The organism is Stenotrophomonas sp. YJH_SMC_20 (assembly GCF_059367845.1).
Genome location: NZ_JCAFRG010000001.1, coordinates 281,133 through 336,547, shown reverse-complemented (window position 1 = coordinate 336,547; position 55,415 = coordinate 281,133). Strand labels below are relative to the sequence as shown.

Below are 55,415 nucleotides of genomic sequence, written 5' to 3'. Positions count from 1 at the left end.
CGCCGCGGATCGCCTGTTCGCGTTCCTCCGGCGTGCGGCACAGCAGCAGGTTGGCGATGCCTTCCTCGGTCAGCACATGGCTGACGTCATCGCCGTAGATCATCACCGGCGGCAAAGGCATCTGTGCGCGCTCGGCCAGGTCCCAGGCATCGAGGCGCTCGACGAAGGCCGGGGCCATGTGCTCGCGGAAGGTTTCCACCATCTGCACCACCAGCTTGCGCCCGCGTGGCATCTCGCCCGGGCGTGCGGCCTGCTGGCCGGCCTTGATCCAGGCCTCGCTGGCGTGGCGGCGGCCACGTGCGTCCGAGCCCATGTTCGGTGCGCCACCGAAGCCGGCGATGCGGTCGCGGGTGGCAGTGGAACTGTTGCCCTGCAGGTCGATCTGCAGGGTGGAACCGATGAACATGTCGCAGGCATACAGGCCTGCGGTCTGCGAGAACGCGCGGTTGGAACGCATCGAGCCGTCGGCTCCGGTGAAAAACACATCGCCGCGCGCGGCAATGTATTTCTCCATGCCCAGTTCCGAACCGAACGAATGCACCGACTTTACGAAGCCCGATTCGATCGCCGGAATCAGTGCCGGGTGCGGGTTCAGTGCCCAGTGCTGGCAGATCTTTCCCTTCAGCCCGAGCGATTCGGCATAGGTGGGGAGCAGCAGTTCGATGGCGGCGGTATCGAAGCCGATGCCGTGATTCAAACGATTCACGCCGTACGCGGCGTAGATGCCCTTGATGGCCATCATTGCCATCAGCACCTGGATCTCGGAAATCTGCGCCGGGTCGCGGGTGAAGAGCGGCTCGATATGGTTCGGCTTCGGCGCCTGCACCACGAAGTTGACCCAGTCCGCAGGAATATCGACGCGGGGGAGGCTGTCGACGATCTCGTTGACCTGGGCGATGACGATCCCGCCCCGGAACGCAGTGGCTTCGACGATCACCGGCGTGTCTTCGGTGTTCGGGCCAGTGTAGAGGTTGCCGTGGCGGTCGGCGGCCTGCGCGGTGACCAGCGCCACCCGTGGGGTCAGGTCGATGAAGTAGCGGCCGAACAGTTCCAGGTAGGTGTGGATGGCACCGATCTGGATGCGGCCCTCGGCGACCAGGTTGGCCAGCCGCACCGACTGGGGGCCGGAGAAGGAGAAGTCGAGCCGGGAGGCGATGCCGCGCTCGAACACATCCAGATGCGAGGGCAGTGACAGCACCGACTGCACCATGTGCAGGTCGTGCACCCGTGCCGGATCGAGGCCGGCCAGCACCTGTGCCAGGAAGTCGGCCTGCTTCTGGTTGTTGCCTTCCAGGCAGACCTTGTCGCCGGGCTCCAGCAGCGCGTGCAGCAGTTCACCCACGTCCCCGGCGGCGACCTGGTGGCCGCGCGCCCACGGCGCGGCCCGCTCCAGACGCGCCTGGCGGCTGCGCTCCAACGTATCCCAACTCGGGTTCATCGACGGGCTTCCGACTGGCGTTGGAATAATTACGACATAATTACGGAGCGGAGTGCAACCCGCAGTGCAGCAAAAAAGGCCCGCGCGGAGGCGGGCCCATTCAGGTAGGCCACGATGGTGGGTCGTGGCGGAGGGCGTGCCGACCAACGGTCGGCACCCACCAGGCACCCACCGGGTCGCGGGTTGCTCAGAACTTCCAGCGCAGGCTGGCCGACACGAAGCGCGGCTCGCCGTAGTTGTTGTAGTCCAGGTTGGCCCAGTAGGTCTTGTCCAGTGCGTTGCGCACGCTCAGCGTTGCGGTCCAGCTGTCGCTGATGCGGTAGTTGGCGTTGAACTGCACCAGCATGTAGGCCGGCTGGTTCACCGTGACCGTGCCGCCCAGCGGGTAGGCGATGTTGTAGCCCTGCACCTTGCTCTGCCACTGCAGGCCGCCGCCAACGCTCAGGCGTTCCAGCGCGCCGCGCAGCTGCAGTTGGGTGTTGAGCTGCAACAGATCCTTCGGCGGGTTGGCGTACAGCAGGTCAGTGGCCGCGCGGGTGACCTTGACGTGGGTGTAGCCGGCATTGACCGTCCAGCCCGGCAGGATCTCGCCGTTGACGTCCATCTCCCAGCCGCGCGCCTTGGTGCCGTTGACGCCGATGTAGGCCGAGGTGCCATCGCTGAGCGAACCCTCCGGCACGCCCATGTCGCGCACCGCGTAGTTGTCCTGCTTGGCCTCGAACACCGCCGCATTGGCGGTCAGGCTGCCATCGAACCACTGCGTCTTGATGCCCGCTTCCAGGTTGGAGCCCTGTACCGGCGCCAGCAGGTTCTCGTTGCGGTCCTTGTAGTTCTGTGGATTGAAGATCTCGGTGTAGCTGGCATAGGCCGACACGTTCGGGGTGATCTCGTAGACCAGGCCCACGTACGGAGTGACTTCATCGCTCACCTTGTACGCACCGCTGGTGCCGGTATAGGCGCCGGCAGCGTTGTACGAGCGGCTGAGCGTTTCCCACCGGCTCAGGCGTGCACCGGCGATCAGCGACAGCGGATCGGCCAGGTGCACGCGGGTAGCCAGATAGACGCCGCTCTGCGTGGTCTTCGCTACACGGCGTGCGCCGGTGCGGGTGTAGGTCACCTCGGAAATGTCGCCGTTCCAGGAGTACACATTGGGGATGTAGTAGCAGCGCTCACGCCCGCAGGTGGCCCAGTCGCCCGGGAAGTTCAGCGCGACGGTGTTCGTGGTCCCTTCCAGATCCGACCACTGGGCGCCGACCGTGAGGTCGTGGTCGCGGCCGAACAGCGGGAAGCTGCCGGTCAGGTAGGCATCGACATTGCGGCGGGTGTCTTTCGAATCACCGGCGGCGGCACGCAGGTAGATGCCCGATCCGGTCACCGGGTCCGGGTTACCGGTGCCGTACAGGCGCACGTTCTGCACGTTGCCGCGGGTGTAGGCCGTGTTGATCTTCAACAGCCAGTTGTCGCCGAAACGCTGTTCCAGGTTGGCGAAGGCGGTGTTGCTCTCGCGCTTCCAGTAGCTCCACTTCGGCGACAGGTTGGTCGAACGCGGCAGGTGGGCGAAGTTGCCCTGGTTGTCGAAGAACGGCACGGTGCCCCAGGTCGAACCGGTCGGGTTGTTGTCCTGGGTCTGGTAGCCGAGGGTGAGGGTGGTGCTGTCGCTGACATCGCCTTCAAGCACCGCCATGCCGGCCATCTTGTTCTCGTCGTAGCGGTCGTAGTACAGGCCACGATCGGTATAGGCGGCGACCACGCGGCTGCGGAAGCGGCCGTCATCGGTCAGCGGCGCGGTCACGTCCGCTTCCATGCGGCGATAGTCCCAGCTGCCCGTGCTGACCGCGAACGAGGCATCGAATTCCCTGCCCGGACGCTTGCGCAGCAGATTGACCGTGGCCGACGGCACACCCGCACCACTGAGCAGGCCGTTGGCACCGCGGATCACTTCGATGCGGTCGTAGAAGGCGGTGTCGTATTCCTGGTTGGTCGAACCGCTGTAGGTCGGGATGCCGTCGACCTGGAAGTCGGTGATGGCGAAGCCGCGCGCGTAGTACAGCGGGCGCTGCGTGTCATAGAAGGACACGCTGACGCCGGTCACGTTGCGCATCACGTCATTGATGCTGAACAGCGATTCGTCCTGCAGGCGCTGCAGGCTGATCGCAGTGGCCGACTGCGGGGTTTCCTGCAGGGTGATCGGCAGGCGCGTGGTGCTGGCCGGCGGAGCGGACTGCTCGGCTCGCACGCTGACCCGGTCCAGGGTCTTGGCATCGGCTGAGCCGTCGGCGGCAGCAAACGCGCTGGGCGCCGCCAGCAGGGTCAACGACGAAAGCAGGGCAGCCGGCAGCAGCGCGCGGCGGGGCAGGCGGTTACGCAGGGTCAAGGACATGGTGGGCTCGAGGCTTGGAAGCGGGGAAGGGTGGCGACAGTCGTCCAGTACCCGGGGCGGCGGCTTCGGGCACATCAGGTCCATCTGGGGAGGGCGCGGTCACTGCGCAGGGCGCAAATGTAAATAATTCTTAACAACATTACAATTCGTGTCATCGTGCATCGGCTTCCGGCACCAGGCATCGCATTCTGTAGGGCCGAGCCCATGCTCGGCTGCTTTTTGCTGGAGCCGAGCTTGGGCTCGGCTCCACAGCAGGGAGCCGCCCAAAAGCGAACGGCCACCCGAAGGTGGCCGTCCGTCTGCATCGAAAGGAACGTGCGGGCTTACAGCGCCTGCAGTTCCTCATTGGCGTTGCGCTTTTCCTTGGCCTGCGCAGGCCAAGGGGCCGCAGCGGGCGATGCCGCGTTCGCATCCACCGGCACCTCCAGATACGGCAGGTGCAGGGTCTGGCTGGTCAGCGTACGGATCTCGTTGACCAGCGCCGGGCTGTCGTTGAGCTTGCGCCCGTACGACGGCACGATCTCGCGCAGGCGGGTTTCCCAGCCGGCCTTCATCTGCTCCGGGAAGGCCTTGGCCATCAGGTCCAGCATGATCGGCGGCGAGGTCGACGCACCCGGCGAGGCGCCGAGCAGGGCGGCGAGGGTGTGGTCCTTGTCGGTCACGATCTCGGTGCCGAACTGCAGCACCGGGCCCTTCAGCGGGTCACGCTTGATGATCTGCACGCGCTGGCCGGCGGTCACCAGCTTCCAGTCGCCCGGCTTGGCATTGGGGAAGTACTTGACCAGCTCGGCCTGGCGGTCGGCATCGTTCAGGCGCGCCTGGCCCATCAGGTACTGCACCAGGTCCAGGTTGTCCTTGCCCACTTCCAGCATCGGGCCAACGTTGTTGTGGGTCACCGAGGAATACAGGTCCCACCACGAGCCGTGCTTGAGGAACTTGGTGCTGTACAGCGCAAACGGCCCGAACAGGACCACCGGCTTGCCGTCCAGCTTGCGCGCATCCAGGTGCGGCACCGACATCGGCGGCGAACCGGTCTCGGCCATGCCGTAGGCTTTCACGCCATGGCGCGAGGTCACGTCCTGGCCCTGGAAGGCGAGGAACTGGCCACCGACCGGGAAGCCGGCATAGTCCTTCGATTCCGGAATGCCCGACATCTGCAGCAGCTTCAGCGCGGCGCCACCGGCACCGATGAAGACGAAGCGGGTGTGGGTGGTGGTTTCGGTGCCGGCCTTGAGATCCTTCACCGTGACGTTCCAGCTCTTGTCGGCGTTCTGCCGCAGCGCGGTCACTTCATGGTTCAGGTGCAGGCTGAAGTTCGGGCTGCGCTGCAGGCCGGCGGTCAGCTGGCGGGTGATCACACCGAAGTTGACGTCGGTACCGAGCGGCATCCAGGTCGCGGCAACCTTCTGCTTCGGGTCGCGGCCTTCCATCAGCAGCGGGGCCCACTGCTTGATCTGCGCCGGATCTTCAGAGTACTGCATGCCGTAGAACAGCGGGTTCTTCACCAGCGCCTGCTGGCGCTTGTGCAGGTAGGCGATGTTGTCATCGCCCCAGACGAAGCTCATGTGCGGCGTCGGGTTGATGAAGTCGCTGGGCCGGCTGAGGCGGCCTTCCTTGACCTGGTGCGACCAGAACTGGCGCGAGACCTCGAACGATTCCGCGATGCCGACCGCGCGCTTGGTCTCGATGCTGCCATCGGGCAGTTCCGGGGTGTAGTTCAGTTCGGCGAAGGCCGAATGGCCGGTGCCGGCGTTGTTCCAGCCGTCGGAGCTTTCACCGGCGACGCCGTCGAGGCGTTCGTAGACCTGGATGTTCCAGTCCGGCTGCAGTTCCTGCAGGTAGGTGGCCAGGGTGATGCTCATGATGCCGGCGCCGACCAGCACAACATCGACGGGCTTGTCGTTGCTGGCGGCGGGCACCGAGCGCTGGGTCAGCGGCCAGTACAGGAACAGCGCGGCGGCCAGCAACAGCAGCACGAGCAGGGCGAGAAGAGCCTTGCCAAATTTCTTCATGGGGGCGGGATCGTTGGCGGAGGGGAAGGGGTCAGGATGCGCGTGGGGCAGGGAAAGGGCGTGAAGAAACAACGCCTTGCAGCATCCATCCGCGATTCTAACCGGATCCGGTCCTTTTTTGATGCAACGCAGCATCCGACGTTTCGCGGCGCTGTCACATGGACGGCAGGCGACGCCCGGCAACGGTGGGATCAGACCAGCTCAAGGATCTCGTCGCCGGCCTCATCGACCCTGCCGGTCGGGCGCCAGCCCAGGCGGCGGTAGAAGCCATGCGAGCGCGAACGCGGGTCGGCGGAGCAGGCCAGGAACAGCCGCTGGTGGCCGGCATCGCGGGTCAGGCTGACCACGTCCTGCAGCAGCTGGCGGCCAATGCCGCGGCCCTCGTAGTCCGGCAGCAGGGCCAGCACCAGCACGTCGCCGCTGTCACGGTCGGCGAAGCAGTAGCCGGCCATGCGCTCGCCGTCCCAGGCGATGCGGCCGATCGAATCGCCCTGGGCGATGCCGGCCGCCCAGCTGTCCACCGTGATGCCCCGTTCCGCAAGCTGGGCCGCGCTGAAGGCGTTCTCGCGGGTGCGCCCGCGCAGGTCGATGCAGGCGGCGGCATCTTCGGGGCGGGCGTCGCGGACGAATACAGGCATGCAGGGCATCCTTGCGGTGATCGGCCGCTCAGTATCTGCATGGCGCATGGAATCGATGTGTAGGGTTGATGGAGATTGGATGGAGGCCCCGCAGCAGCAGGGGATAGGGGGGATCGGTGCCGCTGATGCCGATGTCGCCCGGCGGCGTGGCAGTGAAAGGCTTTCAGCAGGCGCTTGCACCCCGGTCAGTCACTGCCGACGGTGAAGTACTCCACGGCGAAGTAGCCGATCTGGTAAGCCAGCGTTGCCAGCACCAGGCGCAGCTGTGTGCGTTGGCTGCGCAGTCGCCAGCCGAGCACCGCCACCGCCAGCATCAACACGGCATGCAACGGGTACGCGGCTCCCAGCAGCTTCCAGCGGCTGCTGCCCTTGATGGCGGTATCGACCAGGTCGAGCAGGGTCAGTGCAGCCACCACGCTGAAGATCCAGCGCCGGCGCTGCATGAGATAGTTCCCGTAGCTGCCGTATTCACGCAGGTCGTCGGGAAACAGCAGCGCGCACAGCAGGAACCAGGTCGCGCAGTACACAATCACGAACAGGTAGGTTTCAAACGTCCAGCGGTGCACCTCGATGAGGCGGAACTCCCACCACCAGAAGGTCACCAGCGATATCAGCGTCCACGCCACCCAGCCCAGGTGCAGGGCCGAGCAGCCGCGGCGCTGCGGATGCTCGATGATCTGCGCCAGGCCCTTGAGCACGGTGGTGATCGACAGGCCGAGGATGATGCCCATCACCACCCGGATGTGCAGGAACAGCGGATCGGTCTGCATCGCGGCGCTCCGTGTCGGGTGCTGCGATGCTGGCACAACCGGGCGCCCCGGAACGGACCCCGGTCACGCACAGAAGAGCGGAGAAAAAAGGGACGGAGGGGATTAAGTCGTCTTTGCCCGATATGTCGTTTGGGTCTTGAACGACTTAATCCCCTCCGTCCTCTTTTCAGCGCTTGCGCCGGATCAGCGCGGAGGAGGCATCCAGCACCGCGCGGGTCAGCAGGGCCATGGTCTGCACGTCGCCCTTCCAGTGCTGCCAGTACAGCGGCACGTCTTCCCACGCGCGCTGGCGCACGTAGACCAGGCGGCCGGCGTCCAGGTGCCGCTTGACCAGTGGCAGCGGGTTCATGGTCCAGCCCAGTCCGCCGAGGTTGGCCTGCACGAAGGCGCGCGTGGACGGAATCCACCAGGTCGGTGCAGTGCTGGGCAGGTCGTCGCCGGCCATGCGCCGGGCGAAGCGCGACTGCATGTCGTCCTTGCGGTTGAATACCAGCACCGGTGCCTGTGCCAGCGCCTGCGCGGTCACGCCCTTGGCGAAGTGGCGTTCGCGAAATTCGGGGGTGCACGTCGCTGCGTAGCGGATGCTGCCCAGCGCATGGATCTGGCAGCCCTGCACCGGCTCGTCCAGCGTGGTCACTGCGCCCAGCACCGTGCCCTGTCGCAGCAGCTCCACGGTGTGGTCCTGGTCTTCCACACGCAGGTCCAGGGTGGTGCCGGTGGTCTGCGCGAACTGGTAGGCGGCCTGCGGAAACCAGGTTTCCAGGCTGTCGTGGTTCACCGCCACCGGGATGCTGGCCTGGGGCAGATCCTCATCGGCCAGGCCCATCCGGTGCAGCGCATCGTGTTCGAGCAGGGCGGTCTGCTCGGCCAGCTGAACGAGCAGCTGCCCCTCGGCGGTGGCGGTGGCAGGCGTGCCGCGCTTGACCAGCAGGCGGCCGATCCGGTCCTCCAGTGCCTTGACCCGCTGCGAGATGGCCGAGGGCGTGACATTCAGCGACTGTGCGGCGCGGTCGAAGCTGCCTTCGCGGATCACCGCGGCCAGGGCGCGCAGCTGGGCATGATCGATACGCATCGAATTAAGCTCCGCTAATGTTGGTTTAGGAAGTTTAGCTCGTCTTTTTCATGTTGCGGCGCGACAATGGCGCCCGTTCCGGTGCTGTCCGCCTTCGCGAGGCACCGTCCCCCCAAGCAAGTTAAGGCAGTGAATCCCATGTTCTCGGTCATCTCCGCCAGCACCGGCCTCGGTGCCTGGTTCTCTGGTGCAGCTACCGGCATCGGCCTGTTCGCCGTGGTCGGCGCCCAGAGCGCCTTCATTCTGCGCCAGGGCATCCTGCGCAAGCACATCGTGCCGGTGGTTGCCACCTGTGCGGCCATCGATGCGATCTTCATTTTCGCCAGCGTTGCCGGCCTGCGCACGCTCACCTCGGCGCTGCCGTGGCTGACCAGCGCCGTGCTGTGGACCGGCGTGGCATTCCTGGCCTGGTACGCGATGAAGTCGGCACGCCGTGCGATCGCCGGTGGCGGCGGCATGGGTGAGGCTGACAGCGATGACGGCAGCCGCCGCGCGGTGCTGATGGCCGCAGTCGGCTTTTCGCTGATCAACCCGCACTTCTGGCTGGACATGATGGTGATCGGCTCGATCGCCGAGAACTTCGGCAACGCACGCATGGCCTTCGCCGCCGGCGTGGTGACCGCCAGCTGCCTTTGGCTGACCGCGCAGGGACTGGGCGCACGCCTGCTGGCGCCGCTGTTCACCAAGCCCAGCACCTGGCGTGTGCTTGACGGCACCATCGCCGTGATCCTCAGCATCCTGGCCCTAACGTTGGCGGTGCGCGGGGTCCACTGACCCGGCGCATGCCCCCCGAACCCACGTCCTGACTCTCTCTCCAAGGTAGTGGTAACGACGGCACCGGCAACGGTGCCGTCGTTTTTTCTGCCGATGTGGCGCGGCAAACGGTCACGTGCCTAGAATCGTGCATCCGGACAGGGTGTCCGGTTTTCCATGGGGGAAGGATGCGCAGGATTGTGCTTGCTGTACTGCTGGGAGCGGTTGTGGGCGGAGCATCGGCGGCGACGCTGGACCTGGATCGCTATCTGCGGCAGGAGTCGTTTACCGACATCAAGATTTCACCGGGGGGCGAGTACATCGCCGCGACGGTTCCGCTGGAGGCCGGGACCGCATTGGCGATCTACCGCATTGCCGACATGAAGATGGTGGGCAGCTTCCGCCCGCCCCGCAACGATCACGCCCACACCTTCGACTGGGTCAGCAACGAGCGGCTTCTGGTCGGCATGGCACAGAAGTTCGGGGTGCTGGAGCGGCCGACGCCGACTGGCGAATTGTTCGGCATCAATGCCAATGGCAAGGGCGGCGAGCTGCTGGTGGGTTACCGGGTTGCCGACCAGAGCCTGGGTACCAACATCAAGGTCAAGCCGGCGGGCCTGGTGGCCGCGTACCTCAGTGATGAACTCAAGGACGACGACCGCAACGCACTGGTGACGGTAATCCCGCTGGTCGGCAGTTCGCATGCACAGGTCGAGCGCATGGACGTGATCACCGGTCGCCGCAATGCGGTGGCACGGGCTCCCATTCCCGATGCGGACTTCACGACCGATGAGCAGGGCAAAGTGCGGTTCGCGCGCGCTGTCGTTACCGACGGCACGCAGAAGCTCTATTACCGCACGGGCAGCAACAGCGACTGGCTCCTGCTCAACGATGAATCCCTGAGCAAGCGCATCGAGCTGCCGCTCGGCTTTTCGGCCGATGGTCGCCTGGCGTACCTGCAGGTCGAGCAGGCAGACGGGCCTGACGCCATTGTGAGCTGGGATCCGCACAGCAATGAGCGACGCACCGTGCTGCGCGATGGGACGGCCGACCCTGCGCGCATCATCCGGCGCCCCGGCAGCCGCGTACCGGTCGGGGCGCTGTTCCTTGGCAGTGCACCGCGAACGGCATTCTTCGATGATGCCTCGGACGAAGCCCGCCTTTACCGCAGCCTCGAAGCGGGCCTGGGCGGAGCGGTCTACATCACCTCCAGCACGCGCGATGGCAGGACGGTGCTGGTGGAAACCTGGTCAGGCAGCAACCCAGGCGATTTCTATCTCTATGACACGGTGGCCAAGAGTGCTCGGCACCTGATCAGCCGCAGCGACTGGATCGACCCTGCGCTGGCCGCGCAGGTGCGTCCGATCAGCCTGAAGGCGCGTGACGGGCGTCCGCTGCATGGTTTCCTTACCGTCCCGCATGGCCACGAGGCCGGTGCGCTGCCGATGGTAGTGGTGCCGCACGGAGGCCCGATCGGCGTTGCCGACGACGGCACCTACGACACCGAGGCACAGATGCTGGCGGCGGCAGGCTATGCGGTGTTGCAGGTGAATTTCCGCGGATCTTCCGGCTATGGCCGGGCCCACATGCAGGCTGCGCGCAAGCAATGGGGGCTGTCGATGCAGGATGACGTCACCGATGCCACGCGGTGGGCGATCGACCAGGGCGTGGCCGACAAGAACCGCATCTGCATCTACGGGGCCAGTTACGGTGCCTATGCGGCGATGATGGGGGCGGTGCGCGAACCAGGCCTCTACCAGTGCGCGGCCGGCTACGTCGGCATCTACGATCTGCCGTTGATGTACGCCCGCGGAGATATCCAGAGTGATGAGTCAGGCCTGGCCTACCTGCGCAACTGGCTGGGATCGCCCAAGGATCTGGCAGAGCGTTCCCCGGTGAATCTGGCTGCGCAGGTACGGGTACCGGTATTCCTGGCCGCAGGTGGCCAGGACCAGCGTGCGCCGATCGTGCACAGCGAACGCATGGAAGCGGCATTGAAGAAGGCGGGTTCGCCGGTGGAAACCCTGTACGTCAGGAACGAAGGGCATGGCTTCTATTCGCCTGCCAACCAACGCACGTACTACAGCAGGTTGCTGGCCTTCCTCTCGCGCAGCCTGGGGGGACAGGTGGCCGCGCAGGCCGCGCCTGCGGAAAAGAGCAGCGCGCCCTGAGCACGCCGGGAGCGGCGGATGATCGATCCGCCGCCCCGGATTTCGCCTGCACCGGGCTTACTTGACCCCGTGCATCATCTTCTTCAGCAGCGGCGCGGCAATGAAGGCGGCCAGCGCACAGCCCAAGCCGATCCACATCAGCAGCCAGAACAGGTGCGCATAGGCGCCGGCGGCGGCCACCATGTCCAGCGATTCGCCTTCCGGCACCTCGATCGCGGCCAGCTTGCCGAACAGCGCGGCCAGCGTCTCCGAGAAGGCGGTGGCGAGGAACCAGGTGCCCATCATCAGGCTCATCACCCGCGGCACGGCCAACTGGGTGACCGCCGACAGGCCGACCGGCGACAGGCACATTTCGCCACTGGCCAGCAGGAAGTAGGCCAGCACCAGCCACCACACACTGGCCATCTCGCCGGTAGCGCCGACCTGCTGTGCGGCCAGTGCCAGCGGCACGAACGACAGCGCGCCGATCACCAGACCCCAGGCCGATTTGACCGGCTTGCCCGGTTCCCAGCCGCGGCGGTCCATCCACGTCCACAGTGCGGCGAAGGCCGGTGCCAGCAGCACCAGGAACAGGCCACCCAGGTAGGTCAGCGAGCCTGCGGTCTGCGGGATCACCAGGCAGTCGCGCACCAGCAGCACCAGCATCAGCACGACGATGGCGGCGAAGAACGTGCGCGGCGCAGCCGAGCCCGGGCGCCGTTCCGACAGGCGCGCGCTGACCACGAAGCCGAGCGGTGCCAGCAGCAGCGAGAGAATCGACCACGGCAGCGGCGTGCCGCCGGTGATCACCAGCGAGGGCACGATGTCCTTGGTCAGCAGGCGGTCGGTGAAGGTCACCCACGAGCCGTAGGACTGCTCGTACATCGTGAAGAACACCAGCGCCATGAAGATCAGCACCATCAGCGCGATCATCTGCTGACGCTGCACCGGCGTGCATTTCGTGCCGGTGAACCAGGCGAACCAGACCAGCACGCCGCCCAGCACCACCAGCATCAGCATCAGCGCCAGGCTGATTTCACCGCCCAGCGCGAACGCGCCATTGCCGGCGGCCCACATCAGCCAGGCGACCGGCAGCACACCGAGCACCGCGCACAGGTAGATCAGCCATTCGCGCGGCAGGCCCAGCACCTTCTGTTTCAGCGCTGCCGGCTGCGGCGGTTCGGCGTGGCCCTGCAGGTATTTCTGGCCCCACAGGAACATTGCCAGGCCGGCCAGCATGCCGACGCCGGCCGCACCGAATCCATACTTCCAGCCGTAGGCCTCACCAAGGAAGCCGCACACCAGCGATGAGAACAGCGCACCGAGGTTGATGCCGGCGTAGAACAGCGAGAAGCCCGAATCGCGGCGCGGATCGTCCTTGGCGTACAGCTTGCCGACGATGGTGGAGATGTTCGGCTTGAGGAAGCCGACGCCCATGATGATCAGCGCCAGCGACAGGTAGGTCACCGCCAGTGCCGAGGTGTCGCGCACCACTTCGCCGTTCACCCGGTAGGCTGCATGGCCCTCGAAGGCCATGCCGAGGTGGCCGAGCACCAGCAGGATGCCGCCGAACAGCACCGCCCGGCGCATGCCCAGCCAGCGGTCGGCCAGCATGCCGCCGAACACCGGGATGCAGTACACCAGGCCGCCGTAGGCGCCGAGCAGGTCCAGGCCGGCCTTGTCGCCGAACAGGTGGTATTTGGTCAGGTACAGCAGCAGCAGCGCCTTCATGCCGTAGAAGGAGAAGCGCTCCCACATTTCAGTGAAGAAGCAGACGTAGACGCCCTTGGGGTGGCCCAGGAAATCGTCGGAAGCGATAGCGGTGGAATTCATCGCGGAATTATAGGCCTGTGGCCCGATCCGCTTTCAGTGGATCCACGCCATGCGTGGATTGCCGGACTGGTCTGGGCGATCACAGGTATCGCAACCACGGCAGATCGCGCCTTCGCGCTTTGAACCGCGCGAAGGCCCGCGTCGGCGGGTACAGCACCACCGCCAGCGCACAGGCCACCAGCAGCAGGCCGGTCACCGAATCCAGTGCGTACAGGTCACCGTGCGTCGGTCCCCAGATCGCCAGCGCGGCCAAGTACAGCCCCTTCAGCACATACAGGTGCAGCAGGTAGAAGAACATCGGCGCGGCGCCGATATCGGCCAGCGGGCGCAGCGCAAGCGCCAGGGGCGGCCATTCGTACAGGCGCAGCAACAGCAGGCCCACGCCCAGGGTCAGCAGCAGGAACTGCAATGACGGCGGGTACTTGGTGATGTTGAGGATGCTCAGCCAGGTGCGCAGCGTGGTGGTCTGGTACTGCCACGGTGCATCCCCGTACTGGTTGGCGAACCGCAGCAGTGCGAACAGGGCCAGCGCGCCGATGCCTGCCCACAGCAGCCAGCGCTGGCGCTGCTCTGGCGCGCGCTCGCGACCGAACCACGGCCCCATCAGGTAGCCCAGTGCGATCACCCCGATCCACGGCAGCAGCGGATAGGACGTGCGCAGGCGCAGCGCACCGGCCTCGATCCAGTCGCGCTGGTGCAGCACTTTCCACAGCACCGCCAGCAGGCCATTGCCTTGCACCCGTAAGCCGTCGAACAGGTTGTGCCCGGCCACCACCGCGATTGCCAGCACCAGCAGTGCCGGGCGTGGCAGCCAAAGCAGCCCGGCCAGCGCGATCATGCTCAGCCCGATGGCCCAGATCACCTGCAGGTACAGCGTGTCCGGCGGCAGCTGGAAGGTCCAGGCGAAGTTCACCAGGGTCAGTTCCAGCACGACCAGGAACAGCCCGCGCTTGAGCAGGAAGGCTGCGGTGGCCCGGCGCGGATCCGCCTGGCGCTGGCCGTACAGCCAGGCCGACAGGCCGGTCAACAGGACGAACACGGGCGCACACAGGTGCGCCAGCAGACGGCAGGTGAACAGCGCAGGGGAGACCGTCGCCGCGTCCATCGGGTCGCTTACCTGGTGCTGCAGGAAGAAGGTCTCGCGCACGTGGTCGAGCAACATCAACAGCATCACGGTGCCGCGCAGCTGGTCGATGGAGGCAAGGCGGAGGGAGGGGGAAGAGGCCACGTGGGATGTTCGACCGGCGTGACAGGATATAACATAACGTTCTGCTGCGTAGCCCGTCAGGGTTGGCAGACAGCTGCGCTCCAACCCGTCCGCTTGTCGTACCTGATGGGGATCACCCGAGTCGATCCGTCAGGCGCAGCTTTCAGGCAGAACTTCGCCGTGTAGCCCCTGATTGGGCCATTGGTGGGAGCGTTGAGGTAGACCTCGTACAAGGTTGCAGGAATCAATGGCTGTGGAGAGTGCGCAGCGTGGCCGAGGCTGGCAGATCGCCGTAGACGATGCACTGGCCCGGTGCCAAAGGCTCTACGGGAGTCAGGTCGTACATGAACGACCATGCCTTCACCGTGTCGTGGTGATACACGATCACCGCTTGCAGGATACGGGGCGATCGGACCCATTCCAGTGCCCGCGGCGGCAGGCCGAAACAAGGTATTCCTTCCCGATCCTCGATCACCGCGGTGCCGAACCCGCTGTAGGCGTTGACGTTGCCTATACCCAGCAGCAGGCACAGCATCGCGCCCGCTGCAACGAGGAGGGCACGCATCATCGTGATCAATGGTGCGTCTGCCATGCGGTCTCCTTGCCGACGTTGTGTTGGTGGCAGTGCACGGTGTTGGATTCCGGGAATCGACTCAAGCAGGTGCTGAATCGCAAACCCCCTCGCCTGGCGCGCATCGCCCGATGGGCCGGGGGCGTCGGGGGATTGGGGTCAAGGGCCCCCCGCTCCGACGCACCGGTGCCCTGTGCACAACTTGGTCAAACACGACACATCTGAAGGGGCCAGGGGCCTGCTAGGGCGCAGCGCTGGGCGAGGGCTTGCCAGCCGGTACCAACCGCACTGGACTTGCCGCCCCCTGAACGCTAGCGTGGCAGGGATTTTTTGCCAGCAGGGGCTTCCATGAACCACGACGCTGCGCCCAAGCAGCTCACCTTCCGCGCAGTGGCCCTGGCCATCGTGCTGGCGGTGGTGCTGTCGGCCGCAAACGCCTACCTCGGCCTGTTCGCAGGCCTGACCATCGCCACCGCCATTCCCGCCGCGGTGATTTCCATGGGCGTGCTGCGCCTGCTGGGCGGTGGCTCCATCCTTGAAAACAACATCGTGCAGACCGGCGCTTCGGCCGGTTCGTCGATCGCCGCCGGCGTGATCTTCACCATCCCCGCGCTGGTGATCATGGGCTACTGGCCGGACTTCAAGTACTGGTGGGTGCTGGGCATCGCCGGCCTCGGCGGCCTGCTGGGCGTGCTGTTCTCGGTGCCGCTGCGCCGTTCGATGATCGTCGAAGATCCGCTGCCGTTCCCGGAAGGCAAGGCGGCGGCCGAAGTGCTCAAGGCCGGCGAGAACCCGGGCCCGGGCCTGAAGATCCTCGGCCTGTCGGCGGTGATCGGCGCCTTCGTCAAGCTGGCCGCGGAAAGCGGCATGCGCCTGATTCCTGATGCCTGGGCCACCTCGGCCTATGTCGGCAGCTCCAAGGTCACCGCCTTCATCGGTACCAACCTGTCACCGGCGTTGCTGGGCGTGGGCTACATCGTCGGCCTCAACGTCGGCATCGTGGTGGTGTCCGGTTCGATCCTGACCTGGCACATCGCCATCCCGATCTACCAGGCGTTCTTCATGAACACCGATCCGGCGCTGGCCGCGTCGGTTGCCGCGGCTTCGTCCACCGAGGCGGCGTTCGCCATCTGGGGCGCGAAGATGCGCTACCTGGGTGTCGGCGCGATGCTGATCGGTGGCATCTGGACCCTGATCTCGCTGCGCAAGTCGCTGCTCAACGGCGTCAAGAGCGGCTTTGCCGCCGCCCGCAAGAGCGGTGGCCCGGTGCTGGCGCATACCGAGCGCGACCTGCCGATGAAGTGGATGCTGGTTGCCCTGGTGGCGTTCGTGCTGCCGCTGCTGGCCCTGTACCAGGCCATCGTCGGCCAGTGGCACGTGTCGATCCCGATGACCCTCATCATGATCGTCGCCGGCTTCCTGTTCGTCTCGGTCTCCGCCTACCTGGCCGGCCTGATCGGTTCGTCCAACAACCCGGTCTCGGGCATCACCATCTCCACCATCCTGTTCGCCTCGGCCGTGCTGGTCGTGCTGCTGGGCGCTGACGGCCTCAAGCCGGTCGGTGCCGGCGGGGCGCCGCTGGGCGCGGTGGCCGCGATCATGATCGGTGCGGTGGTGTGCTGTGCCGCTGCGGTCGGTGGTGACAACCTGCAGGACCTCAAGGCCGGTTACATCGTCGGTGCCACCCCGTGGAAGCAGCAGCTGATGCTGGGCATCGGTGCGTTCTCGTGCGCGCTGATCATGGCCCCGGTACTGAACCTGCTGGCCACTGCCTACGGCATCGGCGTGAAGTCCGAGCTGCACCCGAACGCGCTGGCTGCGCCGCAGGCCAACCTGATGGCCTCGGTGGCCAAGGGCCTGTTCGGTGGTGAACTGCCGTGGACCTTCATCGGCATCGGTGCTGTGGTCGGCGCTGCCATCATCGCCTTCGACAGCTGGCTGAAGTCCCGCAACGCGCGCTTCCGCGTGCCGGTGCTGGCCGCCGCCATCGGCATCTACCTGCCGCTGGAACTGATGGTGCCGATCTTCCTCGGCGGCCTGATCGCCCATCTGGTCGAGCGCTTCCACAGGGTGCGCGCCGATGACGAAGAAGGCCGCGACCGCGTGCACAAGCCGGGCGTGCTGTTTGCCGCCGGCCTGATCACCGGTGAGGCACTGATGGGCATCGCCATCGCGATTCCGATCGTGGTCAGCAGCCGCGCCGATGTGCTGGCAGTGCCGTTCCACCTGCCGGGCGCACAGTGGATCGGCCTGGCCGTGCTGTTCCTGGTCGGCTGGCTGATCTACCGCACCGGCAAGTACGCCAAGGCGTAAGGGACGGGTAGTGCCGACCGCTGGCCGGCAATCCCGGAATCCCGTGATACCCCTGGTTGCCGGCCAGCGGCCGGCAGTACCGCAAACCCCGCTTCGGCGGGGTTTGCTGTTTATGGCGATTGCCCGCCTGCAGCCATGACCGATGGCCTTGGCAGCCCCGGCCATGCGGGCCTACCATCGGTTTTTTGCCGTCCTGCGGAGACCCCGATGAAACTGCGTCATGCCCTGCTGCCACTGAGCCTGCTGGCCGCCCTGCCCAGTGTTGCCGCTGCCCGTGGCCTGGAAGTCCGCGACATGGTGGCGATGGACCGCGTTTCCGCGCCGGTGCTGACCGCAGACGGTGGCACCGTGGTGTTCGCCAAGCGCAGCGTGGACGCCAACCTGAAGGCCTCCACCGCGCTGTTCGCGCGCAACCTGCGCACCCGCGACGCAGCGCCGCCGAAGCAGATCACCCCGGCCGGCTGGAACGTCAATTCCGCCTCGCTGTCGGCCGATGGCCAGACGGTGTATTTCCTGAGCGCCAAAAACGGCAGCCAGCAGCTGTACGCGCAGCCTATCAACGGCGGTACTCCGCGCCAGCTGACCGACTTCCCGGTCGACGTGGACAGCTACCACGTGTCGCCGCAGGACGACCGCGTGTTGTTCAGCGCCGGCGTGTTCCAGGCCTGCGCCTCGGACCTGGCCTGCACCGAGAAGAAGCTGAAGGAAAAGAAGGACGCCAAGGCCAGCGGCCAGGTATGGGATTCGCTGTTCGTGCGCCACTGGGACACCTGGAACGACGGCCGCCGCAACACCCTGTTCGTCGCTCCGCTGCCTGCGGCCAAGGCCGGTGCAGTCAAGGGCGCCTCGGCACTGAGCGCGACCATCGATGGTGATGCGCCGTCCAAGCCGTTCGGCGGCAATGATGACTTCGCGTGGTCGCCGGATGGCGCCAGCGTAGTGGCCAGCATCCGTGTGGCCGGCAAGCAGGAACCGTGGTCGACCAACTTCGATCTGTACCGCTTCGACGCCGCGGGCAAGCAGGCGCCGGTCAACCTGACCGCCTCCAACCCGGCCTGGGATGCCGGCCCGGTGTTCAGCGCCGACGGCAAGACGCTGTTCTATCGTGCGATGAAGCGCCCGGGCTTCGAGGCCGACCGCTTCGGCCTGATGGCGATGGACCTGGCCAGCGGCAAGACCCGCGAGATCGCGCCGCAGTGGGACCGTTCGGCGGGCGGCATCACCCTGTCCGCCGACGGCGCCAGCATCTACACCACCGCCGACGACCTCGGCGAGCATCCGCTGTTCCAGATCGACGTGGCCAGCGGCAAGGCCACCAAGCTGGTTGGCGACGGCAGCGTGACCTCGGTCGATGTGGCCGGCAACAGCGTGGCGATCACCCGCAACAGCCTGAAGAGCAACGACCAGGTGCTGGTCGGACTGCTGCCGGCCGCAGGCCAGCCGATCGGCGAACTGCGCGCGCTGACCCCGGCTGCTGGCGACGTACTCAAGGACGTGTCCTTCGGCGACTACGAACAGTTCGAGTTCAAGGGCTGGAACAACGACACCGTGCATGGCTACGTGGTCAAGCCGCACAACTATCAGGAAGGCAAGTCCTACCCGGTGGCGTTCCTGATCCATGGCGGCCCGCAGGGCAGCTTCGGCAATGGCTGGAGCTACCGCTGGAATCCGCAGACCTATGCGGGCCAGGGCTACGCGGTGGTGATGATCGACTTCCACGGCTCCACCGGCTACGGCCAGGCGTTCACCGATGCGATCAGCCAGCACTGGGGCGACCGCCCGCTGGAAGACCTGCAGAAGGGCTGGGATGCGGCGCTGAAGAAGTATTTCTTCCTCAACGGTGACAAGGCCTGTGCGCTGGGCGCCAGCTACGGCGGCTTCATGGTCAACTGGATCGCCGGCAACTGGAACAGCCCGTTCAAGTGCCTGGTCAACCACGACGGCGTGTTCGACCAGCGCATGATGGGCTACGCCACCGAAGAACTGTGGTTCACCGAGTGGGAGCAGGGCGGCACGCCGTACCAGAAGGCCGCGAACTACGAGAAGTTCAACCCGGTCAACCACGTGGCGGACTGGAAGAAGCCGATCCTGGTCATCCACGGCCAGCAGGACTTCCGCATCCCGGTCGAGCAGGGCCTGGCCGCGTTCACCGCCGCCCAGCGCCAGGGCATCGAATCGAAGTTCCTGTACTTCCCGGATGAAAACCACTGGGTGCTCAAGCCGAACAACAGCATCCTGTGGCATGACACCGTCAATGCCTGGCTGAAGCAGCACATCGGCAACTGATGGTTGCGGCGCCGCTCTCCGGGGCGGCGCTTCTGTTTCACCATCTGCTTTACCGGTGGGTGCCGACCGTTGGTCGGCACACCCTATCTGCCGCCAACAGCAGCCGGCCAGCGGCCGGCTCTACCAGAGCGCCTGCATGCCTTCGACTGCCCTGATCCAGAACGACATCGTCGTCTTCGGTTTGATCGCCGCCACGCTCGGCGCCGTTTTCTGGACCGCCTCGCGCGAGCAGGGCCTGTGGAAACGCTTCTACACCTTCGTGCCGGCGCTGCTGCTGTGCTACCTGATTCCCGGCATCTACAACACCGTCGGCCTGATCGACGGGCAGAACACCCGGCTCTACAACCCGATCGCACGCGACATCCTGCTGCCGGCGGCGCTGATCCTGCTGACCCTGGCGGTGGACATCAAGGGCATCCTGCGGCTGGGCCCGAAGCTGGTGCTAATGTACCTGGGGGCATCGGCCAGCATCATGCTCGGGGCGGTCGTGGCCTTCCTGCTGATGCGCGCCGTGCATCCGGAAACCGTGGCCGGTGACACCTGGGCCGGCATGGCTGCGTTGGCCGGCAGCTGGATCGGTGGTGGCGCCAACATGCTGGCGATGCGCGAAGTGTTCGACGTCAACGCGACCACCTTCGGCCAGTTCGCCGTGGTCGACGTGGGTGTCGGCTATGTGTGGATGGCGGCGCTGATCTTCCTCGCCGGTCGTGCGGCGAAGATCGATGCACGCAGTAGCGCCGATACCTCGGCCATCGATGAACTGAAGGAGCGCATCGCGCGCTTCCAGGCCGAGCATGAGCGCATTCCCAGCCTCACCGATCTGATGCTGATCGTGGCCGTGGCCTTCGGTGGCGTCGGACTGGCACACGCGATCGGTGCGCCCTTGGCGGCGTGGTTCAAGGCAAATGTCAGCTGGGCCGCGCAGTTCAGCCTGGACGCACCGTTCGTGTGGGTGGTGGTGCTGTCGACCACCCTGGGCCTGAGCCTGAGTTTCACCCGCGCACGCAACCTGGAAGGCGCGGGTGCCTCGCGTCTGGGTTCGTTGCTGCTGTACTTCCTGATCGCCTGCATCGGCATGCAGATGGATCTGCTGGCGTTGCTGGACCGCCCGTGGCTGTTCCTGCTCGGCCTGATCTGGATCGCCGTGCACATCGTGCTGCTGTGGTGCCTGGGCAAGCTGCTGAAGGTGCCGTTCTTCTATTTCGCCATCGGTTCGCAGTCGAACATCGGTGGCCCGGCCTCGGCGCCGGTGGTGGCCGCCGCGTTCCATCCGGCGCTGGCGCCGGTGGGCGTGCTGCTGGGCACGATGGGCTATGCCACCGGCACCTACCTGGCCTACATCGTCGGTATTACCCTGCGCGCGCTGGCCGGGCAGGGCTGATGGGGTGGTGCCGGCCGCTGGCCGGCAACCTCATGAACCCGTGAAGCATCACCTGGTTGCCGGCCAGCGGCCGGCACTACCGAGCGTTACGCCACCGGCAACCCGCGTTCGATCAACCACGCCTTCGCGTCTTCGGCGTCCTGTTCGAACCATGCCTGTGTAGACCCCAGCCGATACGTGTACCCCCAGGCGTCCATGTCGGCCATCAACCGCGCGCTGCCAACACCCGGCAGCTGCCCGGCCAGCACGATCTGCAGGTAGCAGGTGGCATCTTCCTCGGCCACCGAGTCGGTGGCGTCGGTATGCACCTGCGCACGCCGCTCCGGCGGCAGCACGATCAGGTGGCAGGCTTCGTGCAGCATCGAATGCACGGGCGTGTCGTCGCGCACGTACACGTTGCTGGCGATGATGCCGGCCTCTGGCTCGCCCCAGTAACTGCCGGGAATCGGTTCGCCGGGCGCCACGTGGTGCAGCCGCAGGCCATGCGCGGCGAGCAGGCGCTGCGCGTCGGCGAAGGCGATGTCGCCCACGCAGGTGATGCCCACGGTGGTTGTCGTATCGGTCATGCAGGTCACGCAGCCCCGCCCATGCAGGCACGGGCGGGGCGGGGGATCAGGGTTTGTCCGGGCCTTCAGGCAGCGCCACGGAGATGTCCAGCACGTCGTGCTGGCCATCCTTCACCAGGTCGACCTTCACCGCATCGACGTCGATGTTCACGTACTTCTTGATCACTTCCAGCAACTCGCGCTGCAGCAGGGGCAGGTAGTCCGGGCCACCGCGGTGGCTGCGTTCCTGCGCGATGATGATCTGCAGGCGGTTCTTTGCGGTTTCGGCGGTGGTCTTCTTCGCTTTGAGGAAATCGAACAGGCCCATGCTTACCCTCCGAACAGCTTGCTGAAGAAGCCCTTCTTCTCCACGGTGGTGAAGCGCATCGGCCGCTCCTCGCCAAGGATGCGCGCAACGGCGTCCTCATAGGCCTGGCCGGCTGCGGATTCGACATCCAGGATGACCGGCTCGCCCTTGTTGGAGGCATTGAGCACGTCACCCGACTCGGGGATCACGCCGATCGCCTTCAGCCCCAGCACTTCCTCGACGTCGGCAATGCTGAGCATCTCGCCGGTTTCCACGCGCAGCGGGGTATAGCGGGTCAGCAGCAGGAACGCGGGCACGTTCTGCCCGGATTCGGCCTTGTGGGTCTTCGAATCCAGCAGCCCGATGATGCGGTCGGAGTCGCGCACGGAGGACACTTCCGGGTTCACCACCACCACGGCGCGGTCGGCGAAGTACATCGCCAGGAAGGCACCCTTTTCGATACCCGCCGGCGAGTCGCAGATGATGTAGTCGAAGCCGTCGGCGGCCAGGTCCTTCAGAACCTTGCCCACGCCTTCCTGGGTCAGTGCGTCCTTGTCGCGGGTCTGCGAGGCGGCCAGCACGTACAGGTTGTCGAAGCGCTTGTCCTTGATCAGGGCCTGTTTGAGGGTGGCTTCGCCGTGCACGACGTTGACGAAGTCGTACACCACGCGGCGTTCGCAGCCCATGATCAGGTCGAGGTTGCGCAGGCCGACGTCGAAGTCGATCACCGCCACCTTCTTGCCGCGCCTCGCCAGGCCACAGGCCAGGCTCGCGCTGGAAGTGGTCTTGCCCACGCCGCCCTTGCCGGAGGTGACTACGATGATTTCAGCCAAAGGACTTCTCCTGGTTCTGCATTAGTTTGGAGCTGCGTCAGTCCAGCGCAGCGATCTTGACCTGGTCCTGTTCCAGCCATACCTGCACGGCCTTGCCGCGCAGGTTGTCCGGGACATCGTCCAGTACCTTGTAGTGGCCTGCAATGGCCACCAGTTCCGCATGGAAATCACGGCAGAAGATGCGTGCCGCGGTGTTGCCCTGCGCCCCTGCCAGCGCGCGGCCGCGCAGGGTGCCGTAGATATGGATGCTGCCGTCGGCGATGACTTCGGCGCCGGCGCCGACGGTAGCCATCACGGTGAGGTCGCAGTTTTCAGCGTACAGCTGCTGGCCCGAGCGTACGTTGCCCAGCTGCATGCGGCCCGGCTGCGGTGCCGCAGCGCCGGCAACCCTGGCTGTCGGCGCGGCCGGCGCCGGCTTCGGTTCGGCGCGCGCTGCGCGCCGCGGTACCGGAGCGGGCGGGGGCGGGGGCGGCTCGGCCTCGGCTCGCTCGTACTGGGCGCGGAACTTGGCCAGCAGCGGCAGTCCGAGCTGCTGCGAGAGCAGGTCGACCGCGCTGGTGCCATAGGCCAGTGCCACCGGCAGCACGCCGGCGCTGCGCAGGCCATCGACCAGCGCTTGCGCCGTGGCCACGTCCGGTACCTGGCTCAGGCCGCCGAAGTCGAGGATCACCGCGGCGCGGCCGAACAGCTTCGGCGCCCGGGTAACGCGTTCGCGCATTTCCTGCACGAGGCGTTCGACGTCAAGCGTACGGATGCGCAGGTTGGCGATGCCCACCTGGCCGATCTTCAGTTCACCGGCCTGTTCGTAATCGAAATTCACCGCCACGCTCAGGTCCCCGTCGGCCGCTGTGCCTGCGCCGGCAGCTGCCGGGCACGTGTCCATGCCACATCCGGCAGCTTGCCGCCGTAGGTCTCCTTCACCCACGGGTAGCTGCACAGTTCCTTGGCCAGCATGCTGGCGCGCACATCGACCTGCGGCATGGTGTTCTGGCCCAGCTCGCGGAAGCCGAAGCTGCCGTGGAAGAGCAGGGCGGCATCGGCGCCATGGTCGAGGAAGACCTCGCAGGTCATCTGCGGGTAGCGCAGCTCGGCGAAGCTCTGCGCATCGGCATAGAACGCACGGCCGACGCCACCACCACGGCGGCGGCTGGCAACCACGATGCGGTCGATATAGAAGAACGGGGCGTCCAGCTGCTGCTTGAACCAGGCAAAGTTGCTGCTGTCGTGCTGGCTGTCGCTGCCGAAGCCGATCAGGAAGCCGGCAAGGTTGCCGTCGCGCTCGGCGACGCGGAAATACTCAGCGGTTTCATAGAACAGGCGCAGGCGGGCCGCATCCAGGGGAAGGATGGCCAGGCCAGCGTTGTTGTTCAAAGCCAGGACGGAATCGAGCTCGTGCTCGCGCACGTCGCGGATGACAATCGACATTGTGACTCCGTGGGGTAACGCGGTTGGTCCGTCAGGGGACCCTGCGCACGATTATTGCATGCCCGGGGTGGGCTGCGGCATGAACAGGGGGGCGCGGATGCATGACTTCCGTGGGAGTGCGCGACGCAGGCCGGGCCCGTAGAGTGCTGGCATGTTGGGAGTCCTCAGCCATACCCGCGTTCTCCGTCTGGCCGGCCTGTTCACCTGGGTCATGGTCGGCCTGCCATTGGCGTATTCGCAGTTCGAGAACCTGCACAGCCGCAGCGATATGGGCGGCTGGGCGATCCTGCTGTTTGTCGCCTACCTGTCCTTCGGCGCGGCGTACTATTGGCTGACCCGCCTGCTGCGCAGCGACAGCGGCAGCCACACCAGCTGGCTGGACCGCGGCCTGCTGCTGCTGCTGACGGTCTCGGCGCTGGGCGTCAGTTTCCTCAGCGGCTCGGGCCTTGGCAGCATCCTGATGATGGTGGCTGCCGGCGTCATTCCGTGGATGCTTTCGGTACGCCTGTGCGTGCTGTGGCTGCTGGTCAGCCAGCTGGCGGTGGCGCCGGTCTATTACCTGCTGCTGCGCTTCCCGCTGTTCGAAGCGGTGATGCAGTCGTTGCTGTATGGCGGCTTTTCCATGTTCATCTTCGTGACCAGCCTTGTTGCGAGACAGCAGACCGAGGCCCGCGACGAACAGCGCAGGCTCAATTCAGAGCTGCGCGCCACCCGTGCCCTCCTGGCCGAGAGCGCCCGCGTCAACGAGCGCACCCGTATTTCGCGGGAGCTGCATGACCTTCTGGGGCATCAGCTGACCGCGCTGACCCTGAACCTGGAAGTGGCAGGCCACCTGGCCGAAGGCCAGGCGCTGGACCACGTGAAGCGCTCGCATGCCCTGGCCAAGCTGCTGCTGGGCAACGTGCGCGAGGTGGTCAGCCAGCTGCGCGAGACCGGTGCCATCGATCTGGCCGCGGCGCTGCGCCCGCTGACCGAGAACGTTCCCTCGCTGGACATCCAGCTGGACATCGAGGATCCACTGAACGTGGAGGACCCGCAGCGGGCCCACGTGCTGCTGCGGTGTACCCAGGAGATCATCACCAACGCGGTGCGCCATGCCGGTGCCCGCCACCTGTGGATCAAGGTGTACCGTGAAGCCCCCGACCAGGTGGTGGTGGAGGCCCGCGACGACGGCGTCGGCGCGGATACGGTCAATGTGGGCAATGGCTTGCGCGGCATGCGCGAGCGACTGCAACAATGTGGTGGCCAGCTGCAGGTCGAGACCCGGCCCGGTGAAGGCTTCCGGCTGCGGGCGACGGTACCGGCAACGGTGCTGGTGGCCGCCCTTACCAAGGTTCCTGAAGGAGTGCGTTGATGATTCGCGTCTGCCTGGTCGACGACCAAACCCTGGTGCGGCAGGGAATCCGCTCCCTGCTGGCGCTCGACGACGGCATCGAGGTGGTGGCCGAGGCCGGCGACGGCCGCCAGGCGGTGGAGCTGATACCGCAGGTGCGACCGGACGTGGTGCTGATGGACATGCGCATGCCGGTGATGTCCGGGCTGGAGGCGCTGCAGGTCCTGTCGCGTCAGGACCTGCTGCCGCCGACCATCATCCTCACCACTTTCGACGATGACCAGCTGGTGCTGGCCGGGCTTAAGGCCGGCTCCAAGGGTTACCTGCTCAAGGACGTGACCCTGGCACAGCTGGTCGGTGCCATCCGCACCGTGGCCGACGGCGGTTCGCTGGTGCAGCCGGCCGTGACCCAGCGGCTGCTGTCCGGCCTGGAGCACATGCGCAACGAGTTTGTCAGCCTGGACCGTCCGGACCCGTTGACCGACCGCGAGACCGAGATCCTGCGCCTCATGGCCAGCGGCTTCTCCAACAAGGAGATTGCCAATTCGCTGGGGGTGGCCGAAGGCACCATCAAGAACCACGTGTCCAACATCCTTTCCAAGCTGGGCGTGCGCGACCGTACCCGCGCCGTATTGAAGGCGTTCGAGCTGCAGCTGGTGTGAGGAAATTCTTTTCAGGACAATGACTTGAGGTCCATTCATGGCCCTCCGGCGGGGTTGCCCCCTACTTCAGGGGCGTCGGTATGCGGTACCCTTCGATTTCTTTGTCCATACAAATACGCAGCCGGCACGGAAACCGGTGCGCCAATCCCGATAAACAATGCCCGCGAAGCCTGCTAGGATTGGCGCTTCGCTTCAATCAACCCGGCCGTGGGATCGGCCCCGGAGACTCTCTGAATGACCCGTATTATCGAGTTCCTGATCGCCTTGGGGATCGTGGCTGGCCTGTTCGTCATCATTGGCGTATGTCTGCCGGGCGAGCGTCACATCACCGAAAGCATCGAGACCAACCGCAAGATGACGATCGTGTACGACACGGTCAGCAGCCTGCGCCGCTTCAAGGACTGGAACCCGCTGGTACTGCGCGATCCCGCCGTTGAACTGAAGCTGTCCGGCCCGGCCTCCGGCGTCGGTGCCACCCTCGACTTCACCTCCAAGGACCTGGGCACCGGTTCCTGGAAGATCACCGAAGCCGAAGAGAACAAGCGTGTTGCGATCGCCATCGATGACGCCACCAAGGGTCACGACAAGATCACCACCTTCACCCTGGAGCCGACCGGCAAGGGTGGCCGTAACGTCAAGATCACCCAGGACTACTCGGTGAAGTACGGCTTCGACCTGTTCGGCCGTTATGCCGGCCTGTATGTCAGCCGCCAGATCGGCGACGACATCAAGATGGGCCTGTCGCGCATGGCCAACATGCTGGCCACCGTCCCGAACGTCGACTACCGCACGCCGGAAGCCCCGCTGACCGATCTGGGCATCGTCGATGTGCCGGCTGAGGACCTGCTGGTCGTCAACGCCGGTAACGTGGACCGCGGTCAGGACACGATCACCAAGTCCATCAAGGACAACCAGGAGTGGATCAAGCGCGTGATGGAGGCTAATGGCCTTGAAGCCGCCGGTCCGTTCCGCATCATCACCACCGACTTCGGCCAGGAGAAGTACGCCTTCGACATCGCCCAGCCGGTGAAGAAGAAGGGTGCTGAAGGTGCCACCGCTGAAGAGCTGACCGTCAAGATCGACGGCGGCGCGCCGGTCAAGTACGTGCATGTGGCTCCGCACCGTTCGGCGCATGCGGCCTACACCGGCCACATGGCGGGTCTTGACGTGGCCCGCAACGGCCTGCGTGCCTGGGCGGTGACCTCCGGCAACGAAGTGATCGACCGTCCGTACGAAACCTGGAAGGACGGCATCGACAAGTCGTTCACCCCGGAAGGTACCTACGACATCTACTGGGCCGTCAAGTAAGCTTCGGCTGACCCATGTAGTGCTGGACACGAAAACGCGCCGCTCATTGCGGCGCGTTTTTTTTTCATCTGGCGCCCGGCAAGGGCGCTGCGCAAGGAGCCCACATGTTCAATCTCGAACGTCGCGCACGTAAGCCTTCGCTGCTGGCCTGCCTGGGGGCACTGCTGGCCGCCGCCTCGATCGGCCTGTCCGCCTATGCATCGCATGGCGTGGCTGATCCGCTGGCGCAGCAGCATCTGAACATGGCGGCGCTGTATGCGTTCGCGCACGGTGCGGTACTGGTGGCGCTGGGGCCGCGCGCGCAGGGAGCGATCGCGCACCTTGCGCTGTACGTGCTGCTGCTGGGTGTGCTGTTGTTTTCCGGCAGCCTGGTGGGTGGTGCGCTGTGGCAGTGGCCGACGCGGATGGCACCGATCGGTGGCACCAGCATGATGGCCGGATGGGTGTTGCTGGCGATCAATGCGTTGAGGCGGTGACGGCAGCGGAGATCGGCCAAGCACGACACCGCTGCGCCGTCAGCTTCTGTAGAGCCGAGCCATGCTCGGCTTCGAGCGAAGCGACCCGCTTTTGTCTTTGCTCTCTTGTTCCATCCTGCGGCCATGCACTGATTGCCCCAGGCTTTCGCCACGAGGGGCTCAGCCGTTGGCCGGCTTCCAGCACCAGTGCCACGGTTCGTAGACGATGCCGTGCGGGTTGTCGCGGGGGTAGCTCAGATGGAAGCCATGCCCGCCGGCATGCACCTGCAGCCAGGCGAACGCGTCGGTGGCTTCGAACGATTCTTCGGCCGGCGCATCGCCAGGTGTGCCGATGTCCAGCGCGTAGCCGCTGTGGTGTTCGCTGAAACCCGGGGCGGCATTGACCTTCAGGATCTCTGCCACGCTCAAGCCGCGCGCCAGCTTCCGCTCGAAGATGCCCAACTGGTAGGCATGGCTGCGGAAGCCGGAGATGGCGTCCAGCGCAATTCCATCCTGTGCCGCGTGCAGTCGCATCCGCCGCCAGCCCTGCGCGGCGGCACGGTGCAGCCACAACGGGCGGGCGAAGCGGTCGCGGCCGGCGAAGTGCAGCAGGCAGGGTTCGGGTTCGAGCGGCAGCCCGCTGTCGCCGGCATAGCGCTGTGCATCCAGGCCAAGCTGCTGCAGGCGCTGCTGCAGGCCTGCCAGTGGCAACCACTGATCCTCCAGCACGGCGCCGAACGGACGCGCCGCTGCTGCATCCAGCAGCGCCAATGCGTCCTCCACCCCTGGCTCGCGTGCCAGGCGCGGCACCATTGCGTGAACCCCGCGCGCCAGTACCGCCGCGAGGTAGCGGCCATCGCGCTTGCGCCGCAGCACCCAGTGTGCCTGCGACAGCAGGCGTGCATCCAGGTTGCTGCGTGCACGCAGCAGGTGCGCGGGCCACAGCTCGATGGCCTCGGTGTTGATCAGCAGGGGGGCGCGTCGTTGCATCTCAGCAGCTTACTGCCGTGGCGCCGACGCGGCCACTTTGTGCAGCGCATCGAGCAGCGCCTGCGGCCGGTCCACGCTGAGCAGCAGCGTGCTGCCGTCACTGACCGGCAGGGCGAGGACACGCGCACGATCGGTGACCAGAGCGAAGCCCTTGCCGCCCCCGTGCAGGCGGAAGTGGCCGGAATAGAAGCCTGGCACTGAATAGCCATTGGTTTTGACACGGATGCCATAGCGGCGGTCACGCTGCAGGTCGACCACCTCGGCCTGGTCCAGCCGCAGCTGTGCCACCGGGACGCGGCGGCGGTACATCGTCGAGCGCACATCCAGCACGTTGTCGTCCAGTTCCACCCGGCGACGGAAGAATGCTGCGCCCAACCCGATGCCGAGTACCGCGATCACCAGCAGACTCCAGGCGGCACTGCCACCCATCCGGAACCAGGGCGGCGACAGCGCTACTTCGATCCAAGGGGCATTGGCCGGCGCCTTGTACAGCTGTGCGTACACGCACGCCACGAAGGCAGCCAGCAGCGGAAGCACGATCCAGAGCACGCGCAACGGCGAGCTCTCGACCACTTCAAACGTCTTCGGGTCGCTGCCGCCCATGCGTCAGGCCTCCTTCTTGAACACCAGCATCGCCGGGCGCATCGGCGCCGGGATGATGATGTTGACCAGTTCCCAGCCCAGTTGGCCCTGGCGGCTGAGTTCGGCCTGGATGTCCTCGGCCTTGAGCAGGCCCATCATGGACGTCTTGACCTCGATGGTCTGGTAGCTCCAACGCTTGCTCATTCCTTGTCCTCCGACGATGGCGCGGGTTTCGGCAGGCGTCCCGCCTTGCGCAGGGCGTCGCGCAGCACGTATTCGATCTGCGCGTTGAGGCTGCGCAGTTCGTCATCAGCCCAGCGCTGCGCAGCAGCCAGGACGTCGGCATTGATGCGCAGCGGGTAGGCTTTCTTCTCACTCATGGGGGCTCCTGGCGGGGCGGTGGGGCACCCCGTTGCGAGTGTGGCTCAATACAGCGAGCCGGCATTGACGATCGGCTGGGTGCCGCGGTCCGAGCACAGCACGGTGAGCAGGTTGCTGACCATGTGCGCCTTGCGTTCCTCGTCCAGCTGCACCACGCCGTTCTTCTGCAGTTCGGCCAAGGCCATCTCGACCATGCCCACCGCACCAGCAACGATACGCGTGCGCGCGGCGATCACCGCGTTGGCCTGCTGGCGTTGCAGCATCGCCTGGGCGATTTCGGCGGCGTAGGCCAGGTGGCTGATGCGCGCGTCGATCACCTGTACACCGGCATCGGCCAGGCGCTCGGCCAGCTCGTTCTTCAGGTGCTGGGAGATCTCGCTGGCGTGGCTGCGCAGGGCCAGCTGTCCATCCTCGTGCTGGTCGTAGGGATAGCTGGTGGCCATCGCCCGCAGTGCCGATTCGGACTGGATGTGCACGAAGCTCTCGTAGTCGTCCACGTTGTAGACGGCCTCGGAGGCATCGACCACCTGCCAGACAATCACCGCGGCGATCTCGATCGGGCTGCCGTCCAGCTCGTTGACCTTCAGCTTGCCGCTCTCGAAGTTGCGCACGCGCTGGCTGACCCGGCGCTTGGCATAGAAAGGGTTGTTCCAGCGCAGGCCGTTGTCCTTCACCGTGCCCACGTACTTGCCGAACAGGCTCAGCACCGCCGCCTGGTTGGGCTGGATGGTGTACAGGCCGGCCAGCGTGAACACGCCCAGGACTACCAGCAACGCCCCCAGCAGCATCAGCAGCAGGTTGGGCGAGCCGACGCTGGCCTTGGCGGCCACACCCAGTACGAACAGGGCGGCGCCAGCGAGGGCGACGAGCAGGGCGACGGCCAGCGTGCCGAGGCCGTTGAGCGAAGACAGCGACTTCTCTTTCATGGCGGTACGTCCTTGAGGGTTCGAACGAAAGATATCAAAGTGATATCACTTCCAGGCTACCGTTCGTCGGATGGCATGGCCAGAGGGCGCGGCCAGCTAGAATGCCCATCCGCCTTCACATTGCTGCTGGAACCGCCATGGCCAAGCTTGGAACTCCGTTGTCCCCCTCCGCCACCCGCGTGCTGCTGCTGGGCTCGGGCGAACTCGGCAAGGAGGTGGCCATCGAGCTGCAGCGGCTGGGCGTGGAGGTGATCGCCGCCGATCGCTACGCCGATGCGCCGGCCATGCAGGTCGCGCACCGCTCGCACGTGATCGACATGCTCGATGCGATGGCGCTGCGCGCTCTGATCGCCGAGGAGCAGCCGCACCTGGTGGTGCCGGAGATCGAGGCCATCCACACCGAGACCCTGGTCCAGCTGGAACAGGAGCAGGGCCTGCGGGTGATCCCGACCGCGCGTGCTGCACGCCTGACCATGGACCGCGAAGGCATTCGCCGCCTCGCCGCCGAAACCCTGGGCCTGCCGACCTCGCCGTACCGCTTCGTCGATACCGAGGCCGAGTACCGTGCTGCGGTGGCCGCCATTGGCCTGCCGTGCGTGGTCAAACCGGTGATGTCGTCCTCGGGCAAGGGCCAGAGCACCCTGCGCAGCGAGGCGGACATCGCCCCGGCCTGGGACTACGCGCAGACCGGTGGCCGTGCCGGTGCCGGCCGCTGCATTGTCGAAGGTTTCATCGATTTCGACTATGAGATCACCCTGTTGACCGTGCGCCATGCCGGCGGCACCTCCTTCTGTGCGCCGATCGGCCACCTGCAGAAGGATGGTGACTACCGCGAAAGCTGGCAGCCGCAGCCGATGTCGGACAAGGCGCTGGCGCGTGCCGAAGAGATCTCGCGCGCGATTACCGACGACCTCGGTGGCTGGGGCCTGTTCGGCGTCGAGCTGTTCGTGAAGGGCGATGAAGTGTGGTTCAGCGAAGTGTCGCCGCGCCCGCACGACACCGGCCTGGTGACGCTGGTATCGCAGGAACTGAGTGAGTTCGCGCTGCATGCGCGCGCCATCCTCGGCCTGCCGATCCCGCTGATCCGCCAGAGCGGCCCGTCGGCATCGTGCGCGCTGTTGGCACACGGCGAGGGCGTGCCGTACTTCAACAACGTCGCCGCTGCATTGCAGGTGCCGGATACTGCCGTACGCCTGTTCGGCAAGCCGAGCGTGCACGGTCATCGCCGCGTGGGCGTGACCCTGGCGCGCGCGGAAACCATCGACGAAGCATGCGCCATCGCACGTGATGCCGCCGACGCCATCGGCGTCGAACTGCGTCCGTAAAGCAAAAAGGGGACGGAGGGGATTAAGTCGTTTGTGGCACAAACGGCTTAATCCCGTCCGTCCCCTTTTTGAAAGGCCGCCGGGCATGGCCCGGCGCTACCGGGTTACTTCACGTCCACCCACACCAGGTGGTGGTCGCTGCCGTCGGCGATCTTCGCTTCCGGGCTTTCATTGGCCGGCCAGAAGATGCCGCTGCCCACGTACTCGAAACCGGTCGAGGGCAGCACGTAGTCCAGGCGCATGGTGCCGGACTTCGGGCCGAAATCGCCGGTGGCGTGGAACGGTGCGCCCTTGCGCTCGATGCCCTTGGCCGCATAGGCCAGGCTGGTCTGCTCGCCGCCGACGCTGCGCGGGGTGGGGTAGCGCAGCACGCGGGCGTTCTCGATCAGCTCGACGATTGCTTCATGGCGGCCATCGCCATCGACCGGGTCGTTGTTGAGGTCGCCAAGGATCACGAAGCGCGCGTCCTGGGCCAGGCCGCCGCACTGGCCCTTGTCGTCGCACAGCCACGACTTGTCGCCCTTGGACAGGTATTCCTGCCACAGGCGCAGTTCGTCGTGGTTGCGCGCGGCGTTGCGCTTTTCCGGGCCGTCGAACACCGGCGGGGTCGGGTGCGAGACCAGCGCGTGGACCACGCCGCCCGGGGTCTTCACCGGCACGTCCCAGTGCGACTTCGACGACAGGCGCAGCTGCGACCACACGTGGTCGTTGTAGAAGCTCTTGCCGGTGCGCGGATCGACCGGGCGGATCGCACCGGGCATCGCGCTCCACTTCAGCAGCTGGAAGCTGCGCACCTTGGCTTCATCGATCGGGTAGCGCGACAGTACCAGCATGCCGTACTGGCCCGGGTGGAGGCCGTAGCCCCACGCGTCATTGCCACGGCTGCGGCCTTCGCCGCCGACCACGCCGTTGTTGTCCAGGTCCAGGCCGCTGGGCACGCCGGTGTTGACCGGGGCCAGGTAGCGATAGGCGAAATGCAGCGGCTTGCCGCCACCGGGCTGGGCGACTTCCAGATAGCGCTTCTGGAACAGGTCGGCGGCGCGATGGGCGTCGTCGAAATCGAATTCGTTCAGCAGCACCAGATCCGGGCGCACCTGCTGCAGCACCGCGGCGATCTTGCGTGCGTGCTCGCTGTCGCCTTCCAGTTCCTTGATCAGGCCACCGGCGTCATCGGAGTACAGCGACGTGTTGTAGGTCGCCAGGCGCAGCGCAGCGGACGGCTTTTCGGTCATCGCGGGGGACGTGGCGAAGGCGGGGGCGGTGGCGCCGCAGAGCAGGGCCAGGGCGAGGATCAGGGGATGGCGGCGGGTCATGTTCATGGGCCGTATTGTGCACCCGGCCCGGTGTCAGCGGTTTGTCAGCGCCCGTCCAGATCATTGTCGAAATCGTGCCAGCGGCGGCCATCGTAGGCTTCCAGCGGATGGAAGCGGCGCTTGTAGTCCATCTTCTGGTGCCCGCGGATCCAGTAGCCCAGGTACACGTGGGGCAGCCCCTCGCGGCGCGCCCACTCGATCTGCTGCAGGATCGCGAAGGTACCCAGCCCGCGTGCGGCGTGGTCCGGGTCGAAGAAGGTGTAGACCGCCGACAGGCCATGCTCGGTGACGTCGGTCACTGCCACCCCCAGCAGCTGGCTGGGCTGGCCGTCGTGGCCGGGCAGGCGCATCTCCATGAAGCGGGTGTGCGACCAGCTGCCGATCAGGAACTGCTCGAACTCGTGCGGGCCGTGGTCGTCCATGCCGCCGTTGGCGTGGCGGTGGGTGAGGTAGCGGTGATACAGCGCGAACAGGTCGTCGCGGGCGGTGGCGGCGGTGATCCGTACCTCCAGGTCGGCATTGCGGGCGGCGCAGCGGCGCTGGCTGCGGTCCGGAGCGAAGCGCGCCACCGGGATCCGCACCGCCACGCAGGCCTGGCAGTGCGCGCAATGGGGCCGGTAGACCAGATCGCCGCTGCGGCGGAAGCCCCAGCTCAGTGCCAGCGGATAGAGCGCACCGAGGCGGCGGTCGTTCGGGTCCAGCACCAGGTCGCGTGCCACCCGGTCCGACCAGTACCCGCAGGGGTGCTCGCCGGTCTGGAAAAGTCGCAGTTCGTCGTCTCTGTCGCCATGTATCGCCATGGGCACAGCATAGCCCCAGCCTGTCGCAGTGGCGGCGACTGTCCGCCGGATGAATGGAATCGGCAGTGGCGTCAACCTAGGTCGCGCCCGGGCGTTGTTGTCCCCCGAGGGTGAAGTGATCACCCCGACGCTGTTCCCATCCCCAGGAGTGACCTCATGATCCGTACCCCCCTGCTGCTGGCCCTGCTGCTGGGCACCTCCGCTTCCGGAATCGCGCTGGCCGCCGACACCCCGGCCACGCCGGCGCAGCGCCCGGCCAAGCTGGACACCAATGGCGACGGCGTGATCGACCGCAGCGAGGCGGCTGCCAATCCGCGCCTGGCCGCGAAGTTCGACGAGCTGGACAAGAACAAGGACGGCAAGCTCTCGCGCGATGAGCTACCGCGCTGGCAGCATGGCCGCCGTGGCCACGGCGGTGAGCGCTGGGCAAAGCTGGACGTCAACAATGACGGCCGCATCAGCCGCGACGAGGCCAAGGCCGATCCGCGCCTGGCTGCGCGCTTCGACCAGCTTGATCTGAACAAGGATGGCTACCTGGACAAGGCCGACCGCGAGCTGCGCATGAAGCAGCATCGTGATGCCTGGTTCGCTGCCGCCGACACCAACAAGGACGGCCAGCTGAGCAAGGCCGAGTTCGATGCGGCCAAGGGTCCGATGCACGGCGGCCCGCGCCACGGTGGCCCGCGTGATGGCAGCGCGCCGAAGCCGCAGCGCTGAGTTTCAATGCAGTGATTGACGACAACGCCGGCGCATCGCCGGCGTTGTCCGTTACAGCCGGCCGCTCCGCACCAGCGAATACAGCACAAGCGCGATGACCATCAGGTTCATGGCGATGATGCCGGTGCGGCCGTACATGGCCTCGTACTTCCAGTTGGTTCCGGTGAGCCCGCGCTGCAGCGAGTCACGCGCGATCATCGGCGCCATCAGCCGCTGCAGCGGTACCAGGCACTGGTAGTTGACTACGGCCAGACCCGCGACCTGCACCAGCAGGACGGCCCAGAGCGGCGCCTGCAGCAGCACTGCCATCAGGATCGTCAGGCACCAGAGCATGCAGGTGCCGATGTTGAGATAGAGGAAACGGCGGACGTCGGCGCGCTCGGCCTCGCTGCGGGTGTACGACATCAGGAAGCGTCCACCGAAGTAGCTGCCGACCGTGCCGCCGACCACGCCACCGATGACCGCTCCCCAGCTTTCAGCCGGCATCATGTGCAGTTGCCCCAGTGCGGCGGTCAGCGAGCCCATCGCGGTACCGCCGGCGGCACTGGCGCCACCGAGGCTGAGCTTGCTGCCACCGATGCCGACACCGGTGCCGAGCAGGATTGCGGCACTGGCGGTGCCGGGCGCGGCCACCAGTACCATCGAAACCACCGCCGTAGCGAACGCGGCACTGGGTGCGCTGCTACGCGCGAACTCACCGAAGCGCTGCAGCAGGCCGTCGCGCACCAGCGCGCGGGCGCGCGACAGGCGCTTGCGCACCGCAGCGTCGCTGAGCCCGAGCAGGTCGGCCACCTGCTGCGAGCGCTGGCCCTCGCGGTAGTACAGCAGCAGCACTTCGCGGCTGTCTGCGGGCAGGGCAGAGATGATCTCCTCGGCGGCGATCTCCTCTTCCACCCGCTGCAGGCGGTCGGCAGCACCCGGGGCGGGGTCGGCGGCCATGCCCATCGCCACCTCGGCCGCCTCGCCAGTCAGCGGGCGCCCGCGCTGGGCGCGCAGCCAGTCGCGGGCCAGGTTGCGGGTGATCTGCCGCAGCCAGGGCAGGAAGCTGGTCGAGCTGCGCAGCTGGTGCAGCTGCTGCCAGCCCTTGACGAAGGCCTCCTGGGCGATGTCCTCGCTGGCTTGGCGGTCGCGGGTGATGGCCAGCGCGATGGCGGTGACCGTGTTCTGGCAGGCCAGCACGATGCGCCCGTAGGCGTGCTGGCAACCGCTTGAGGCGGCGGGCAGTTCGCGTTCCAGGGTCTGGTCGATCGATGCGGCGAACGTCGTCATGGCGGCAGCTCTCCTGCTGGGATTGTGTCCCATGACGGAGCCGCGCGCGAAGTGTGACCGCAGATGCTGATGCATCTTCGGTCCGCGCATTCCACCTCATCCCCGCGCCGTTGGCGCGCCCCCTTGAACAACAAGGGGGGGGCAATCCTGACGGGTTACGGTGAAGTCGCGGCCCTGCTGACAGGCCGCTGCGCTCGCCGGGCATGGCCCGGCGCTACCGCCTCTTACTTGGAGGGCTGGATGCGGACCCGCACTTCTTCCTCTGCCGGCGCGGCCTGCGGTGCCGGCTGTGCCTGCTGCGGCTGGGCCTGCGGGGCAGGGGCCGGCGCGACCGGTGCCGGGGCACCACGATGGCGCAGGCCGATGACCAACGCCACGCCAGCAATCACCACCAGCAGGGCGATGCGGATGCGCCAGGCCCAGCTGCGGCCGCCGCCGCCCTGTTCCGGCGCATCGCGGAAGGCGAATTCGGCGGTCGGATGGTCGCGACGGGTGGTATCGAGCAGGCGCGCATCGCGCAGGATTTCGCGCGCACGTGGCTGGTCGTCAGCACGTACGATCCATACCGCCGGATAGGCGCTGGCATTGCCCAGGTCGGTATAGCTGAACTGGCCGCGGCGGCGGGTCTTGTACGAGCGCCCGTTGGTCACCTTGACCTCGATGCCATGCCCGCGCAGGAGCTCGGCGACGCCTTCGACGGTTTCCACGCGCTGGCTGCTGAAGATCTGGCGCATCGGTTTACTCCTTGGCCGGCACGGCGGCGGCCGCGGCCTGGTCCGGAACGACGCGGATCAGGCCTTCCTGCGCGGTGCTGGCCACCAGCACGCCGTTGCGGGTGAAGAACTGGCCGCGGGCCAGGCCGCGCGAATCCTGCGCGCTGGGGCTGTCCAGCGAATACAGCAGCCAGTCGTCGGCGCGGAACGGGCGGTGGAACCAGATCGCGTGGTCGAGCGAGGCCATCTGCACGTGCGGGTGGTAGTAGCTGATGCCGTGCGGGAAGGTCGCCGTGCCCAGCAGGTGGAAGTCGGACGCGTACGCCAGCAGTGCCTGGTGCAGCTCCGGGGCATCGCCGACCGGTTCGCTCAGGCGCAGCCAGACCTGGTGGTAGGGCGGACGCTTGGGCGGGTTCAGTTCGTCGCGCGGATAGACGTGGCGGAATTCGAACGGGCCACCGCGCGACAGCCAGCGCTGCACCTTGATCGGCAGGCGTTCGAGCACTTCCGCCGGCAGCGGCCGGTTCGGTTCGATGTCTTCCGGCTGCGGCACCTCGGGCATCTTGTGCTGGTGCTCGGCGCCGGTCTCGGCCTGCTGGAAAGAGGCCGCGCAGAAGAAGATCACCTTGCCGTGCTGGATCGCGGTGACCCGTCGCACCGAGAAGCTGCCGCCATCGCGGGTGCGGTCCACGTCGTAGACGATCGGGTGGTCGATGTTGCCAGCGCGCAGGAAATAGGCGTGCAGCGAGTGCACGTGGCGGCCATTGTCGACCGTGGCCTGCGCTGCGGCCAGCGCCTGGCCCAGCACCTGCCCGCCGAACACGTACTTGGTGCCGATGTCGCGGCTCTGCCCGCGGAACAGGTTGTCCTCCAGCCGCTCCAGCGTGAGCAGGTCGATCAGCTCGGAGACGACGGGTTCGGGCATGTCGTTCAAGGGGGCGGCCACAGCAGTGAAGAGGCCCCGATTATACCGGTGCAGGCCAGCCCATCATCGGTAGCGCCGGCTACTTGCCCAGCCGCGCCACCAGCGCCTGCAGCGCGTTCTGTGCATCCGGGGCGAACCAGGCCTCGACGAAGCGGTCGAGCTGGATCAGGTCCGGGTGCAGCGCCTCGTGCAGGTCGGCGCGGGCGATGGCGCGGGTCAGCAGCATCGGCTGGCGCGGCTGCTTGAGCAGGTTCTGCAGCCAGGCCACGGCACGTGCCACCACCAGGTCACCCTCGGCCAGCTCATCGACCAGCCCGATCTGCAGCGCCTGTTCGGCCGGCACCAGCGAACCGGTGGTGAGCAGCACGCCGGCGCGGTGCACGCCCACCGCACGCCGCAGCAGGCGCTGGATGCCCTCCGGCGCGATCAGGCCGACCTGCACTTCGTTCAGGCCGATGGCGTACGGGCGCGACGGATCGGCGCTGCGCGCCATCACCCGGTAGTCGCAGCACAGCGCCAGCACGCAGCCACCGGCCGGCGCGTGGCCGGTGATCGCGGCCACCACCGGGATACGGCTCTCGGCCAGCGTGCGCACCGCGCCGAAGAAGGCGTTCCAGGTGTCCAGCAGCCTGTGCTTGTCATCGCCGTGCGAGAGCAGGTGCGGCACGTCCATGCCGCCGGTGAAGATGCGCTCGCTGCCCGACAGCACGATGCCGTGCGCGTCTTCGGCCATGGCCAGCTCGATGGCGTGGATCAACTGCCGGCACAGGTCGGTGTCCAGTGCGTTGACCGGTGGCCGCGCCAGGCGCAGCTCGCGGATGGGGCCGTGGTTGATCACCTCGATGAGCGTCGTCATGCTGCGGTCTCGTTGCGAAGAAGGAACCTGGGCGATGATAACCAAACCATTCGTTGGCGTACTGTGGGTTCTGTGTGCGGCCGCAGCATCGGCTTCAGCGGCCGAACCGGCCTGCGTCACGGTGGAGCAGGGCTGGGCGCGGTTGCCACCGAATCCGGCGATGCCGATGACCGCTGGTTACGGCGTGATCCACAACGGCTGCAGCAAGGCGGTGGCGATCACTGGCGCAGCCAGCAGCAGCTTCGATGATGTGTCACTGCACGAGACCACGATTGTCGATGGCGTCAGCCGGATGCGCGCGATCGAACGCCTGCCGCTGGCGCCGGGCGCGCGTGCCGAGCTCAAGCCCGGCGGCCTGCACCTGATGCTGATGCAGGGCAAGGGCGCGTTGAAGGAAGGCCAGGCGTTGCCGTTGCGGCTGCAGCTGGAAGGCGGCGGCGAAGCGAGTGCGACGTTGACCGTGCGCAAGGCTGCGCCGTAACGCGTCGCCCGTTCCGCCGGGCATGGCCCGGCGCTACCAGTGATGATCCGGCGGTCATGCCTGGGTAGCGCCGGGCCATGCCCGGCGGGATGCTACGTCCAATCGTACGAGAACAGCACCGTGCGGCTCACCGGCTCATACAGCATCACTATCGCGTCGGCGCCGGTAGCGCACCAGTTGTAGCCAGCGACTTCGGCCACGGCGAAGAACTTGTGGCCACCGTGGCGGATGATCGCCAGTTCGGCATCATCTGGAGCATGCCGGTCGTTGGCGGCGTCGGTGAATTCCAGGGTGAAGGCGGCCGGAATATCGGCTGTTTCGATCCAGTTGCCACAGGAAATCCGTCCACCCAGCGTATCCAGGTAATCGCGCTCGCTGGGCTCGTCCTTGCCATAGCGCGAGTAGCAGGCCAGGCGGCCGTGCGTGGCATGGTAGTCACGCGCCTTGGCATAGCTCTCGCGCATCTGCGCGATGTGTTTCCGCGCGTGCTTGTCATCCACCTGATCGCCGATGAAATAGCCCTCGTTGCCGAGGAAGCGCATCTGGTTGCCGGCGGTCAGCTCGAAGGCGATCCAGTTGGTGCTGGTGAAGTCGTTGTGGTGTTCTTCGGTGGTCTCGCCGATGCAGCCGTCGTACGGCTCGATCGGGCACAGCATCGTTGCCACCTGGCCGGCCAGTTCAGGGCGCAGCACACCGAGGTCGATCTTCAGCAGCGGCAGCAGATGCTGGGCGAGCCACGCCTGGTCAGCGGGGAAGACATCGGTAGGGAAGGGGACCATGCCGGGCAGCAGGTCGCGTAGTTCAGTCTGGTGGATCATCTCAGTCCTTTGAATGGGATCGGTAGTGCCGGCCGCTGGCCGGCATGCGCGAAGCATCTGGAGGTTGCCGGCCAGCGGCCGGCACTACCTTCAGGTGGAAGCGCTGCGGATCGCCTCCGGCAGCGGTGCGCTCCTGCCGGTCTGCGTATCCATCCAGACCACCACCACGTTGCCGTCGGAATACAGCTTCGAGTCGTCCTGCTGGTCGACGATGCGGTGGCCGATGGTCACGCTGCTGTTGCCCAGGCGCTCGACGAACAGCTCGACCAGGATGTCGTTGGGCCACACGATCGGCAGGCGGTAGTTGACGTTGGTCGCGGCCACCACCGGTGCGATGCGGTCGGTCATCGACACGCCTTCCACGCCCAGCATCCAGCGCACGCGCGCTTCCTCCAGGTAGGAAATGTACTTGGCGTTGTTGACGTGGCCCATGCTGTCCATGTCACGCCAGCGCACGCTGATCGGGATGCGGGCCAGGATCTTGTGTTCGCTGCTCATCAGGCGTCCTTCTTCTTGCGGGTCGTCGCGGTCTTGCTGGTCTTGCCGGTGCTCCTGGCAGCCACCGCCTTCTTCGCCGGCTTCTCAGGCTTCAGCTTGCGTGGCGGACGGGCGTCGGGCTTGTTGGCCACCGCAGCCGGTTGCTCCGGGCGCGCGCTGGTGGAGGGCAGCATGCGGGCCAGGAACTGGCCGGTGTACGACTGCGGGCAGGCCGCCACATCCTCCGGCGTGCCGGTGACCAGGATGGTGCCACCGCGATGGCCGCCTTCCGGGCCCAGATCCACGATCCAGTCGGCGGTCTTGATCACGTCCAGGTTGTGCTCGATCACCACCACCGTGTTGCCTTCGTCGCGCAGCTTGTGCAGCACGCCCAGCAGCGCTTCGATGTCGTGGAAGTGCAGGCCGGTGGTCGGCTCGTCGAGGATGTACAGGGTGCGGCCGGTATCGCGGCGCGACAGTTCCTTGGACAGCTTCACGCGCTGGGCTTCACCACCGGACAGCGTGGTCGCGCTCTGGCCCAGCTTGATGTAGCTCAGGCCCACGTCCACCAGCGTTTCCAGCTTGCGCGCGATCGACGGCACCGGCTCGAACAGCTTCAGCGCATCCTCGACGGTCATTTCCAGCACGTCGTTGATGTTGAAGCCCTTGTAAAGGATCTCCAGCGTTTCGCGGTTGTAGCGCTTGCCGTGGCAGACATCGCAGGGCACGTACACGTCCGGCAGGAAGTGCATCTCCACCTTGATCAGGCCGTCGCCCTGGCAGGCCTCGCAGCGGCCGCCGCGCACGTTGAAGCTGAAACGGCCCGGCGAATAGCCGCGCGCACGCGCCTCCGGCACCTGTGCGAACAACTCGCGCAGCGGCGTGAACAGGCCGGTGTAGGTGGCCGGGTTCGATCGCGGGGTGCGGCCGATCGGCGACTGGTCGATGTCCACCACCTTGTCGAACAGATCCAGGCCATCAATCTCCCTGTACGGCGCAACCGGGTGCGAGGCACCGTTGATCTCGTTGGCAGCCAGCGAGAACAGGGTATCGTTGATCAGGGTCGACTTGCCCGAGCCGGACACGCCCGTCACGCAGGTCAGCAGGCCCGCCGGAATCGCCAGGTCCACGCCCTTGAGGTTGTTGCCGCTGGCACCGCGCAGGTGCAGCGTCATCTTCGGGTTCGGCGTGTGCCGGCGAGCAGGAATCTCGATCGCGCGCTTGCCGGACAGGTACTGGCCGGTCAGCGAGCGCGGGGCCTCCAGAATGTCCTGCAGGGTGCCCTGGCCGACGATCTCGCCGCCATGCACGCCCGCGCCCGGGCCGATGTCCAGCACGTAGTCAGCCAGGCGGATCGCGTCCTCGTCATGCTCGACCACGATCACCGTGTTGCCCAGGTCGCGCAGGCGGGTGAGGGTGCCCAACAGGCGTTCATTGTCGCGCTGGTGCAGGCCGATCGACGGTTCGTCGAGCACGTACATCACGCCCACCAGGCCGGCGCCGATCTGGCTGGCCAGGCGGATGCGCTGCGCCTCGCCACCGGACAGGGTGTCGGCCTTGCGTTCCAGGGTCAGGTAATCCAGGCCCACATCGACCAGGAAGCCGAGGCGCTCACCGATTTCCTTGACGATCTTCGCGGCGATCTCGCCACGCCAGCCCGGCAGGCTCAGCTCGCTGAAGAACTTCAGCGCCTCGTCGATCGGCAGCACCACCAGCTCCGGCAGTGGGCGGTCGGCCACGAACACGTTGCGTGCCGCCTTGTTCAGGCGCGCGCCGTTGCACTCCGGGCACGGGCGTTCGCTGATGTACTTGGACAGCTCCTCGCGTACCGCCGGCGATTCGGTCTCCTTGTAGCGGCGTTCGAGGTTGGGAATGATGCCTTCGAAGCGGTGCTTGCGCTGGGTGCGGCCGCCGGCTTCGGTGAAGTAGGTGAAGGTGATCGTTTCATCGCCGCTACCGTACAGCACGGCCTGCTGCACCTTGGCTGACAGGGAGTTCCACGCAGCGTCCACGTCGAACCTGTAGTGCTTGGCCAGCGAGGCGATCAGCTGGAAGTAGTAGGCGTTGCGACGGTCCCAGCCGCGCACCGCACCGGCGGCCAGCGACAGCTCCGGATGCACCACCACCCGCGACGGATCGAAGAACTCGGCCATGCCCAGGCCATCGCAGCCGGGGCACGCACCCATCGGTGCATTGAACGAGAACAGGCGCGGTTCCAGCTCCGGCAGCGAGTAGTCGCAGACCGGGCAGGAGTACTTGGAGGAGAACAGCGTGGGCGAAGCATCGGCGCTGTCCAGGCTCTGCACCGAGGCCATGCCATCGCCCAGCTTGAGCGCCGTTTCAAAGCTCTCGGCCAGGCGCTGCTTGATGTCCTCGCGCGGGCGGAAGCGGTCGATCACCGCCTCGATGGTGTGCTTCTGGCGCAGCGCCAGCGGCGGCACCGCATCGATTTCGTGCAGCTCGCCGTCCACGCGCACACGCACGAAGCCCTGCGCGCGCAGCTGGTCGAAGACCTGTGCGTGTTCGCCCTTGCGGTCACGGATGACCGGGGCCAGCAGCATGTAGCGCTGCTCCGGGTCCAGGGTCAGCACCTGGTCGACCATCTGGCTGACCGTCTGCGCCTCCAGTGGGTAGCCGTGGTCCGGGCAACGCGGGGTGCCCACGCGTGCGTACAGCAGGCGCAGGTAGTCGTAGATCTCGGTGATGGTGCCGACCGTCGAACGCGGGTTGTGCGAGGTCGACTTCTGCTCGATCGAGATGGCCGGGGACAGGCCTTCGATGTGGTCCAGGTCCGGCTTTTCCATCACGCTCAGGAACTGGCGCGCATAGGCCGACAGCGACTCGACGTAGCGGCGCTGGCCTTCTGCATAGATGGTGTCGAACGCCAGCGAGGACTTGCCCGAACCGGACAGGCCGGTGATCACGATCAGCTTGTCGCGGGGCAGGTCGAGGTCGAGGTTCTTCAGGTTGTGCGTCCGCGCGCCGCGGATGCGGATGAAATCCATCGCCATGGGGGATCCGGTTGTGGGGGCGTTGGCTGGGTGCCGGGCCAGCAGGGAACGGCAATCGGTCAGCCTACCGAGGTGACCAGATGGGGGCAATGGGCGACAATGCCACCCCGGCGTCTCACGTTGTGAGACCGGCCGACAGCTTTGTGTAGGGTCGGGCCATGTGCAGCGGCCTGGACCGCGAACCGTTCAGCCGTGCATGGCTCGGCCTGCAGGCCCGGGCCCGTGGGTCGTTCAGGGGTTGACTTGACCCGCGCCCGCTGATCTGCGTACAATCCCGCTCCTGTCCGCCCTCGATGGCGGCAGTTCAGACCACAATAACTACAGAGGAAGGCCTGGTCATGTACGCAGTACTGGTCACCGGCGGTAAGCAATACCGCGTGGCGCAGGGCGAAAAGCTCCGCATTGAAAAGCTCGAAGTCGAAGTCGGCAGCGAGATCAAGTTCGACAACATCCTGATGCTGGGTGACAGCGATGGCGTGAAGCTGGGCGATGCGCTGAAGGGCGCTGCCGTCACCGCCAAGGTCCTGTCCCAGGGTCGTGCTGACAAGGTGCGGATCATCAAGTTCCGTCGCCGCAAGCACCACATGAAGCGTCAGGGTCACCGTCAGTACTACACCGAAATCGAGATCACCGGCATCGCCGGCTAAGTATCAGGAGAAGCAGTCATGGCACATAAAAAGGGCGTAGGCTCCTCGCGCAACGGTCGCGACTCCAACCCGAAGTACCTGGGCGTCAAGATCTTCGGCGGCCAGGCCATCGAAGCCGGCAACATCATCGTGCGTCAGCGCGGCACCCAGTTCCACCCGGGCACCGGCGTTGGCCTGGGCCGTGACCACACCCTGTTCGCCCTCGTGGACGGCAAGGTGGAGTTCTCGGTCAAGGGCGCCAAGAAGCGCCGCACCGTCAGCATCGTCTCGGCCGACGCCTGATCCAGGCATCGCCGGCACCCGTGCCCCGGCATGGGAGTGCTGCATGAAGAGCCCCGCTTCGGCGGGGCTTTTCGTTAGAGTTGAAGCAAGACCGGCTTGGCCGGGTTACCGGCCCGCGGCCGGCATGACATTCAAGGTGGCGGCCAGCAGGCCGCGCCCATCGCAGGCATCGAAACAATGAAACTGGTAGACGAAGCAGAAATCGAAGTGTTCGCCGGCAACGGCGGCAACGGCTGCATTGGCTTCCGTCGCGAGAAGTTCATTCCGCTCGGCGGCCCGGACGGCGGCGACGGCGGTGCGGGCGGCAGCGTTTACATCCGCGCCGACGAAAACCTGAACACCCTGGTCGACTTCCGCCATGAGCGCATCTTCAAGGCGCAGCGTGGCGAGAACGGCATGGGTCGCCAGGCCTACGGCAAGGGCGGCGAAGACCTGACCATCACCGTGCCGGTCGGCACCGTGGTCATCAACGTTGCCACCGATGAAGTCATCGGCGACCTGACCCGGCACGGCGACCGCCTGCTGGTGGCCAAGGGCGGCCGCGGTGGCCTGGGCAACATGCACTTCAAGAGCTCGACCAATCGCTCGCCGCGCCAGGCGCTGCCGGGCGAGCCGGGTGAGGAGCGCACGCTGAAGCTGGAGCTGAAGCTGCTGGCCGACGTCGGCCTGCTGGGCTTCCCCAATGCCGGCAAGAGCACCCTGATCCGTGCCGTTTCGGCTGCAACGCCGAAGGTGGCCGATTACCCGTTCACCACGCTGTACCCGAACCTGGGCGTGGTGAAGGTGGAGAACCACCGCAGCTTCGTGATCGCCGACATTCCGGGCCTGATCGAAGGCGCGGCGGACGGCGCCGGCCTGGGTGCGCAGTTCCTGCGCCACCTGCAGCGCACCCGCCTGCTGCTGCACCTGGTGGACGTCTCGCCGATGGAAGGCGGCGTGGAGGGGATTTCGCCGGTGGAGCAGGTGCGTGCGATCGAGCGCGAGCTGGAGAAGCACGATCCGGAGCTGCTGAACAAGCCGCGCTGGCTGGTGCTGAACAAGGCTGACCTGATGTTCGAAGACGAGGCGCAGGCCGCGGCCGAGCAGATCGTCGCCGAGCTGGGCTGGAAGGAGCCGTGGTTCCTGGTCTCCGCGCTGGGTCGCGAAGGTACCTTCCCGATCATGAGCCGGATCATGGCCTTCTTCGATCGCCAGAAGGAAGAAGAGCAGGAAGCCCGCAACGCGCAGTAATGCCGTTGTGGTTCCATGCGAAAAACCCGGCTTCGGCCGGGTTTTTCATTTGGTAGTGCTGGCCGCGCGGCTCCGCGGATCGCCCGGACCGCAGGCAACAAAAAACCCGGCCGGGGCCGGGCTTTTGCCTGCTGCCCAACCCCGGAGGGCAGGGCGGCAACGCCGGATCAGGCGGCCTTGAGGGCCTTGATGCGGTCGTTCAGGCGGCTCTTGTGGCGAGCAGCCTTGTTCTTGTGGATCAGGCCACGCGCGCTGAAGCGATCCAGGATCGGCTGGGCAACGGCGAAGGCGGCTTCGGCGCCGGCGGCATCGTTGGCGTCCAGCGCCTTGATCACTTTCTTGACAGCGGTGCGCAGCATCGAGCGCTGAGCCACGTTGCGCGCGTTGCGCACGACGGTCTGCTTGGCGCGCTTCTTGGCGGACTTGATATTGGCCACGGTGGTGGTTTCCTGAAAAATCGGTGTTATGGGAACAGCAAGCTAGCTAGTATGATGGCGTAAGAAATGCACGTCAAGTCGATTGTCAAGAGGGACGCTGAGTGAGTTCACCCAAGTTGTTGCGGGGCCTGCTGTCGTTCAGCAGCATGACCATGGTCTCGCGCGTTCTCGGACTTGTCCGGGACTTCGTGGTGACCACCACGTTCGGCACCAACGCCATCACTGATGCTTTCTGGGTCGCCTTCAGGGTACCCAATTTCCTGCGGCGTTTGTTCGCCGAGGGCTCGTTTGCCACCGCTTTCGTGCCCGTGTTCACGGAAGTGAAGGAAACCCGCAGCCACGCCGAACTGCGCGAACTGATGGCGCGCACCGCCGGCACCCTGGGCGGGGTGCTGATGCTGGTCACCGCACTGGCCCTGATCTTCGCGCCGCAGCTGGCCTCGGTCTTCTCCAGTGGCGTTGATACCGACCCGGTCAAGCAGGGCCTGCTGGTCGACCTGTTCCGCCTGACCTTCCCGTTCCTGCTGTTCGTCTCGCTGACCGCACTGGCCGGCGGTGCGCTGAACAGCTTCCAGCGCTTCGCGATGCCGGCGCTGACCCCGGTCATTCTCAACCTGTGCATGATCGCCGGTGCGCTGTGGCTGGCGCCGCGGCTGGGCGGCACGCCGGAAAAGCAGATCCTGGCGCTGGGCTGGGCGGTGCTGGCGGCCGGCATCCTGCAGTTGCTGTTCCAGCTGCCCTCGCTGAAGGGCATCAACCTGCTGACCCTGCCGCGCTGGGGCTGGAGCCACCCGGGCGTGCGTAAGGTGATGACGCTGATGGTGCCGACCCTGTTCGGTTCCTCTGTGGCGCAGATCAACCTGCTGCTGGACACGGTGATCGCGGCCAAGCTGACCGATGGCTCGCAGTCCTGGCTGTCGCTGGCCGACCGCTTCCTGGAGCTGCCGCTGGGCGTGTTCGGCGTGGCGCTGGGCACGGTGATCCTGCCGGCGCTGGCCCGCCATCACGTCAGTACCGACCGCGAGGGCTTCTCGCGCTCGTTGGACTGGGGCCTGCGCATGACCCTGCTGATCTCGGTGCCGGCCATGCTGGGCCTGCTGCTGCTGGCCGAGCCGCTGATCGCGACCATCTTCCAGCACGGCCAGTTCAGTGCCTTCGATACCCGCATGACCGCGTTGTCGGTGTACGGCCTGAGCTTCGGCCTGCCGGCATTCGCCCTGCTGAAGGTGGTACTGCCGGCTTTCTACGCCCGCCAGGACACCAAGACGCCGGTGCGCGCGGGTGTGGCCGCGCTGGTGGCCAACATGGTGTTCAACTTCGCCCTTCTGGCGGTGTTGTACCAGGTGATGGTGCCGGACGAGCTGAAGGCACAGGGCGTGATGGCGGCCATCGGCAAGCAGCCGGGCCTGCACCTGGCGCTGGGCATTGCCAGTGCGCTGTCCAGTTACCTGAACCTGGGCCTGCTCTGGTACTGGCTGGGCAAGACCGATGTCTACCGCCGCCGGCCGGGCTGGGCTGGCTATCTGCTGCGGCTGCTGCTGGCCTGCGCGGCCATGGTCGGGGTGCTGCTGGCCCTGCTGCACTGGCTGCCAGGCTTCTCGGCGATGACTGTGTGGGAGCGGATCGGCGCCCTGGCGCTGCTGGTCGGTGGCGGTGGCGCGACCTACGCGGTTGCCATGGTGGCGATGGGCTTCCGCCCGCGCGACCTGCGTGGGCATTGATCGTGCGCCGTGACGGCTATACTTCAGGGTTACACCATTGAAGCGGCGGCCCCGGTCGGGCCGGAACGAGAGTTGATGAGCAGGCTGTTCAGAAGCGTGGAGGGCGGGGCGCTGTTCCCCAACGGAAGCGTGGTCTGTATCGGTGCATTTGACGGCCTCCACCTGGGCCATCGTGCGCTGGTGCGCCACGCGGTTGCCCGCGCGCGCGCCTTGGGCGTGGCCGCAGTGGCCGTGGCATTCGAGCCGCTGCCGCGTGAATTCTTTTCCCAGGGCACGCCGCCACCGCGGCTGACCCTGGCCCGCAGCAAGGTCGAGATCCTGCGCGAGCTCGGTGTGGATGCGATCGGACTGTTGCGTTTCGACGCGGCGATGGCAGCGATGCCGGCCGAGGATTTCGTCCACCGGCTGCTGGCCCACCGCCTGGGCGCACGCGAAGTGTGGATCGGCCCGGAGTTCTGCTTCGGCAACCGCCGCCGTGGCGACCTGGCCCTGCTGCAGAAGATGGGTGCTGCACTGGGCTTCACCGCGGGCGAGATCGAAGCGGTGGATCTGCATGGCGAGCGCATTTCCAGCACTCGCATCCGCCAGCTGCTGCAGCAGGGCGACTTCGCCCGTGTCAACGACCTGCTGGGCCGTCCCTACGCGATCAGCGGCCGGGTGGTGCGCGGTCGACAGCTTGGCCGTACGCTGGGTTTCCCCACTGCCAACCTGCGTTTCCCGAAGACGCCGGCGCTGTCGGGTATCTACGCGACCTGGGTGCATGGTGTGTTCGACCAACCGTGGCCATCGGTGTCCAGCTTCGGCACGCGGCCGACGGTGGAGGGCGTGGAGCCGCTGCTGGAAGCCCACCTGTTCGATTTCCAGGGTGACCTGTACGGTCGCCACATCGACGTGGAATTCGTCGCCAAGCTGCGCGACGAAGAGAAGTTCAATGATCTGGCGGCGCTGACCGACCAGATGCACCGCGACGCCGAACAGGCGCGCGCCATCCTTTCCGAACATAGATTGCGAGCCACTGCGTGAGCCAGGACTACAAGACCACCCTGAACCTGCCAGCCACCGAATTCCCGATGCGCGGCGACCTGCCCAAGCGCGAGCCGGGCATTCTGGCGCGGTGGGAAGCGCAGGGGCTCTACCAGCAGCTGCGCGACAACGCCGCCGGCCGCCCGCTGTTCGTGCTGCACGACGGCCCCCCGTACGCCAACGGCCGCATCCACCTGGGCCACGCGGTCAACAAGATCCTGAAGGACATCATCGTCAAGTCGCGCTACCTGGCCGGCTTCGATGCGCCCTATGTGCCGGGCTGGGACTGCCATGGCCTGCCGATCGAGATCGCGGTGGAAAAGAAGTGGGGCAAGGTCGGCACCAAGCTCGACGCCGTCGAATTCCGCCAGAAGTGCCGCGAGTTCGCCGAAGAGCAGATCAATATCCAGCGCGTGGACTTCAAGCGGCTGGGCGTGACCGGTGACTGGGACAACCCGTACAAGACCCTGAGCTTCGACTTCGAAGCCAACGAGATCCGTGCGCTGTCCAAGGTCGTGGCCAACGGCCACCTGGTGCGCGGCGCCAAGCCGGTGTACTGGTGCTTCGACTGTGGCTCGGCGCTGGCCGAGGCCGAGATCGAGTACCAGGAAAAGGAATCGCCGGCGATCGACGTGGCCTACGCCGCACGCGATGCCCAGGCCATCGGCCAGGCGTTCGGCGTGAGCGTGCCGGCCGACGTCGAAGTGGCCGTACCGATCTGGACCACCACCCCGTGGACGCTGCCGGCCTCGCTGGCGGTGTCGCTGGGCGCGGAGATCCGCTACGTGCTGGCCGAAGGCCCGGCGCACAACGGCAAGCGCCGTTGGCTGGTGCTCGCTGCGGCGCTGGCCGAGCGCGCACTGCAGCGCTACGGCGTCGAGAACGTGGTGCTGCACGGTGAAACCACCGGCGCGGCGCTGGAGAACCAGCTGCTGGCGCACCCGTTCTACCCGGAGCGCGAGATCCTGGTACTCAACGGCGACCACGTCTCCGACGAGGACGGTACCGGTGCGGTGCACACCGCCCCCGGCCACGGCCAGGAAGACTTCGTGGTCAGCCAGAAGTACGGCCTGCTGGACAAGTACAACGCTGGCCAGGTGACCCCGATCGACGGTCGTGGCGTGTACCTGGAATCGACCCCGCCGGCCGGTGACGTGGTGCTGGCCGGCCAGCACCTGTGGAAGGCGCAGGAGGCCATCGTCGGCGTGCTGCGCGAGAACGGTTCGCTGCTGGCGTTCCATCCGATCCGCCACAGCTACCCGCACTGCTGGCGCCACAAGACGCCGGTGGTGTTCCGCGCCACCCCGCAGTGGTTCATTTCGATGGACAAGGCCAACCTGCGCAACGATGCGCTGGCCGCCATCGACACCGTCGGCTGGTTCCCGACCTGGGGGAAGGCGCGCATCCAGAGCATGGTCGACGGCCGCCCGGACTGGACCATCTCGCGCCAGCGCACCTGGGGCGTGCCGATCGCACTGTTCACCCACCGGCAGACCGGCGAGATCCATCCGCGTTCGGTGGAGCTGATGCAGCAGGTCGCCGACCGCGTCGAAGCCGAGGGCATCGACGTGTGGTACTCGCTGGATGCCGCCGAACTGCTGGGCGCTGAAGCCGCCGACTACGAGAAGGTCACCGACATCCTCGACGTCTGGTTCGATTCGGGCGTGACCCATGAAGGCGTGCTCGCCGCGCGTGGCTTCGGCAAGCCGGCCGACCTGTACCTGGAAGGTTCCGACCAGCACCGCGGCTGGTTCCAGTCCTCGCTGCTGACCGGCGTGGCGATCGACAAGCGCGCCCCGTACAAGCAGTGCCTGACCCACGGCTTCACCGTGGATGAGCACGGCCGCAAGATGTCCAAGTCGCTGGGCAACGGCATCGAGCCGCAGGACATCATGAACAAGCTGGGCGCGGACATCCTGCGCCTGTGGATCGCCTCGGCCGACTACAGCAACGAGATGTCGCTGTCGCAGGAGATCCTGAAGCGCAATGCCGATGCCTACCGCCGCCTGCGCAACACCGCACGCTTCCTGCTCGGCAACCTGGACGGCTTCGACCCGGCGCTGCACCTGCAGCCGCTCGAGCAGATGGTCGCGCTGGACCGCTGGATCGTGCATCGCGCGTGGGAGCTGCAGGAGAAGATCAAGGCGGCCTACGACGGCTATAACATGGCCGAGATCGTGCAGCTGCTGCTGAACTTCTGCAGCGTGGACCTGGGCTCGCTGTACCTGGACGTGACCAAGGATCGCCTGTACACGATGCCGACCGATTCGCACGGTCGCCGTTCGGCACAGAGCGCGATGTACCACATCGCCGAAGCGTTCACCCGCTGGGTCGCGCCGATCCTGACCTTCACCGCCGACGAGCTGTGGGGCTACCTGCCGGGCGAGCATGCTGGCCATGTGCTGTTCACCACCTGGTACGACGGCCTGGCGCCGCTGCCGGCCGATGCCCAGCTCAACGCCGCCGACTTCGACCAGCTGCTGGCCGTGCGCGAACAGGTGGCCAAGGTGCTCGAGCCGATGCGGGCAAACGGCGCGATCGGTGCCGCACTGGAAGCGGAGATCACCATTGCCGCCAGCGAGGAGCAGGCCGCGCGCTGGCAGCCGCTGGCCGATGAACTGCGTTTCCTGTTCATCAGCGGCGACGTGCAGGTGCGGCCGGCGACCACCGACGAGGTGTTCGTCAGCGCCCAGCCGACCACCAAGACCAAGTGCGTGCGCTGCTGGCACCATCGCGCCGATGTCGGCAGCAACGCCGACCATCCGGAACTGTGCGGCCGCTGCGTGAGCAACATCACCGGTGCCGGTGAAGTGCGGAGCTGGTTCTGATGGCCGCGCCCCGTCCGCATCCGAACGCCCTGGTCTGGCTGCTGCTGTCGGTGGCCATCATCGGCCTGGACCAGTGGTCCAAGGCCTGGGTGCTGTCGAGCCTGCCGGAGTTCCAGCCGGTGGTGGTCATCGACGGCTTCTGGAACTGGTACCGCACCTACAACACCGGCGCGGCATTCAGTTTCCTGAGCGACGCCGGTGGCTGGCAGAAGTACTTCTTCACCGCACTGGCGATCGCCATCAGCGGCCTGATGGCGTGGTGGCTGCGCGGCACCGCGCGCGGCAACTGGAAGGCCGCGGTGCCGTATGCGCTCATCATCGGCGGTGCCATCGGCAACGTGATCGACCGCCAGGTGCACGGCCACGTGGTCGACTTCATCCAGTGGTACGTGGGCAGCTACACCTGGCCCTCGTTCAACATCGCCGACTCGGCCATCGTGGTGGGTGCCATCGGCATCGCCCTGTTTGGCCTGTTCGACGGCAAGTCCGCCAAAAAGGCGGATAATGCCAATCCGAAACCGTAAGCCGGCCGCTGCCGGGAGATTGAACTGATGGATGTGCTGCTCGCCAACCCGCGTGGTTTCTGTGCCGGTGTCGATCGTGCGATCGAGATCGTCAAGCGCGCGATCGAAACGCTGGGCGCGCCCATCTACGTCCGCCATGAAGTGGTGCACAACCGCTTCGTGGTCGACGACCTGAAGCAGCGCGGCGCGATCTTCGTCGAGGAACTCGACGAAGTGCCGGACAACAACACGGTGATCTTCAGTGCCCATGGCGTGTCCCAGGCCGTGCGCCAGGAAGCCGAGCGCCGTGGCCTGAAGGTGTTCGACGCCACCTGCCCGCTGGTGACCAAGGTCCACTTCGAAGTCGCCCGCCACTGCCGTGCCGGCCGTGACGTGGTGTTGATCGGCCACGCCGGTCACCCGGAGGTGGAAGGCACCATGGGCCAGTGGAACCGCGAAGCCGGCACCGGCCAGATCTACCTGGTGGAAGACGTGGAGCAGGTTGCCACGCTGCAGATCAACCAGCCGGACAACTTCGCCTACACCACCCAGACCACGCTGTCGGTGGATGACACGCGCGGCATCATCGATGCGCTGCGCGAGCGGTTCCCGGCGATGCAGGGCCCGAAGAACGACGACATCTGCTACGCCACGCAGAACCGCCAGGATGCCGTGCGCGATCTGGCCAAGCGCTGCGACCTGGTGCTGGTGGTCGGTTCGCCGAACAGCTCCAACTCCAACCGCCTGAGCGAGCTGGCCCGCCGTGAAGGCGTGGAGTCGTACCTGATCGATGGCGCGCACGAGATCGACCCGGCGTGGGTGGCGGGCAAGCAGCACATCGGCGTGACCGCTGGCGCCTCGGCGCCGCAGGTGCTGGTCGACGGCGTGCTGGCACGCCTGGCCGAGCTGGGTGCCAGTGGCGTGTCCGAGCTGGACGGCGAGCCGGAATCGATGGTGTTCGCGCTGCCGAAGGAACTGCGCCTGCGCCTGGTCGACTGACCGGGAAAGGCCTCATCCACGCATGGCGTGGATAAGCACATCCATGACCTTTGGCCATGGGGCCGGCCATCGCACAGGCCTAGCATCGGAGGATTCTCCGATGCTGGAAGTTGCCGATGAAGACCCGTGCCCTGGCGATGTCGTTGCTGTTCGCGCTGGCCGCCACGCCCGCGCTGGCGCAGGCCTCGCCATCGGGTGATGCCGCAGCCCCAGGCCTGCTGCGCATCGATGTAGATGCACGTGACCTTGCCCGTCGCATCTTCAAGGTGACCGCCACCGTGCCGGTCAAGCCCGGTCCGGTCACCCTGCTGTACCCGCAGTGGATTCCCGGCAACCATTCGCCCACCGGCCCGATCGACAAGCTGGCCGGCCTGCGCGTGACCGCCAACGGCAAGCCGCTGGCCTGGCAGCGCGACCAGTACAACGTCTATGCGTTCAAGGTGGACGTGCCCGAGGGCGTCAGCGAGATCGTCGCCCACTTCGATTTCCTGTCCTCGCAGGGCGGCAGCCAGGGGCGGGTGGTGATGACCCCGGAAATGCTCAACCTGCAGTGGAACGCCAATTCGCTGTATCCGGCCGGCGTAGATGCGCGCAACCTGCAGGCGCAGGCCAGCGTGACCCTGCCCAAGGGCTGGTCGTTTGCCACGGCGCTGGAAACCGCGCACCGCGACGGCGATACCGTGGTGTTCAAGCCGATCTCGTATGACCATCTGGTCGATTCGCCGTTGTTTGCCGGCGAGCACTACCAGCGCATCGATCTCGATCCGGGCGCGAAGGTGCCGGTGCACCTCAATGTGTTTGCCGACGAAGCCAAGTCGCTGAAGCCGACCGACGCGCAGATCACGATGCACCGCGCGCTGGTGCAGCAGGCCGACAAGCTCTATGGCGCGCGTCACTACAACCATTATGAATTCCTGCTGGCCTTGACCGATCGTCTTGGCGGCATCGGCCTGGAGCATCACCGCTCCAGCGAGAACAGCGCCGACCCGGGTTACTTCACCGAGTGGGACCGCAACGCGTGGATGCGCGATCTGCTGCCGCACGAGTACACCCATTCCTGGAACGGCAAGTACCGTCGCGGTGCCGACCTGGCCACTGCCAACTTCAACGTGCCCATGGGCGACAGCCTGCTGTGGGTGTACGAAGGGCAGACCCAGTTCTGGGGGCAGGTGCTGGCGGCACGCTCGGGGTTGTGGTCGGCTGCGCAGGCGCGCGACATGCTGGCCAATGTGGCCGCGACCTATGACCGTGGCCGCCCGGGCCTGGCCTGGCGTCCGCTGCAGGACACCACCAACGACCCGACCATCGCCCAGCGTCGCACGCTGCCGTATCGCAACTACCAGATGAGCGAAGACTACTACTCCGGCGGCCAGATGCTGTGGCTGGAAGTGGAAGGCAAGCTGCGCGAACTGAGTGGCAACCGCCGCAGCCTGGATGACTTCGCGCGCGCCTTCTTCGGCGTCGGCAATGGCGACTGGGACGTCAACCCGTACACCTTCGACGACGTGGTCGCGACCTTGAACGGCATCGCGCCGTACGACTGGGCGACGTTCCTGCGCGGGCGCCTGGACGGCCACGGCGCGTTGACCGGTGGCCTGGAGCTGGCGGGCTGGAAGCTGGTCTACCGCGATACGCCGAACGATGCCTACAAGGCGCAGGAGAAGCGCGCCAAGGCCGCATTGCTGGCGTACTCGCTGGGTGCGACGGTGCTCGACAACGGTACGGTCGGCGACGTGATCTGGGACAGCCCGGCCTTCAACGCCGGCTTGGCGCCTGGCATGAAGGTGATTGCCGTTGGCGGCCGCGAGTACAGCAGCCAGCGCTTGAAGGACGCGGTGGCTGCGGCGGCGAAGGACAAGGCGCCGATCGTGCTGCTGGTGAAGCAGTTCGATCGGATCGACACGATGAACATCGACTACCACGGTGGCCTGCAGTACCCGGTGCTGGAGCGCATTGCCGGCAAGCCTGACCGCCTTGCGGAGCTGTGGAAGCCACGATGAAGCCGCGCGCCGGCGATGGCGTGATCCTGCTGATGGCGATCCTGGCCATCATCGGTGCGTTCCTGGACGGTGACGGGCGCTGGCTGCATTGGCTGGCGAAGCCGGCGACCACGCTGCTGATCGCTGCCATCGCCTGGCGGGTGCGTGATCCTGCGCAGCCGACCTACCGGCGCGCGGTGCTGGCCGGCATGCTGCTGTCGTGCGTGGGTGACATCGCGCTGATGCTGCCGATGGACGCGTTCGTACCGGGGCTGGTGGCGTTCCTGCTGGCGCACCTCTGCTACATCGTCGCCTTCCGCGATGGCCTGCGTGCCGGGCGTGGGTTGCTGGCCGCCAGCGTCCTGCTGGCGGCCTTTGCCGTACTCAATGTGCTTGGCCTGTGGCCGCACCTGCCGGTGCCGATGCGTGTGCCGGTGCTGGCATACGTGGTGGTGCTGGCATCGATGGCAGCGCTGGCCCTGGCACGGCAGTGGCGCAGCCCGCAGCCCG

Annotated in this window: 51 protein-coding genes (2 of these 51 cut by a window edge); 22 read left to right on the top strand and 29 right to left on the bottom strand. The window is 66.4% G+C overall.

Going from position 1 to position 55,415, the window contains the following annotated elements:
* From mdcA to AC5P6A_RS01490, 6 genes are all read right to left on the bottom strand, one after another.
* Positions 1 to 1,438, bottom strand: the 5' portion of a protein-coding gene (mdcA, locus tag AC5P6A_RS01515; protein ID WP_021203095.1) for a malonate decarboxylase subunit alpha. The gene continues 206 nt to the left of window position 1, outside the view; 1,438 of the gene's 1,644 nt are visible here — the first part of the coding sequence; it begins with the start codon at positions 1,436 to 1,438; its stop codon lies beyond the left edge, outside the window.
* A gap of 187 nt (positions 1,439 to 1,625) precedes the next feature.
* Positions 1,626 to 3,818 (bottom strand): TonB-dependent siderophore receptor, encoded by a 2,193-nt coding sequence (locus AC5P6A_RS01510; protein ID WP_329841458.1) that lies wholly within the window; start codon positions 3,816 to 3,818, stop codon positions 1,626 to 1,628.
* A gap of 323 nt (positions 3,819 to 4,141) precedes the next feature.
* Complete coding sequence (gene mqo, locus AC5P6A_RS01505) at positions 4,142 to 5,830, bottom strand: malate dehydrogenase (quinone) (protein WP_329841460.1); 1,689 nt, start codon at positions 5,828 to 5,830, stop codon at positions 4,142 to 4,144.
* 191 nt (positions 5,831 to 6,021) lie between these two features.
* Positions 6,022 to 6,468: a GNAT family N-acetyltransferase gene (locus tag AC5P6A_RS01500; RefSeq protein WP_495222200.1), complete on the bottom strand. Its 447-nt coding sequence runs from the start codon at positions 6,466 to 6,468 to the stop codon at positions 6,022 to 6,024.
* A 185-nt stretch (positions 6,469 to 6,653) separates the two neighbouring features.
* Positions 6,654 to 7,238, bottom strand: a complete 585-nt coding sequence (locus tag AC5P6A_RS01495) for a hypothetical protein (RefSeq protein WP_021203099.1) — start codon at positions 7,236 to 7,238, stop codon at positions 6,654 to 6,656.
* A gap of 166 nt (positions 7,239 to 7,404) precedes the next feature.
* Entirely contained in the window at positions 7,405 to 8,310 is a 906-nt protein-coding gene (locus AC5P6A_RS01490) for a LysR family transcriptional regulator ArgP (RefSeq protein ID WP_019659327.1), read from the bottom strand.
* 138 nt (positions 8,311 to 8,448) lie between these two features.
* On the opposite strand from AC5P6A_RS01490, the gene AC5P6A_RS01485 reads away from it, so the two are divergent.
* Both AC5P6A_RS01485 and AC5P6A_RS01480 read left to right on the top strand, forming a co-directional pair.
* Positions 8,449 to 9,084, top strand: a complete 636-nt coding sequence (locus AC5P6A_RS01485) for a LysE/ArgO family amino acid transporter (protein ID WP_019659326.1) — start codon at positions 8,449 to 8,451, stop codon at positions 9,082 to 9,084.
* Between the two features lie 167 nt (positions 9,085 to 9,251).
* A complete protein-coding gene (locus tag AC5P6A_RS01480) occupies positions 9,252 to 11,234 on the top strand; it encodes an alpha/beta hydrolase family protein (protein WP_180876118.1) in 1,983 nt (660 codons plus the stop codon).
* A 57-nt stretch (positions 11,235 to 11,291) separates the two neighbouring features.
* Here AC5P6A_RS01480 and AC5P6A_RS01475 read toward each other — a convergent pair whose 3' ends face one another.
* The 3 genes from AC5P6A_RS01475 to AC5P6A_RS01465 all read right to left on the bottom strand — a co-directional run bounded on the left by AC5P6A_RS01475 (position 11,292) and on the right by AC5P6A_RS01465 (position 14,845).
* Entirely contained in the window at positions 11,292 to 13,046 is a 1,755-nt protein-coding gene (locus tag AC5P6A_RS01475; RefSeq protein WP_019659324.1) for a peptide MFS transporter, read from the bottom strand.
* Positions 13,047 to 13,125: 79 nt separating this feature from the next.
* Positions 13,126 to 14,274, bottom strand: a complete 1,149-nt coding sequence (locus AC5P6A_RS01470) for an acetyltransferase domain-containing protein (protein ID WP_021203103.1) — start codon at positions 14,272 to 14,274, stop codon at positions 13,126 to 13,128.
* A 223-nt stretch (positions 14,275 to 14,497) separates the two neighbouring features.
* The gene (locus AC5P6A_RS01465) at positions 14,498 to 14,845 is read right to left on the bottom strand and encodes a hypothetical protein (RefSeq protein ID WP_180876116.1); all 348 of its coding nucleotides are present in this window, start codon (positions 14,843 to 14,845) and stop codon (positions 14,498 to 14,500) included.
* 327 nt (positions 14,846 to 15,172) lie between these two features.
* On the opposite strand from AC5P6A_RS01465, the gene AC5P6A_RS01460 reads away from it, so the two are divergent.
* The 3 genes from AC5P6A_RS01460 to AC5P6A_RS01450 all read left to right on the top strand — a co-directional run bounded on the left by AC5P6A_RS01460 (position 15,173) and on the right by AC5P6A_RS01450 (position 20,804).
* Positions 15,173 to 17,137, top strand: coding sequence for an OPT family oligopeptide transporter (locus AC5P6A_RS01460; RefSeq protein WP_021203105.1), 1,965 nt, complete (start codon positions 15,173 to 15,175; stop codon positions 17,135 to 17,137).
* 207 nt (positions 17,138 to 17,344) lie between these two features.
* Positions 17,345 to 19,423, top strand: a complete 2,079-nt coding sequence (locus AC5P6A_RS01455) for a prolyl oligopeptidase family serine peptidase (RefSeq protein WP_346714664.1) — start codon at positions 17,345 to 17,347, stop codon at positions 19,421 to 19,423.
* Positions 19,424 to 19,559: 136 nt separating this feature from the next.
* Positions 19,560 to 20,804 carry a DUF819 family protein gene (locus tag AC5P6A_RS01450; RefSeq protein WP_346714665.1) on the top strand — a complete coding sequence of 415 codons (1,245 nt, stop codon included), beginning with the start codon at positions 19,560 to 19,562 and terminating at the stop codon, positions 20,802 to 20,804.
* A gap of 86 nt (positions 20,805 to 20,890) precedes the next feature.
* Here the strand turns inward: AC5P6A_RS01450 and AC5P6A_RS01445 are convergent, their stop codons facing one another.
* Genes AC5P6A_RS01445 through AC5P6A_RS01425 form a run of 5 tightly spaced genes read right to left on the bottom strand, consistent with a single transcriptional unit; the run spans position 20,891 to position 23,914 of the window.
* Positions 20,891 to 21,370, bottom strand: coding sequence for a hypothetical protein (locus AC5P6A_RS01445; RefSeq protein WP_019659319.1), 480 nt, complete (start codon positions 21,368 to 21,370; stop codon positions 20,891 to 20,893).
* Between the two features lie 46 nt (positions 21,371 to 21,416).
* On the bottom strand, positions 21,417 to 21,677 hold the full coding sequence (gene minE / locus AC5P6A_RS01440) for a cell division topological specificity factor MinE (protein ID WP_005408532.1): 261 nt from the start codon (positions 21,675 to 21,677) through the stop codon (positions 21,417 to 21,419).
* Between the two features lie 2 nt (positions 21,678 to 21,679).
* A complete protein-coding gene (gene minD / locus AC5P6A_RS01435; RefSeq protein ID WP_019659318.1) occupies positions 21,680 to 22,489 on the bottom strand; it encodes a septum site-determining protein MinD in 810 nt (269 codons plus the stop codon).
* Positions 22,490 to 22,526: 37 nt separating this feature from the next.
* Positions 22,527 to 23,372 carry a septum site-determining protein MinC gene (minC, locus tag AC5P6A_RS01430; protein WP_346714666.1) on the bottom strand — a complete coding sequence of 282 codons (846 nt, stop codon included), beginning with the start codon at positions 23,370 to 23,372 and terminating at the stop codon, positions 22,527 to 22,529.
* Complete coding sequence (locus AC5P6A_RS01425; RefSeq protein ID WP_019659316.1) at positions 23,318 to 23,914, bottom strand: GNAT family N-acetyltransferase; 597 nt, start codon at positions 23,912 to 23,914, stop codon at positions 23,318 to 23,320. The genes minC and AC5P6A_RS01425 overlap by 55 nt, the downstream gene beginning before the upstream one ends.
* 151 nt (positions 23,915 to 24,065) lie before the next feature.
* Here AC5P6A_RS01425 and AC5P6A_RS01420 point away from each other — a divergent pair, with 151 nt between their 5' ends.
* The 4 genes from AC5P6A_RS01420 to AC5P6A_RS01405 all read left to right on the top strand — a co-directional run bounded on the left by AC5P6A_RS01420 (position 24,066) and on the right by AC5P6A_RS01405 (position 27,693).
* Positions 24,066 to 25,268 (top strand): sensor histidine kinase, encoded by a 1,203-nt coding sequence (locus tag AC5P6A_RS01420; protein ID WP_019659315.1) that lies wholly within the window; start codon positions 24,066 to 24,068, stop codon positions 25,266 to 25,268.
* Entirely contained in the window at positions 25,268 to 25,909 is a 642-nt protein-coding gene (locus tag AC5P6A_RS01415) for a response regulator (protein ID WP_495222199.1), read from the top strand. The genes AC5P6A_RS01420 and AC5P6A_RS01415 overlap by 1 nt, the downstream gene beginning before the upstream one ends.
* Positions 25,910 to 26,143: 234 nt before the next feature.
* Complete coding sequence (locus tag AC5P6A_RS01410) at positions 26,144 to 27,217, top strand: polyketide cyclase (protein ID WP_021203110.1); 1,074 nt, start codon at positions 26,144 to 26,146, stop codon at positions 27,215 to 27,217.
* A 104-nt stretch (positions 27,218 to 27,321) separates the two neighbouring features.
* Entirely contained in the window at positions 27,322 to 27,693 is a 372-nt protein-coding gene (locus tag AC5P6A_RS01405; RefSeq protein ID WP_019659313.1) for a DUF423 domain-containing protein, read from the top strand.
* A gap of 159 nt (positions 27,694 to 27,852) precedes the next feature.
* On the opposite strand, the gene AC5P6A_RS01400 is transcribed toward AC5P6A_RS01405, so the two are convergent.
* The 5 genes from AC5P6A_RS01400 to AC5P6A_RS01380 are packed head-to-tail and all read right to left on the bottom strand — an operon-like array spanning position 27,853 to position 30,551.
* Positions 27,853 to 28,662 (bottom strand): M15 family metallopeptidase, encoded by an 810-nt coding sequence (locus tag AC5P6A_RS01400; RefSeq protein WP_180876111.1) that lies wholly within the window; start codon positions 28,660 to 28,662, stop codon positions 27,853 to 27,855.
* Positions 28,663 to 28,671: 9 nt separating this feature from the next.
* Entirely contained in the window at positions 28,672 to 29,265 is a 594-nt protein-coding gene (locus AC5P6A_RS01395; protein WP_180876109.1) for a PH domain-containing protein, read from the bottom strand.
* Between the two features lie 3 nt (positions 29,266 to 29,268).
* Positions 29,269 to 29,448: a DUF4177 domain-containing protein gene (locus AC5P6A_RS01390; RefSeq protein ID WP_019659310.1), complete on the bottom strand. Its 180-nt coding sequence runs from the start codon at positions 29,446 to 29,448 to the stop codon at positions 29,269 to 29,271.
* Positions 29,445 to 29,624, bottom strand: coding sequence for a type II toxin-antitoxin system antitoxin (locus tag AC5P6A_RS01385; RefSeq protein ID WP_019659309.1), 180 nt, complete (start codon positions 29,622 to 29,624; stop codon positions 29,445 to 29,447). Before AC5P6A_RS01385 ends, AC5P6A_RS01390 begins: the two co-directional genes overlap by 4 nt.
* A 45-nt stretch (positions 29,625 to 29,669) precedes the next feature.
* The gene (locus tag AC5P6A_RS01380; RefSeq protein ID WP_021203112.1) at positions 29,670 to 30,551 is read right to left on the bottom strand and encodes an SPFH domain-containing protein; all 882 of its coding nucleotides are present in this window, start codon (positions 30,549 to 30,551) and stop codon (positions 29,670 to 29,672) included.
* A gap of 137 nt (positions 30,552 to 30,688) precedes the next feature.
* On the opposite strand from AC5P6A_RS01380, the gene purT reads away from it, so the two are divergent.
* The gene (purT, locus tag AC5P6A_RS01375) at positions 30,689 to 31,876 is read left to right on the top strand and encodes a formate-dependent phosphoribosylglycinamide formyltransferase (protein WP_180876107.1); all 1,188 of its coding nucleotides are present in this window, start codon (positions 30,689 to 30,691) and stop codon (positions 31,874 to 31,876) included.
* Positions 31,877 to 31,980: 104 nt separating this feature from the next.
* Here the strand turns inward: purT and AC5P6A_RS01370 are convergent, their stop codons facing one another.
* Positions 31,981 to 33,195, bottom strand: a complete 1,215-nt coding sequence (locus tag AC5P6A_RS01370) for an endonuclease/exonuclease/phosphatase family protein (protein ID WP_180876105.1) — start codon at positions 33,193 to 33,195, stop codon at positions 31,981 to 31,983.
* Positions 33,196 to 33,233: 38 nt separating this feature from the next.
* The gene (locus tag AC5P6A_RS01365; RefSeq protein ID WP_005408547.1) at positions 33,234 to 33,989 is read right to left on the bottom strand and encodes an arginyltransferase; all 756 of its coding nucleotides are present in this window, start codon (positions 33,987 to 33,989) and stop codon (positions 33,234 to 33,236) included.
* Between the two features lie 156 nt (positions 33,990 to 34,145).
* Between AC5P6A_RS01365 and AC5P6A_RS01360 the strand changes: the two genes are divergently transcribed.
* On the top strand, positions 34,146 to 34,706 hold the full coding sequence (locus AC5P6A_RS01360) for an EF-hand domain-containing protein (RefSeq protein ID WP_019659304.1): 561 nt from the start codon (positions 34,146 to 34,148) through the stop codon (positions 34,704 to 34,706).
* 51 nt (positions 34,707 to 34,757) lie between these two features.
* On the opposite strand, the gene AC5P6A_RS01355 is transcribed toward AC5P6A_RS01360, so the two are convergent.
* The 4 genes from AC5P6A_RS01355 to AC5P6A_RS01340 all read right to left on the bottom strand — a co-directional run bounded on the left by AC5P6A_RS01355 (position 34,758) and on the right by AC5P6A_RS01340 (position 38,469).
* Positions 34,758 to 35,975 (bottom strand): RNA polymerase sigma factor, encoded by a 1,218-nt coding sequence (locus tag AC5P6A_RS01355; RefSeq protein ID WP_180876103.1) that lies wholly within the window; start codon positions 35,973 to 35,975, stop codon positions 34,758 to 34,760.
* A gap of 224 nt (positions 35,976 to 36,199) precedes the next feature.
* A complete protein-coding gene (locus tag AC5P6A_RS01350; protein ID WP_171952325.1) occupies positions 36,200 to 36,709 on the bottom strand; it encodes a pathogenicity-like protein in 510 nt (169 codons plus the stop codon).
* 4 nt (positions 36,710 to 36,713) lie between these two features.
* Positions 36,714 to 37,613, bottom strand: coding sequence for an acyl-CoA thioesterase II (tesB, locus tag AC5P6A_RS01345; protein ID WP_032953622.1), 900 nt, complete (start codon positions 37,611 to 37,613; stop codon positions 36,714 to 36,716).
* Positions 37,614 to 37,692: 79 nt separating this feature from the next.
* On the bottom strand, positions 37,693 to 38,469 hold the full coding sequence (locus tag AC5P6A_RS01340) for an enoyl-CoA hydratase/isomerase family protein (RefSeq protein ID WP_019659300.1): 777 nt from the start codon (positions 38,467 to 38,469) through the stop codon (positions 37,693 to 37,695).
* Between the two features lie 34 nt (positions 38,470 to 38,503).
* Between AC5P6A_RS01340 and AC5P6A_RS01335 the strand changes: the two genes are divergently transcribed.
* Positions 38,504 to 38,950 carry a copper chaperone PCu(A)C gene (locus AC5P6A_RS01335; RefSeq protein WP_134730360.1) on the top strand — a complete coding sequence of 149 codons (447 nt, stop codon included), beginning with the start codon at positions 38,504 to 38,506 and terminating at the stop codon, positions 38,948 to 38,950.
* A 92-nt stretch (positions 38,951 to 39,042) separates the two neighbouring features.
* On the opposite strand, the gene AC5P6A_RS01330 is transcribed toward AC5P6A_RS01335, so the two are convergent.
* The 3 genes from AC5P6A_RS01330 to uvrA all read right to left on the bottom strand — a co-directional run bounded on the left by AC5P6A_RS01330 (position 39,043) and on the right by uvrA (position 43,256).
* Positions 39,043 to 39,768 carry an enolase gene (locus AC5P6A_RS01330; protein ID WP_134730358.1) on the bottom strand — a complete coding sequence of 242 codons (726 nt, stop codon included), beginning with the start codon at positions 39,766 to 39,768 and terminating at the stop codon, positions 39,043 to 39,045.
* Between the two features lie 90 nt (positions 39,769 to 39,858).
* A complete protein-coding gene (locus tag AC5P6A_RS01325; protein WP_019659297.1) occupies positions 39,859 to 40,266 on the bottom strand; it encodes an acyl-CoA thioesterase in 408 nt (135 codons plus the stop codon).
* On the bottom strand, positions 40,266 to 43,256 hold the full coding sequence (gene uvrA, locus AC5P6A_RS01320) for an excinuclease ABC subunit UvrA (protein ID WP_019659296.1): 2,991 nt from the start codon (positions 43,254 to 43,256) through the stop codon (positions 40,266 to 40,268). The genes AC5P6A_RS01325 and uvrA overlap by 1 nt, the downstream gene beginning before the upstream one ends.
* A 338-nt stretch (positions 43,257 to 43,594) precedes the next feature.
* Here uvrA and rplU point away from each other — a divergent pair, with 338 nt between their 5' ends.
* The 3 genes from rplU to cgtA all read left to right on the top strand — a co-directional run bounded on the left by rplU (position 43,595) and on the right by cgtA (position 45,415).
* Complete coding sequence (gene rplU / locus AC5P6A_RS01315) at positions 43,595 to 43,903, top strand: 50S ribosomal protein L21 (protein WP_005408557.1); 309 nt, start codon at positions 43,595 to 43,597, stop codon at positions 43,901 to 43,903.
* A gap of 18 nt (positions 43,904 to 43,921) precedes the next feature.
* A complete protein-coding gene (gene rpmA / locus AC5P6A_RS01310; protein WP_005408558.1) occupies positions 43,922 to 44,185 on the top strand; it encodes a 50S ribosomal protein L27 in 264 nt (87 codons plus the stop codon).
* A gap of 177 nt (positions 44,186 to 44,362) precedes the next feature.
* On the top strand, positions 44,363 to 45,415 hold the full coding sequence (cgtA, locus tag AC5P6A_RS01305) for an Obg family GTPase CgtA (RefSeq protein WP_180876100.1): 1,053 nt from the start codon (positions 44,363 to 44,365) through the stop codon (positions 45,413 to 45,415).
* Positions 45,416 to 45,582: 167 nt separating this feature from the next.
* Here cgtA and rpsT read toward each other — a convergent pair whose 3' ends face one another.
* A complete protein-coding gene (gene rpsT, locus AC5P6A_RS01300) occupies positions 45,583 to 45,852 on the bottom strand; it encodes a 30S ribosomal protein S20 (protein WP_005408560.1) in 270 nt (89 codons plus the stop codon).
* Positions 45,853 to 45,968: 116 nt separating this feature from the next.
* On the opposite strand from rpsT, the gene murJ reads away from it, so the two are divergent.
* The 7 genes from murJ to AC5P6A_RS01265 all read left to right on the top strand — a co-directional run.
* Entirely contained in the window at positions 45,969 to 47,573 is a 1,605-nt protein-coding gene (gene murJ / locus AC5P6A_RS01295; RefSeq protein WP_032955127.1) for a murein biosynthesis integral membrane protein MurJ, read from the top strand.
* Positions 47,574 to 47,648: 75 nt separating this feature from the next.
* Positions 47,649 to 48,596: a bifunctional riboflavin kinase/FAD synthetase gene (locus AC5P6A_RS01290; RefSeq protein ID WP_171952323.1), complete on the top strand. Its 948-nt coding sequence runs from the start codon at positions 47,649 to 47,651 to the stop codon at positions 48,594 to 48,596.
* Complete coding sequence (gene ileS, locus AC5P6A_RS01285) at positions 48,593 to 51,424, top strand: isoleucine--tRNA ligase (RefSeq protein WP_180876098.1); 2,832 nt, start codon at positions 48,593 to 48,595, stop codon at positions 51,422 to 51,424. Before AC5P6A_RS01290 ends, ileS begins: the two co-directional genes overlap by 4 nt.
* The gene (gene lspA, locus AC5P6A_RS01280) at positions 51,424 to 51,948 is read left to right on the top strand and encodes a signal peptidase II (RefSeq protein ID WP_014646377.1); all 525 of its coding nucleotides are present in this window, start codon (positions 51,424 to 51,426) and stop codon (positions 51,946 to 51,948) included. Before ileS ends, lspA begins: the two co-directional genes overlap by 1 nt.
* A gap of 27 nt (positions 51,949 to 51,975) precedes the next feature.
* Positions 51,976 to 52,926 (top strand): 4-hydroxy-3-methylbut-2-enyl diphosphate reductase, encoded by a 951-nt coding sequence (gene ispH / locus AC5P6A_RS01275; RefSeq protein WP_019659291.1) that lies wholly within the window; start codon positions 51,976 to 51,978, stop codon positions 52,924 to 52,926.
* A gap of 116 nt (positions 52,927 to 53,042) precedes the next feature.
* Complete coding sequence (locus tag AC5P6A_RS01270) at positions 53,043 to 54,926, top strand: M61 family metallopeptidase (protein WP_180876095.1); 1,884 nt, start codon at positions 53,043 to 53,045, stop codon at positions 54,924 to 54,926.
* On the top strand, positions 54,923 to 55,415 hold the 5' portion of the coding sequence (locus AC5P6A_RS01265; protein WP_180876093.1) for a lysoplasmalogenase. The gene runs 197 nt beyond the window's last position; 493 of the gene's 690 nt are visible here — the first part of the coding sequence; it begins with the start codon at positions 54,923 to 54,925; the stop codon falls past the right edge of the window. Before AC5P6A_RS01270 ends, AC5P6A_RS01265 begins: the two co-directional genes overlap by 4 nt.

What these genes read in the sequence shown, in the direction of transcription:
- AC5P6A_RS01510 (WP_329841458.1), bottom strand. Translation starts at nt 3,818, where the DNA reads ATGTCCTTGACCCTGCGTAACCGCCTGCCCCGCCGCGCGCTGCTGCCG.
- mqo (WP_329841460.1), bottom strand. Translation starts at nt 5,830, where the DNA reads ATGAAGAAATTTGGCAAGGCTCTTCTCGCCCTGCTCGTGCTGCTGTTG.
- AC5P6A_RS01500 (WP_495222200.1), bottom strand. Translation starts at nt 6,468, where the DNA reads ATGCCTGTATTCGTCCGCGACGCCCGCCCCGAAGATGCCGCCGCCTGC.
- AC5P6A_RS01495 (WP_021203099.1), bottom strand. Translation starts at nt 7,238, where the DNA reads ATGCAGACCGATCCGCTGTTCCTGCACATCCGGGTGGTGATGGGCATC.
- AC5P6A_RS01490 (WP_019659327.1), bottom strand. Translation starts at nt 8,310, where the DNA reads ATGCGTATCGATCATGCCCAGCTGCGCGCCCTGGCCGCGGTGATCCGC.
- AC5P6A_RS01485 (WP_019659326.1), top strand. Translation starts at nt 8,449, where the DNA reads ATGTTCTCGGTCATCTCCGCCAGCACCGGCCTCGGTGCCTGGTTCTCT.
- AC5P6A_RS01480 (WP_180876118.1), top strand. Translation starts at nt 9,252, where the DNA reads ATGCGCAGGATTGTGCTTGCTGTACTGCTGGGAGCGGTTGTGGGCGGA.
- AC5P6A_RS01475 (WP_019659324.1), bottom strand. Translation starts at nt 13,046, where the DNA reads ATGAATTCCACCGCTATCGCTTCCGACGATTTCCTGGGCCACCCCAAG.
- AC5P6A_RS01465 (WP_180876116.1), bottom strand. Translation starts at nt 14,845, where the DNA reads ATGGCAGACGCACCATTGATCACGATGATGCGTGCCCTCCTCGTTGCA.
- AC5P6A_RS01460 (WP_021203105.1), top strand. Translation starts at nt 15,173, where the DNA reads ATGAACCACGACGCTGCGCCCAAGCAGCTCACCTTCCGCGCAGTGGCC.
- AC5P6A_RS01455 (WP_346714664.1), top strand. Translation starts at nt 17,345, where the DNA reads ATGAAACTGCGTCATGCCCTGCTGCCACTGAGCCTGCTGGCCGCCCTG.
- AC5P6A_RS01450 (WP_346714665.1), top strand. Translation starts at nt 19,560, where the DNA reads ATGCCTTCGACTGCCCTGATCCAGAACGACATCGTCGTCTTCGGTTTG.
- AC5P6A_RS01445 (WP_019659319.1), bottom strand. Translation starts at nt 21,370, where the DNA reads ATGACCGATACGACAACCACCGTGGGCATCACCTGCGTGGGCGACATC.
- minE (WP_005408532.1), bottom strand. Translation starts at nt 21,677, where the DNA reads ATGGGCCTGTTCGATTTCCTCAAAGCGAAGAAGACCACCGCCGAAACC.
- minC (WP_346714666.1), bottom strand. Translation starts at nt 23,372, where the DNA reads ATGGACACGTGCCCGGCAGCTGCCGGCGCAGGCACAGCGGCCGACGGG.
- AC5P6A_RS01425 (WP_019659316.1), bottom strand. Translation starts at nt 23,914, where the DNA reads ATGTCGATTGTCATCCGCGACGTGCGCGAGCACGAGCTCGATTCCGTC.
- AC5P6A_RS01420 (WP_019659315.1), top strand. Translation starts at nt 24,066, where the DNA reads ATGTTGGGAGTCCTCAGCCATACCCGCGTTCTCCGTCTGGCCGGCCTG.
- AC5P6A_RS01415 (WP_495222199.1), top strand. Translation starts at nt 25,268, where the DNA reads ATGATTCGCGTCTGCCTGGTCGACGACCAAACCCTGGTGCGGCAGGGA.
- AC5P6A_RS01410 (WP_021203110.1), top strand. Translation starts at nt 26,144, where the DNA reads ATGACCCGTATTATCGAGTTCCTGATCGCCTTGGGGATCGTGGCTGGC.
- AC5P6A_RS01405 (WP_019659313.1), top strand. Translation starts at nt 27,322, where the DNA reads ATGTTCAATCTCGAACGTCGCGCACGTAAGCCTTCGCTGCTGGCCTGC.
- AC5P6A_RS01400 (WP_180876111.1), bottom strand. Translation starts at nt 28,662, where the DNA reads ATGCAACGACGCGCCCCCCTGCTGATCAACACCGAGGCCATCGAGCTG.
- AC5P6A_RS01395 (WP_180876109.1), bottom strand. Translation starts at nt 29,265, where the DNA reads ATGGGCGGCAGCGACCCGAAGACGTTTGAAGTGGTCGAGAGCTCGCCG.
- AC5P6A_RS01390 (WP_019659310.1), bottom strand. Translation starts at nt 29,448, where the DNA reads ATGAGCAAGCGTTGGAGCTACCAGACCATCGAGGTCAAGACGTCCATG.
- AC5P6A_RS01385 (WP_019659309.1), bottom strand. Translation starts at nt 29,624, where the DNA reads ATGAGTGAGAAGAAAGCCTACCCGCTGCGCATCAATGCCGACGTCCTG.
- AC5P6A_RS01380 (WP_021203112.1), bottom strand. Translation starts at nt 30,551, where the DNA reads ATGAAAGAGAAGTCGCTGTCTTCGCTCAACGGCCTCGGCACGCTGGCC.
- purT (WP_180876107.1), top strand. Translation starts at nt 30,689, where the DNA reads ATGGCCAAGCTTGGAACTCCGTTGTCCCCCTCCGCCACCCGCGTGCTG.
- AC5P6A_RS01370 (WP_180876105.1), bottom strand. Translation starts at nt 33,195, where the DNA reads ATGAACATGACCCGCCGCCATCCCCTGATCCTCGCCCTGGCCCTGCTC.
- AC5P6A_RS01365 (WP_005408547.1), bottom strand. Translation starts at nt 33,989, where the DNA reads ATGGCGATACATGGCGACAGAGACGACGAACTGCGACTTTTCCAGACC.
- AC5P6A_RS01360 (WP_019659304.1), top strand. Translation starts at nt 34,146, where the DNA reads ATGATCCGTACCCCCCTGCTGCTGGCCCTGCTGCTGGGCACCTCCGCT.
- AC5P6A_RS01355 (WP_180876103.1), bottom strand. Translation starts at nt 35,975, where the DNA reads ATGACGACGTTCGCCGCATCGATCGACCAGACCCTGGAACGCGAACTG.
- AC5P6A_RS01350 (WP_171952325.1), bottom strand. Translation starts at nt 36,709, where the DNA reads ATGCGCCAGATCTTCAGCAGCCAGCGCGTGGAAACCGTCGAAGGCGTC.
- tesB (WP_032953622.1), bottom strand. Translation starts at nt 37,613, where the DNA reads ATGCCCGAACCCGTCGTCTCCGAGCTGATCGACCTGCTCACGCTGGAG.
- AC5P6A_RS01340 (WP_019659300.1), bottom strand. Translation starts at nt 38,469, where the DNA reads ATGACGACGCTCATCGAGGTGATCAACCACGGCCCCATCCGCGAGCTG.
- AC5P6A_RS01335 (WP_134730360.1), top strand. Translation starts at nt 38,504, where the DNA reads ATGATAACCAAACCATTCGTTGGCGTACTGTGGGTTCTGTGTGCGGCC.
- AC5P6A_RS01330 (WP_134730358.1), bottom strand. Translation starts at nt 39,768, where the DNA reads ATGATCCACCAGACTGAACTACGCGACCTGCTGCCCGGCATGGTCCCC.
- AC5P6A_RS01325 (WP_019659297.1), bottom strand. Translation starts at nt 40,266, where the DNA reads ATGAGCAGCGAACACAAGATCCTGGCCCGCATCCCGATCAGCGTGCGC.
- uvrA (WP_019659296.1), bottom strand. Translation starts at nt 43,256, where the DNA reads ATGGCGATGGATTTCATCCGCATCCGCGGCGCGCGGACGCACAACCTG.
- rplU (WP_005408557.1), top strand. Translation starts at nt 43,595, where the DNA reads ATGTACGCAGTACTGGTCACCGGCGGTAAGCAATACCGCGTGGCGCAG.
- rpmA (WP_005408558.1), top strand. Translation starts at nt 43,922, where the DNA reads ATGGCACATAAAAAGGGCGTAGGCTCCTCGCGCAACGGTCGCGACTCC.
- cgtA (WP_180876100.1), top strand. Translation starts at nt 44,363, where the DNA reads ATGAAACTGGTAGACGAAGCAGAAATCGAAGTGTTCGCCGGCAACGGC.
- AC5P6A_RS01290 (WP_171952323.1), top strand. Translation starts at nt 47,649, where the DNA reads ATGAGCAGGCTGTTCAGAAGCGTGGAGGGCGGGGCGCTGTTCCCCAAC.
- lspA (WP_014646377.1), top strand. Translation starts at nt 51,424, where the DNA reads ATGGCCGCGCCCCGTCCGCATCCGAACGCCCTGGTCTGGCTGCTGCTG.
- ispH (WP_019659291.1), top strand. Translation starts at nt 51,976, where the DNA reads ATGGATGTGCTGCTCGCCAACCCGCGTGGTTTCTGTGCCGGTGTCGAT.
- AC5P6A_RS01270 (WP_180876095.1), top strand. Translation starts at nt 53,043, where the DNA reads ATGAAGACCCGTGCCCTGGCGATGTCGTTGCTGTTCGCGCTGGCCGCC.